General features: G+C 58.4%; 58 protein-coding genes (2 of these 58 cut by a window edge). 16 read left to right on the top strand and 42 right to left on the bottom strand.

The annotated features are described in order from the left end of the window. Positions 1-680 carry the 3' portion of an RlmE family RNA methyltransferase gene (locus RA20_RS01280; protein WP_039123813.1) on the top strand. Its footprint begins 37 nt before the window's first position, so 680 of the gene's 717 nt are visible here — the last part of the coding sequence; its start codon lies off the left edge, out of view; the stop codon is at positions 678-680. 6 nt (positions 681-686) lie between these two features. Here the strand turns inward: RA20_RS01280 and RA20_RS01275 are convergent, their stop codons facing one another. Further along, positions 687-875, bottom strand: coding sequence for a hypothetical protein (locus RA20_RS01275; RefSeq protein ID WP_039123812.1), 189 nt, complete (start codon positions 873-875; stop codon positions 687-689). A 127-nt stretch (positions 876-1,002) separates the two neighbouring features. Next, positions 1,003-1,866: a YihY/virulence factor BrkB family protein gene (locus RA20_RS01270; protein ID WP_039123808.1), complete on the bottom strand. Its 864-nt coding sequence runs from the start codon at positions 1,864-1,866 to the stop codon at positions 1,003-1,005. Positions 1,867-2,012: 146 nt separating this feature from the next. On the opposite strand from RA20_RS01270, the gene cls reads away from it, so the two are divergent. After that, positions 2,013-3,428 carry a cardiolipin synthase gene (gene cls / locus RA20_RS01265; RefSeq protein ID WP_039123807.1) on the top strand — a complete coding sequence of 472 codons (1,416 nt, stop codon included), beginning with the start codon at positions 2,013-2,015 and terminating at the stop codon, positions 3,426-3,428. On the opposite strand, the gene RA20_RS01260 is transcribed toward cls, so the two are convergent. Further along, complete coding sequence (locus RA20_RS01260) at positions 3,425-3,874, bottom strand: potassium channel family protein (RefSeq protein ID WP_039123806.1); 450 nt, start codon at positions 3,872-3,874, stop codon at positions 3,425-3,427. The two genes, cls and RA20_RS01260, sit on opposite strands and share 4 nt — an antisense overlap. A gap of 195 nt (positions 3,875-4,069) precedes the next feature. On the opposite strand from RA20_RS01260, the gene RA20_RS01255 reads away from it, so the two are divergent. Genes RA20_RS01255 through RA20_RS01245 form a run of 3 tightly spaced genes read left to right on the top strand, consistent with a single transcriptional unit; the run spans position 4,070 to position 8,179 of the window. Then, the gene (locus tag RA20_RS01255; RefSeq protein WP_039123804.1) at positions 4,070-4,726 is read left to right on the top strand and encodes an ABC transporter ATP-binding protein; all 657 of its coding nucleotides are present in this window, start codon (positions 4,070-4,072) and stop codon (positions 4,724-4,726) included. Next, positions 4,723-7,140, top strand: a complete 2,418-nt coding sequence (locus RA20_RS01250) for an FtsX-like permease family protein (RefSeq protein ID WP_039123802.1) — start codon at positions 4,723-4,725, stop codon at positions 7,138-7,140. The genes RA20_RS01255 and RA20_RS01250 overlap by 4 nt, the downstream gene beginning before the upstream one ends. After that, positions 7,130-8,179: a lipocalin-like domain-containing protein gene (locus RA20_RS01245; protein WP_039123800.1), complete on the top strand. Its 1,050-nt coding sequence runs from the start codon at positions 7,130-7,132 to the stop codon at positions 8,177-8,179. The genes RA20_RS01250 and RA20_RS01245 overlap by 11 nt, the downstream gene beginning before the upstream one ends. 26 nt (positions 8,180-8,205) lie before the next feature. Here the strand turns inward: RA20_RS01245 and RA20_RS01240 are convergent, their stop codons facing one another. From RA20_RS01240 to RA20_RS01230, 3 genes are all read right to left on the bottom strand, one after another. Then, positions 8,206-8,637 (bottom strand): universal stress protein, encoded by a 432-nt coding sequence (locus RA20_RS01240; RefSeq protein WP_039123798.1) that lies wholly within the window; start codon positions 8,635-8,637, stop codon positions 8,206-8,208. Then, on the bottom strand, positions 8,634-11,357 hold the full coding sequence (locus tag RA20_RS01235) for a TRAP transporter permease (protein WP_039123797.1): 2,724 nt from the start codon (positions 11,355-11,357) through the stop codon (positions 8,634-8,636). Before RA20_RS01235 ends, RA20_RS01240 begins: the two co-directional genes overlap by 4 nt. A 110-nt stretch (positions 11,358-11,467) precedes the next feature. Then, positions 11,468-12,433 carry a TAXI family TRAP transporter solute-binding subunit gene (locus tag RA20_RS01230; RefSeq protein WP_039123796.1) on the bottom strand — a complete coding sequence of 322 codons (966 nt, stop codon included), beginning with the start codon at positions 12,431-12,433 and terminating at the stop codon, positions 11,468-11,470. A 512-nt stretch (positions 12,434-12,945) separates the two neighbouring features. On the opposite strand from RA20_RS01230, the gene RA20_RS01225 reads away from it, so the two are divergent. Next, the gene (locus tag RA20_RS01225) at positions 12,946-13,203 is read left to right on the top strand and encodes a hypothetical protein (protein WP_052248767.1); all 258 of its coding nucleotides are present in this window, start codon (positions 12,946-12,948) and stop codon (positions 13,201-13,203) included. Between the two features lie 39 nt (positions 13,204-13,242). Here RA20_RS01225 and RA20_RS01220 read toward each other — a convergent pair whose 3' ends face one another. Further along, on the bottom strand, positions 13,243-16,368 hold the full coding sequence (locus tag RA20_RS01220) for an efflux RND transporter permease subunit (protein ID WP_039123795.1): 3,126 nt from the start codon (positions 16,366-16,368) through the stop codon (positions 13,243-13,245). Positions 16,369-16,371: 3 nt separating this feature from the next. Beyond that, positions 16,372-17,517: an efflux RND transporter periplasmic adaptor subunit gene (locus RA20_RS01215; protein WP_039123794.1), complete on the bottom strand. Its 1,146-nt coding sequence runs from the start codon at positions 17,515-17,517 to the stop codon at positions 16,372-16,374. 270 nt (positions 17,518-17,787) lie between these two features. On the opposite strand from RA20_RS01215, the gene mtnA reads away from it, so the two are divergent. From mtnA to RA20_RS25265, 4 genes are all read left to right on the top strand, one after another. After that, entirely contained in the window at positions 17,788-18,894 is a 1,107-nt protein-coding gene (gene mtnA / locus RA20_RS01210; RefSeq protein ID WP_039123792.1) for an S-methyl-5-thioribose-1-phosphate isomerase, read from the top strand. Positions 18,895-18,907: 13 nt separating this feature from the next. Continuing rightward, entirely contained in the window at positions 18,908-19,573 is a 666-nt protein-coding gene (locus RA20_RS01205) for a class II aldolase/adducin family protein (protein ID WP_039124047.1), read from the top strand. Positions 19,574-19,601: 28 nt separating this feature from the next. After that, positions 19,602-20,648, top strand: a complete 1,047-nt coding sequence (locus tag RA20_RS01200; protein ID WP_039123791.1) for a dipeptidase — start codon at positions 19,602-19,604, stop codon at positions 20,646-20,648. 540 nt (positions 20,649-21,188) lie between these two features. Next, complete coding sequence (locus RA20_RS25265; RefSeq protein WP_152618411.1) at positions 21,189-21,500, top strand: hypothetical protein; 312 nt, start codon at positions 21,189-21,191, stop codon at positions 21,498-21,500. Positions 21,501-22,314: 814 nt separating this feature from the next. Here RA20_RS25265 and RA20_RS24500 read toward each other — a convergent pair. The 30 genes from RA20_RS24500 to RA20_RS25255 form a co-directional block, all read right to left on the bottom strand. After that, entirely contained in the window at positions 22,315-25,413 is a 3,099-nt protein-coding gene (locus tag RA20_RS24500; RefSeq protein WP_052248766.1) for a calcium-binding protein, read from the bottom strand. 382 nt (positions 25,414-25,795) lie between these two features. Continuing rightward, on the bottom strand, positions 25,796-26,173 hold the full coding sequence (locus tag RA20_RS25260; RefSeq protein ID WP_152618410.1) for a hypothetical protein: 378 nt from the start codon (positions 26,171-26,173) through the stop codon (positions 25,796-25,798). Then, entirely contained in the window at positions 26,170-27,000 is an 831-nt protein-coding gene (locus RA20_RS01180; RefSeq protein WP_039123788.1) for a hypothetical protein, read from the bottom strand. The genes RA20_RS25260 and RA20_RS01180 overlap by 4 nt, the downstream gene beginning before the upstream one ends. Next, positions 27,000-27,191, bottom strand: a complete 192-nt coding sequence (locus RA20_RS01175; RefSeq protein ID WP_039123785.1) for a hypothetical protein — start codon at positions 27,189-27,191, stop codon at positions 27,000-27,002. The genes RA20_RS01180 and RA20_RS01175 overlap by 1 nt, the downstream gene beginning before the upstream one ends. Before the next feature lie 15 nt (positions 27,192-27,206). Then, the gene (locus RA20_RS01170; RefSeq protein ID WP_039123784.1) at positions 27,207-27,938 is read right to left on the bottom strand and encodes an NlpC/P60 family protein; all 732 of its coding nucleotides are present in this window, start codon (positions 27,936-27,938) and stop codon (positions 27,207-27,209) included. Between the two features lie 39 nt (positions 27,939-27,977). Beyond that, complete coding sequence (locus tag RA20_RS01165) at positions 27,978-28,292, bottom strand: phage holin family protein (protein ID WP_039123783.1); 315 nt, start codon at positions 28,290-28,292, stop codon at positions 27,978-27,980. Positions 28,293-28,303: 11 nt separating this feature from the next. Next, positions 28,304-28,591, bottom strand: coding sequence for a hypothetical protein (locus RA20_RS01160; protein WP_039123782.1), 288 nt, complete (start codon positions 28,589-28,591; stop codon positions 28,304-28,306). Continuing rightward, positions 28,588-28,911: a hypothetical protein gene (locus RA20_RS01155; RefSeq protein ID WP_052248765.1), complete on the bottom strand. Its 324-nt coding sequence runs from the start codon at positions 28,909-28,911 to the stop codon at positions 28,588-28,590. Before RA20_RS01155 ends, RA20_RS01160 begins: the two co-directional genes overlap by 4 nt. Positions 28,912-28,921: 10 nt before the next feature. After that, the gene (locus RA20_RS01150; RefSeq protein WP_039123781.1) at positions 28,922-29,404 is read right to left on the bottom strand and encodes a hypothetical protein; all 483 of its coding nucleotides are present in this window, start codon (positions 29,402-29,404) and stop codon (positions 28,922-28,924) included. Further along, positions 29,401-30,321 carry a hypothetical protein gene (locus RA20_RS01145; protein WP_039123779.1) on the bottom strand — a complete coding sequence of 307 codons (921 nt, stop codon included), beginning with the start codon at positions 30,319-30,321 and terminating at the stop codon, positions 29,401-29,403. The genes RA20_RS01150 and RA20_RS01145 overlap by 4 nt, the downstream gene beginning before the upstream one ends. Further along, positions 30,318-34,595: a tape measure protein gene (locus tag RA20_RS01140; protein ID WP_039123778.1), complete on the bottom strand. Its 4,278-nt coding sequence runs from the start codon at positions 34,593-34,595 to the stop codon at positions 30,318-30,320. Before RA20_RS01140 ends, RA20_RS01145 begins: the two co-directional genes overlap by 4 nt. 81 nt (positions 34,596-34,676) lie before the next feature. Beyond that, complete coding sequence (locus tag RA20_RS01135; protein WP_039123777.1) at positions 34,677-34,946, bottom strand: hypothetical protein; 270 nt, start codon at positions 34,944-34,946, stop codon at positions 34,677-34,679. A gap of 101 nt (positions 34,947-35,047) precedes the next feature. Continuing rightward, the gene (locus RA20_RS01130) at positions 35,048-35,518 is read right to left on the bottom strand and encodes a hypothetical protein (protein ID WP_039123776.1); all 471 of its coding nucleotides are present in this window, start codon (positions 35,516-35,518) and stop codon (positions 35,048-35,050) included. Between the two features lie 93 nt (positions 35,519-35,611). After that, positions 35,612-36,100 carry a hypothetical protein gene (locus RA20_RS01125; protein ID WP_039123775.1) on the bottom strand — a complete coding sequence of 163 codons (489 nt, stop codon included), beginning with the start codon at positions 36,098-36,100 and terminating at the stop codon, positions 35,612-35,614. Positions 36,101-36,189: 89 nt separating this feature from the next. After that, positions 36,190-36,375, bottom strand: coding sequence for a hypothetical protein (locus RA20_RS01120; protein WP_152618409.1), 186 nt, complete (start codon positions 36,373-36,375; stop codon positions 36,190-36,192). Between the two features lie 19 nt (positions 36,376-36,394). Beyond that, a complete protein-coding gene (locus tag RA20_RS01115; protein ID WP_039123773.1) occupies positions 36,395-36,796 on the bottom strand; it encodes a phage tail terminator-like protein in 402 nt (133 codons plus the stop codon). Continuing rightward, complete coding sequence (locus tag RA20_RS01110; RefSeq protein WP_039123772.1) at positions 36,793-37,230, bottom strand: hypothetical protein; 438 nt, start codon at positions 37,228-37,230, stop codon at positions 36,793-36,795. The genes RA20_RS01115 and RA20_RS01110 overlap by 4 nt, the downstream gene beginning before the upstream one ends. Continuing rightward, on the bottom strand, positions 37,227-38,225 hold the full coding sequence (locus RA20_RS01105) for a hypothetical protein (protein ID WP_039123771.1): 999 nt from the start codon (positions 38,223-38,225) through the stop codon (positions 37,227-37,229). The genes RA20_RS01110 and RA20_RS01105 overlap by 4 nt, the downstream gene beginning before the upstream one ends. Positions 38,226-38,242: 17 nt before the next feature. After that, the gene (locus RA20_RS25640; RefSeq protein WP_193748747.1) at positions 38,243-38,386 is read right to left on the bottom strand and encodes a hypothetical protein; all 144 of its coding nucleotides are present in this window, start codon (positions 38,384-38,386) and stop codon (positions 38,243-38,245) included. A gap of 65 nt (positions 38,387-38,451) precedes the next feature. Then, positions 38,452-38,868 carry a hypothetical protein gene (locus tag RA20_RS01100; protein ID WP_039123770.1) on the bottom strand — a complete coding sequence of 139 codons (417 nt, stop codon included), beginning with the start codon at positions 38,866-38,868 and terminating at the stop codon, positions 38,452-38,454. After that, positions 38,865-39,254: a hypothetical protein gene (locus tag RA20_RS01095; protein WP_039123769.1), complete on the bottom strand. Its 390-nt coding sequence runs from the start codon at positions 39,252-39,254 to the stop codon at positions 38,865-38,867. Before RA20_RS01095 ends, RA20_RS01100 begins: the two co-directional genes overlap by 4 nt. Further along, positions 39,251-39,517 (bottom strand): spike base protein, RCAP_Rcc01079 family, encoded by a 267-nt coding sequence (locus RA20_RS26365; protein WP_039123768.1) that lies wholly within the window; start codon positions 39,515-39,517, stop codon positions 39,251-39,253. The genes RA20_RS01095 and RA20_RS26365 overlap by 4 nt, the downstream gene beginning before the upstream one ends. Beyond that, positions 39,514-39,882, bottom strand: coding sequence for a hypothetical protein (locus tag RA20_RS01085; RefSeq protein ID WP_039123766.1), 369 nt, complete (start codon positions 39,880-39,882; stop codon positions 39,514-39,516). Before RA20_RS01085 ends, RA20_RS26365 begins: the two co-directional genes overlap by 4 nt. Before the next feature lie 53 nt (positions 39,883-39,935). Then, on the bottom strand, positions 39,936-40,889 hold the full coding sequence (locus RA20_RS01080) for a DUF2184 domain-containing protein (protein WP_206540086.1): 954 nt from the start codon (positions 40,887-40,889) through the stop codon (positions 39,936-39,938). Positions 40,890-40,901: 12 nt separating this feature from the next. Next, positions 40,902-41,384 carry a structural cement protein Gp24 gene (locus tag RA20_RS01075; protein WP_052248764.1) on the bottom strand — a complete coding sequence of 161 codons (483 nt, stop codon included), beginning with the start codon at positions 41,382-41,384 and terminating at the stop codon, positions 40,902-40,904. Positions 41,385-41,387: 3 nt separating this feature from the next. Further along, positions 41,388-42,530, bottom strand: a complete 1,143-nt coding sequence (locus tag RA20_RS01070) for a DUF2213 domain-containing protein (RefSeq protein WP_039123765.1) — start codon at positions 42,528-42,530, stop codon at positions 41,388-41,390. After that, positions 42,527-43,933: a DUF1073 domain-containing protein gene (locus RA20_RS01065; RefSeq protein WP_206540085.1), complete on the bottom strand. Its 1,407-nt coding sequence runs from the start codon at positions 43,931-43,933 to the stop codon at positions 42,527-42,529. Before RA20_RS01065 ends, RA20_RS01070 begins: the two co-directional genes overlap by 4 nt. Further along, positions 43,930-45,420: a phage terminase large subunit gene (gene terL / locus RA20_RS01060; protein WP_206540084.1), complete on the bottom strand. Its 1,491-nt coding sequence runs from the start codon at positions 45,418-45,420 to the stop codon at positions 43,930-43,932. The genes RA20_RS01065 and terL overlap by 4 nt, the downstream gene beginning before the upstream one ends. Beyond that, a complete protein-coding gene (locus RA20_RS01055; protein WP_052248763.1) occupies positions 45,365-45,850 on the bottom strand; it encodes a terminase small subunit in 486 nt (161 codons plus the stop codon). Before RA20_RS01055 ends, terL begins: the two co-directional genes overlap by 56 nt. 317 nt (positions 45,851-46,167) lie before the next feature. After that, positions 46,168-46,494: a hypothetical protein gene (locus RA20_RS25255; protein WP_152618408.1), complete on the bottom strand. Its 327-nt coding sequence runs from the start codon at positions 46,492-46,494 to the stop codon at positions 46,168-46,170. A gap of 1,544 nt (positions 46,495-48,038) precedes the next feature. On the opposite strand from RA20_RS25255, the gene RA20_RS25250 reads away from it, so the two are divergent. The 5 genes from RA20_RS25250 (at position 48,039) to RA20_RS01035 (ending at position 53,302) form a co-directional block, all read left to right on the top strand. Then, a complete protein-coding gene (locus tag RA20_RS25250) occupies positions 48,039-48,386 on the top strand; it encodes a hypothetical protein (protein ID WP_152618407.1) in 348 nt (115 codons plus the stop codon). 495 nt (positions 48,387-48,881) lie between these two features. Further along, complete coding sequence (locus RA20_RS01045; RefSeq protein WP_039123759.1) at positions 48,882-49,244, top strand: helix-turn-helix domain-containing protein; 363 nt, start codon at positions 48,882-48,884, stop codon at positions 49,242-49,244. Positions 49,245-50,603: 1,359 nt separating this feature from the next. Then, positions 50,604-52,079, top strand: a complete 1,476-nt coding sequence (locus RA20_RS01040) for a globin-coupled sensor protein (RefSeq protein ID WP_152618406.1) — start codon at positions 50,604-50,606, stop codon at positions 52,077-52,079. A 600-nt stretch (positions 52,080-52,679) separates the two neighbouring features. Further along, positions 52,680-52,829: a hypothetical protein gene (locus tag RA20_RS25635; protein ID WP_193748746.1), complete on the top strand. Its 150-nt coding sequence runs from the start codon at positions 52,680-52,682 to the stop codon at positions 52,827-52,829. A 23-nt stretch (positions 52,830-52,852) separates the two neighbouring features. Then, a complete protein-coding gene (locus tag RA20_RS01035) occupies positions 52,853-53,302 on the top strand; it encodes a hypothetical protein (protein WP_039123757.1) in 450 nt (149 codons plus the stop codon). A 478-nt stretch (positions 53,303-53,780) separates the two neighbouring features. On the opposite strand, the gene nusG is transcribed toward RA20_RS01035, so the two are convergent. The 3 genes from nusG to RA20_RS25245 are packed head-to-tail and all read right to left on the bottom strand — an operon-like array spanning position 53,781 to position 55,479. Then, positions 53,781-54,389, bottom strand: a complete 609-nt coding sequence (nusG, locus tag RA20_RS01030; RefSeq protein WP_039123756.1) for a transcription termination/antitermination protein NusG — start codon at positions 54,387-54,389, stop codon at positions 53,781-53,783. Next, positions 54,386-54,598 (bottom strand): hypothetical protein, encoded by a 213-nt coding sequence (locus RA20_RS01025; protein ID WP_152618405.1) that lies wholly within the window; start codon positions 54,596-54,598, stop codon positions 54,386-54,388. The genes nusG and RA20_RS01025 overlap by 4 nt, the downstream gene beginning before the upstream one ends. Next, positions 54,595-55,479, bottom strand: a complete 885-nt coding sequence (locus RA20_RS25245; RefSeq protein WP_152618404.1) for a helix-turn-helix domain-containing protein — start codon at positions 55,477-55,479, stop codon at positions 54,595-54,597. The genes RA20_RS01025 and RA20_RS25245 overlap by 4 nt, the downstream gene beginning before the upstream one ends. A gap of 153 nt (positions 55,480-55,632) precedes the next feature. Between RA20_RS25245 and RA20_RS01015 the strand changes: the two genes are divergently transcribed. Then, positions 55,633-55,929: a hypothetical protein gene (locus RA20_RS01015; RefSeq protein ID WP_152618403.1), complete on the top strand. Its 297-nt coding sequence runs from the start codon at positions 55,633-55,635 to the stop codon at positions 55,927-55,929. A 341-nt stretch (positions 55,930-56,270) separates the two neighbouring features. On the opposite strand, the gene RA20_RS25240 is transcribed toward RA20_RS01015, so the two are convergent. Further along, positions 56,271-56,641, bottom strand: partial view of a hypothetical protein gene (locus tag RA20_RS25240; RefSeq protein ID WP_152618402.1) — the 3' portion only. The gene runs 334 nt beyond the window's last position; only the last 371 of its 705 coding nucleotides appear in the window; its start codon lies off the right edge, out of view; the stop codon is at positions 56,271-56,273.

The following is a 56,641-nucleotide window of genomic DNA, read 5'->3' as shown; positions in this document are numbered from 1 at the left end:
GCGGTCAGCGCGACCTCAAGGTCAAAGTGAAGTCCGCCCGCGGGCGCAAGCTCAGCTCGACCCGCTGGCTGCAGCGGCAATTGAACGATCCGTACGTCAAACGCGCACAGGCCGAAGGCTACCGCGGCCGTGCGGCTTACAAGATCATGGAGCTGGATGATAAATTCCGCTTCCTTGTCAACGGCGCGCGGGTGGTGGATCTTGGCTGTGCGCCGGGCGGCTGGGCCCAGGTGGCCGTGAAGCGGATCAATTCGCTTGGCGAGAAGCCGGGTAAAGCTGTCGGCCGCATCATCGGCGTCGATCTGCAGGAAGTTGAGCCGCTGGCCGGTGCAGAATTCCACCAGCTGGATTTCATGGATGATGGCGCTGACGACAAGGTCAAGGAATGGCTGGGCGGCAAGGCTGATGTGGTGATGTCGGACATGGCGGCGGCCAGCTCCGGCCACAAGCAGACGGACCATCTGCGTATCATCTCGCTGTGCGAGACCGCAGCTTATTTCGCCTTTGACGTTCTGGAGGACGGCGGCACCTTTGTCGCCAAGGTTTTGGCCGGCGGCGCCGAGGGTGAGCTGCAAAAGCTGCTGAAGCAGAAGTTCACCAAAGTCTTCAACATGAAACCGCCCTCCTCACGGTCGGACAGTTCCGAGAAATTTGTGGTTGCCACGGGGTTCCGGGGCTGAGCTTGCTCAGACCCGGCGGCTGTGCGGTGTTGTCAGCGACCGTGTAGCCAGAGTACGCAGCAAAAGCGCCTCCTCAGCCTCACCGTCGGTTAGCCTGGACACCCGCAGCTTTCGGCTTACATGGCTGGCCATCTCCCGCTGCCGCATCAGTTCGAACAACCGCATATGGCGCAGCTTATCTTGCAATTTTGTCATGATGGCCCCTTCTGGATCCGCCGCTTTCCAGCAAATTAGAAGGGGTTTGGGTCTGTAAAACGACCGAATTGTGGCAAAGCTGCCTTATTGTTGCGAAAATGGAAACAGTTGCAGAAATACCCAAGGGTTATGGCAATTGCCCGTCTGCGATATCGATCAGCGCACCGTTAAACTCAGCGCCCAGGATCAGAATCGCAGCATTCAGGTATAGGAATATCATCGCGGCCATCGCTCCAGCCAGTCCGGCATAGGTCGCTGAGTACTGAGCAAAGGAGCTGACATAGAAGGCAAATCCGCTGCCCGCCGCCAGCCACAGGAGCAAAGTGAGGGCTACGCCAGGCAGGATACGGCGGAACCTGTGAATCCGCCCAGGCAGCAGGATATGGAATGCCAGCACCGCACACGCCGGCAGCAGCAGCGCCAGCATGCCGCTCAGCCCCTTTTCCCAATGCCCGGACAGCTGGCCGAACGGCAGAAGATCTGCAAGATAGCGCACATACAGCGGCAGCAGCAGCTCAAACACCGCTGCGGCCAGTATGCCTGCACCTCCCAGGATCACCAGGCCAATGCAAATGCCCCGTGTTTTCCAGAACGGTCTGGTGTCAATGTCATGATAAGCCTGAACCAGAGCTATGCGGACGGCATCGACCCCATTGGAGGCAAAATACAAAGCAAACAGCCCGCCCAACGTGGCCAGTTGCGGGCTCGAGGTCACAAGAACCGCTTCCAGTTCGGTCAGAATAGGCTGGGCAACCGAATCCGGCCAGGCGCCGAACACAAGCTCGGTCATGCTCTCCCGCTCCACGTCCTGAGAAAGGATGCCCGCAACAGTCCCCGCAAGTGCAACGGTAAACAAAACAAAGGGAAACAGCGCCAGCATCATCGACATTGCGATATGGCTGCTCATCACCCATCCGTTCTTTCTGTTGAAGCGGCGGGCAGCGGCCAGCAGCGCAGCGGGCCAGCGGCGGAAAGGAGGCAGGATCGGCATGGCTGCACGTTTCCATAACCGTCTGAGAATTGCCAGCCGGCCCGTTTCCTTTTTGGCAACTGCGTTATTCTGGTCCTGCTCCGGAAGTGGCGGTACAGTTCGCCGGGTACTAGTTTGAAGTAAAGGAAGAATTTTTAGGCTTAAGCATGTTCTGGATTGTTCTCAGCACGGGAGCGCTGGCCGCGACCTGGACAGCAGCAGGGCTGGCCGCCCTGAGCGCAGCCCGTACTGCGCGGACGCCGCAAGGAGCTATTGGCTGGGTCGTGTTTCTATTGGCGGCACCTGTAGCGGCCCTGCCGGCCTATATGATTTTCGGCCACCACCGGTTCAAAGGGTACTGGCGCGCCCGAAAGGCGGCACAGCACGCGGTAACAGCTGCCCGGAACTACACCAGCGCCCGCTTCGAAGGCGCTGGAAAGCTGGCCGTAAACACCGTGCCCTTTGAACGGATTGCAGGTTCAAAGGTGTGCCGCGGAAACAGAATGCAGCTGCTTACCAATGGCCATCAGACATTTACATCAATTTTCGACGCCATTGAAAACGCGTCGGAGTACATTCTCGTTCAATACTACATCCTGAATGCGGACGGTGTCGGCCAGCAATTGCAGGCCCGGTTGATTGCGGCGGCAGAGCGCGGTGTCACAGTGTGGTTCATGGTAGACAGTATCGGCAGCCGCCACCTGCCCCAGGAGTATTTCCAAGCGCTGGAGACCGCGGGGATCAATACTCTGGATCCCGCCGGCCGCAGGCGCCCCTGGCACCGGCTAAGAATCAATTTCCGGAACCATCGCAAGACGGTCATCATTGATGGACATACTGGATTTACAGGAGGCTTTAACGCCGGCGATGAATACCTCGGCTTGGACCCTGCATTTGGGCCCTGGCGGGACACGCATGTGCGGCTGAACGGCCCGGTTGTACAGCAGCTGCAGCTGGCCTTTGCCGAGGACTGGCACTGGCGTTCGCAGGAACCGGTAATTGACCTGCTCAACTGGCAGCCGGAACCGTCGGCACAGGACCGCCCTGCCCTGATCGTCGCTACAGGCCCAGGCGACAATACCGGCAATGGCTCGATGATGTTCTTTTCCGCCATAACGGCTGCCAGAAGCCGGGTGTGGATGGCCTCCCCCTATCTCGTGCCGGACCAGGACGTTTTTGCCGCCTTGAAACATGCCGCGCTCAGAGGGCTGGATGTGCGGATCCTTTTGCCTGAAACCATTGACCACTACCTCCCGTGGCTAGCTGGCTTTGCATTTTTTGATGAGTTAAGGGACTCCGGCGTGCGCATCCTGCGCTATCAGGGCGGCTTCATGCATCAGAAGTGCTTTGTGATTGACGACACCATAGCGGGTGTCGGCACCGCCAATCTGGACTACCGCTCCTTCCGGCTGAACTTTGAGACCATGGCACTTTTCTTTGATGCGGCCTCCGCAAGCGAAGTGGCGGAAATGCTGCGGAACGACTTCCGAAGCGCAACCGAGCTCACGGTGCCGCTCGGCCAGCAGAAGCTGGCAATCCGCTTGCTTGCCCCAGCCGCGCGCCTGCTGGCGCCGGTTCTCTAGTTCCTGGCCTCATTCTCCTGCCGGTGCATGGAAAAAATCCGTCCCATTGCACTCACCAGAAAGGCGGTGCTGATGCCGAACCCAAACAGTCCCGTGACAGCGGCAAACGCGGCGAAAATCCTGAGCGCCGGCCCCAGAACCACATCGCCGTAACCCAATGTGGTATAGGTCGCCAAAGAAAAATAGACGGAAGTATTCCAGTCACCGATCGCTCCAACAAGGACGAAAGCAGCTGACCAGATCCAGACCTGCGCGGTATGGCCGCCCAGAATAATGAAGATGGCGACAACCAGCATCAGGCCAATCTGCCAGGCTCTGTAGGGTTTGACAAACCGGCCAGCGAGCTTGTTCAGAACGGCGCCGCACCAGACCAGCACGCTAATTTCCAGGATCAGGCATGCGCTCAGGTAAAGCGATCCCCACAACAACTGGTTCCATAGCGTCATCTCTGTCCTCCCGCCATTGTGAAGCACTGCTAAGCTATAGCTGCACCTCGGAAATCTTTTCTGCAATGCCCAATTTTGAATTGGACGGCTGCTGCCGGCGGAAACTGCACAAGTGCCGCACTGGACTTCTGCGGGGCATGGGTATTCAGTGCCTTTTAGGACGCGACGACCCTAAGCGCCGGAGGCAGCTCCAGAATGGTTCTGAGAATCCGAGAAGTGACAAAATCCTATCCTGGCCAGACGCCGGAAACTGCCGTTCTGCGCGGTGTGTCTCTGGATCTGGAAGCCGGACAAAGCCTGGCTTTGACCGGCGACAGCGGTTCAGGCAAAAGCACGCTGCTCCATTTGGCCGCGGCGCTGGACAGTTTCGACAGCGGTGAAATCGAAATTGAAGGCACCCGTCTGTCAAGGCTTGGCGACAGCCAGCGCGCGGCTCTTAGGCGCGAGAAGGTTTCCTTGGTTTTCCAGCAGTTTAATCTGATTTCCTCACTAAATGTGCTGCAGAATATTGCACTCCACGCGCGTCTCGGCCGCAGATGGGAGGCGGAATGGGGGCACAGGCTGGCAGAAAAGCTCGGACTGACCAGCCTGCTTGACCGCTACCCTGAACAGCTTTCGGGCGGGCAGCAGCAGCGAGTGGCCATTGCCCGGGCGCTCGCGGTGCGGCCCCGGCTCCTGTTGGCGGATGAGCCAACCGGAAACCTGGACGAAAGCGCCAGCGAGGCGGTAATGGAGCTGATGCTGGAACTGGTCCGTGAAAGCGGCACGGCACTGTTTCTGGTGACCCACTCGGCCGCTATTGCAAAAATGCTGGACCGGCGGCTGCACCTGCAACATGGCATGGCAGCATGATCCGGGCCGCTTTGCAGGCAATCCTGTCTCACTGGTTCCGCCACCCGATGCAACTGGCTACCCTGCTGGCCGGGATTGCGCTGGCAACCGGGCTTTGGTCGGCTGTGCAAGCGATAAACAGCGAGGCGCGCGCCAGCTATGCAAGGGCGGCGGAGCAGCTTGGCACCGCAGGCGCTGACCGGCTGGTCCCAGAAAATGATTTCATCCCGCTGGAGCAGTACGCCGCTTTGCGCCGGGCCGGATGGCAGCTCGCGCCCGTGCTGGAGGGCACTGTTAGGATCGGTCGGCAAAGCTTTGAAATCATGGGGGTTGACCTGCTGAGCCATCCTTTGGTTCCAGCGCTTTCCGAAGCGGCTCAGCTGGACGATGCCACCCCTTTGGATGCTTTGCTGCCGCCGGGCCGGGTGTTTGCGCATCCAGAGACCGCGTCCTTGGTTGAAGCCGCGAACCCACCCTTTCCCGTGACGCGCGCCGAAGCCTTGCCTCGTTCAATCCTGGTAGCGGACATGAGCCTGGCCAGCAGACTGCTCCGCCGGCCGGACACACTCAGTTATCTCCTTGTGCTGCCTGATCAGGTCCCGGGCTTGCAGCGGCTTGAAACGCTTGCACCGGAGCTGACCCGGATCTCTGCCGGCAACGCATCAGCGGCAACCGCGCGGCTTACGGACAGCTTCCACCTCAACCTGACAGCCTTTGGCTTGCTGTCCTTTGCTGTTGGCTTGTTTATCGTTCAAGGCGCAATCGGCTTGAGCCTGGAACAACGCCGCGGTCTGATACGGACCCTTCGCGGCCTGGGATTGCCCATGCGGCTCCTTATGATGCTGTTTGCCGGAGAACTGGCCGCTATCGCACTTTGTGCTGGGCTGGTCGGGCTGACCGGCGGCTATTTTGTGGCCGCGGCCCTTCTTCCGGGAGTGAGCGCTACTCTGGCTGGTCTTTATGGCGCGCCAGTTGACGGCAGCTTGTCCCTTCGGCCGTCCTGGGCTCTTGGGGGAATGGGAATGGCGCTTGGCGGGACCTTTCTGGCCGGCGCCCAAGCCTTGTTTGCCTTGTCCCGTATGCCCTTGCTGGCCGGGCCTGCGACCCGGGCCCGGGGACAGCAAGCCAGTCGCAGCCATTTTCTTTCGGCCATAACCGGCGCGGTCAGTATCCTTTTAGGAATTCTTGTTCTGGCTAACTTTCAGGGACTTATAGCCGGTTTCGTGTTTCTTGGCGGTATCATGCTGGGAGCAGCCTTAATGCTTCCTCTGCTGATCTCTGCCGGTCTCCGGTTGGGGGCACAGCTGTCCCGCAACCCATTTGGCGATTGGCTGTGGGCAGACACCCGGGCGCAGCTGCCCGGCATGTCGCTTGCCCTAATGGCCCTGCTATTGGCACTGGCGGCAAATATTGGCGTTGGAACAATGGTTTCCAGTTTCCGCCTCACCTTCACTGGCTGGCTGGACCAGCGTCTGTCCGCTGAAATCTATGTCACCGCAAACAGTGATGTTCAGGGAGCCGAACTTGCCGCCTGGCTTGAGCAGCGCGGGGTAACAGCGCTGCCAATCCGCCGTAAAGACATCCGGTTCAAAGGGGCACCGCTAAGGGTGTACGGAATTGTGGACGATGCGACCTATCGTGACAATTGGCCCTTGCTGAATGGCCTCCCGGATGTCTGGGATCAAGTTGCTGCTGGAGATGGTCTTCTGGTCAATGAGCAGCTTGCCCGGCGTCATGGCCTCGTCCCAGGCGGCAGTCTCCGTCTTTCCCCCGATTGGGAGCTGACCATTGCTGGGGTGTATTCTGACTATGGCAATCCTAATGGCCAGGCGATTGTGTCATTGCCAGAACTTCTTGCAAGGTTTCCAGAGATTCCGAACAGGCAATTCGGCTTGCGGCTGCCCCAGGAGAAAGTTCCGGATACTATCAACTCAATCCAGGAAACATTTGAAATACAGCGGGAAAATGTCGTCGATCAAGCCAGTATCAAAGGCCGCTCCCTGGCAATCTTTGACCGGACCTTTGTTATCACCGCCGCGCTCAACCTATTGACGCTGGGCGTGGCGGCATTTGCGATGCTGAGCAGCCTTCTGACCTTGTGGAGCCAGCGGCTGCCGCAATTGGCTCCGGTCTGGGCAATGGGGCTTACGCGCCGGCAGCTGGCACTTGCGGAAGTTCTGCGCAGCGTGCTGCTGGCTGCACTAACCGCGGTACTTGCTCTGCCGCTGGGCCTCGTTCTGGCATGGGCATTGCTGGCGGTGGTCAATGTGGAGGCCTTCGGCTGGGAGCTGCCGATGCATTTGTTTCCTGCTGATTGGCTCCGGCTGTTTCTGCTCGCGATACTGGCAGCGGTTTTGGCTGCTGCGTTGCCCGCACGCCGCCTCAGCAAGCTGGACCCGGCTGAATTGCTCAAGGTGTTTGCCAATGAACGCTAAACTCGCTCTCGCATTTGCCCTTAGTCTTTGGGCTTCGGCAGCCAGTCCGCAAAGTTACGCAGGTCTGGGAACTGAGGCTGAAGGGTTTGCCATTCCGCAGCGCGGTAATCTGCTGAACTTTCCGGGCGATCACGGTGCCCATCCGGATTTCCGTATCGAATGGTGGTACTTAACGGCCAATCTCGAGGGAGTGGACGGCCGCAGCTATGGCGTTCAATGGACATTGTTCCGATCGGCCCTGGCGCCCGCAGACGCCGAGGGATGGCAAAGCCCGCAAATTTGGATGGCTCATGCCGCTGCCACCTCACCCACCCGCCATTTGTTTGCTGAGCGGCTTGCACGTGGAGGGGTTGGACAAGCCGGTGTCATCGCAGAGCCGTTTGAGGCCTGGATTGACGATTGGCAGATGCGCTCAGAGGGAAACAGCCTTGAAAAGATAAGGGTAACCGCAAGCGATCACGCGTTTTCCTATGACCTAAAACTTCAGGCCGACGGCCCGATTGTCCTGCACGGGGACAAAGGGTATTCAGTCAAGTCCGCAAGCGGACAGGCCAGTTACTACTATTCCCAGCCGCACTACCAGGTTACCGGAACGCTGTCGCTCCCGGACGGTCCTGTTGATGTCACGGGTCATGGCTGGCTTGACAGAGAATGGTCCAGCCAGCCGCTGGCTGAAGATCAAAGCGGCTGGGACTGGTTCTCGCTAAGCTTTGACAGCGGCGAAAAACTGATGGGGTTTGTGCTGCGCGGGGACAGTGGCAACTTCACGTCCGGCACCTGGATTTCAAAAGATGGCGGAGCGGAGCCGCTGGCACCAGGTAGTTTCCAGGCTAAGCCCCTGGAATTCAGCCAGGTAAACGGACGCGGGATCCCAACCCGCTGGCAGGCCAGTCTGCCGGAGAAAGGTGTTTCCGTGGACGTCCAAGCGCTTAATCCGCAAAGCTGGATGGGCACTTCGTTTTCCTATTGGGAAGGCCCGGTTTCGGTCACTGGCAGCCACAGCGGCAAAGGCTACCTAGAGATGACAGGCTACGAATAAGGGCGCCCGAAGGCGCCCTTTGCTCGTTAGCGGACCACAAAGACGGAGCAGTCTGAATGCCTGATCACCCGGGCCGCGTTGGGCCCAAGCAGGTAATCTTTCAGATCCGGCTTATGTGCGCCAATCACGATCAGCCCGCTGCCGGCAGTTTCCGCAACTTTGAGGATCTCCTGATAGGCAGTGCCAGTAGCAACCAGGTGGCGTACCGTGGCGTTCCTCTCCTCGCCCAGCACCTTGGCGCTAAGTTCGCTGAGGCGCAAAGTGGCATCTTTCACCGCCTTCTCATGGTGATGGTCCTCAAAAAAGCCCGACACCCAGCTTTCTCCGAAATCCGGCAAGACGTTGACCACGTCCAGCTGAGCACCGTCCAGCTCTGCCAGGCGCGCTGCCTGGGCCAGAACCTTTTCGTCAGATGCCTGATCGCTCAATTCCAAGGCGCAAAGAACGGGCTTGCTCATACGGTAACTCCTTCCTGTTCCCGCCCGCGGCCACGCTGCAGCAGGGCAATCAGCGCCACCAGCAGCAAGGCCGGGAGGAAAATCAGCTCCTTGGGCAACTGGCTGGCCGGGGCCTGAATGGAGACGATCTGCACTGGTTCGTCGGCATAGAAATCAAAGCTCTCCAGGCTGGGGGCCGCAGGCGTGCCGAACATCGGCTCATCCAGTTTGACCGCGCCGTCTTCTTCAAGAAGCAGCAGGCCGAAGGCATCAACCGTCTGCTGGCCGCCAGTGCCGTCTGCGGTGACGATCAGTGTAGTGGACTTGATCTCGGAGGTGTCGAAATCAGGTCCTTGCACGGTGATCCTCATCTCTGCCCCCGGCTCCGCTGCCTCCAGCGCCTGGACAAGCTCTGCAGGCGGAACGTCGGCATAGGGCGGCATGATCCGGTTCATGAAGTAATCCGGCCTGAACAACGCAAAGGCGGCAAAGACCAGCAGGATACTCTCATAGATCCGGCTGCGGCTGACGAAATAGCCCATGGTGCCGGCGGTGAAGACCAGGATGGCTATTGTGGCTGAAACCGCAACCAGTATGCCTTGTGTCCAAGTCACATCGATCAGCAGAAGATCAGTGTTGAAAATGAACACAAACGGCAGCGCCACTGTGCGCAGGCTGTAGAAGAATGCGGTAAATCCGGTACGGATCGCATCACCGCCAGACACCGCAGCCGCAGCAAAGCTTGCCAGCCCGACTGGCGGCGTCACATCAGCCATGATCCCGAAGTAGAACACAAACAGGTGCACCGCGATCAGAGGCACGATCAGTCCGGACTGGGCACCCAGCTCGACCACCACTCCTGCCATCAGCGAACTGACCACGATGTAGTTAGCAGTCGTCGGAAGCCCCATTCCCAGCACCAGCGACAGCAACCCCACACAAGCCAGAACAAACACCAGCGTGGTTCCGGTCATATCTGTTGCGCGTTCCGCAACCGTACCTTCGAAACTGGTTATCCCGATCAGATCGGTCACCGGGCTGATCGCATGCACGCCGAGAGCAGAGATATAGGTCAGCCCATATGCCATGTTCTCGACCAGATCCGCCATCACCTGGCCAATGCCGGTGAGCGTCACGGTGCCAACAATAACCCCCGCAGTGGCAGTCGCCAATGCGATCCCGATCATGTTGCGGGCACCGTCAATCAATCCGGTCCAAAGATCCTGCACCCCCTCCATGAAGGCGTTGGCGGTATCGCTTTCGCCCCGGAAGACGGCCTTGAGAGGTTTCTGGGTCAGAAGGATCATGAACAACAGCGCCGTGGCCCAGAATGCTGACAGCCCGGGCGATTTTTGCTCGATCATCAGGAAGTACACCAGAACCAGGATCGGCAGCAGGTAATGCAGGCCGGCCTTGTAGATTTTAGCCACATCCGGCAGTTCCACATGTTTCGCGTTGGGATCATCGGGCTCAAGATCAGGTATCTGCGATGACAGTGCGACCATGGCCACATAGATCAGCAGAATGACCGCGAACATGACCAGCCCTGCAAAGCTCGGCACCCAGGCATACGCCAGGTCCACCGGAAACTGGGAGCCGTAGCACAGGCCTGCAAACACGGCAAAGAAGCTGAACATGCCCAGGACCGTTCGGGCAAGATGCACTTCGCGGTTGCCCAGTGTCGGCATGTTCCGCTTCACGGCCTCCAGATGCACGATATAGACCAGAGCAATGTAGGAGATCGCAGCTGGCAGGAAGGCATGGGTGATCACCTCGACATAGGAAATGCCGACATATTCCACCATCAGGAAGGCTGCAGCCCCCATCACCGGCGGCATAATCTGACCGTTCACGGAAGAAGCCACCTCAACGGAGCCGGCCTGCTCGCTGGTAAAGCCTACGCGCTTCATCAGCGGGATGGTGAAGGTGCCGGTTGTGACCACATTGGCGATGGAGGAGCCGGAAATCAGGCCGGTTGCGGCAGACCCCACAACGGCTGCCTTAGCGGGACCGCCACGGAGGTGGCCCAGGGCACCAAACGCCATCTTGATGAAGTAGTTCCCTGCCCCGGCCTTATCCAGAAGCGCACCGAACAGCACGAAAAGAAAGACAAATTTCGTCGACACACCCAGAGCGATGCCAAACACGCCCTCGGAGGTGATCCACATATGGCTCATCGCCTTTTTCAGGCTGGCACCTTTCCAGCGGATGACTTCAGGCACCCAATCTGAGGAGCCAAAGAACACATAGGCAAGGAAGATGGTAGCAATGATCGCCATCGCCGGACCAAGAGCACGGCGCGCCGCTTCGAACAGCAGGATAAGCCCAGCCAGAGCGAACCATTTATCAACGTCGTCGGCCAGCCCGCCAGAGTCGACGATTTTTTGATAGAAAATATAGCCATAAAGCGCGATTCCGGTGCCAACAACGGCAAAAACCCAGTCCTGGATCGGAATGTATCCGCGGGGACTGGATTTCAATGCCGGATATGCCGCGTACGCAAGGAACAGCGCAAACGCCAAGTGAATTTGCCGCGAATTGTTGATCACACTGCCTGGCAGCAGCTGGTTGGCCAGCGGTGAGGCCAGAATGACTTGGAAAAGCGACCAAATAACTGCGACGATTGCCAGGAAAACCCCTACACTCCCTACCGGATTGCGGGCGCCGGCGTCTGAGGACGCGACCAGTTCCTGAAGCTCTTCTTCGCTGAGCGGTCGATTTCCCTGAGCATCGGATGTCATGGATAATCTCCCCTTAGGCCGCTGCCTGCAGGCGCGGCCTCAATATAATCTCCCCATCCCTGGGGAACGAAACGGGGCGCTGCTGCGCCCCGTTCAAAAGTCCTGGCCGATTACTCGATCCAGCCTTTTTCTTTGTAGTATTTGGCCGCACCGGCATGCAGCGGTGCCGACAGGCCGTCTGCAATCATCTCTTCCGGTTTCAGGTGGGCAAAGGCCGGGTGCAGTTTCTTGAATGCGTCGAAGTTTTCAAACACCGAGCTGACCACCGCATAGACCGCATCTTCGGAGACATCCGCTGATGTGACGAAGGTCGCACCGACGCCAAAAGTCTGAGTGTCGGCATCTGAGCCGCGGTACATGCCGCCGGGGATTGTCGCGGTGCGGTAGAAGGCATTGTCGGCGACCAGCTGATCCACGGCTTCACCATCAACGGTCACCAGCACCGAGTCACAGGCGGTGGTGGCTTCCTGGATCGAGCCGGACGGGTGGCCAACAGTGTAGATCATCGCATCGATCTGGTTGTCGCAGAGCGCTGCAGACTGTTCCGCCGCTTTCAGCTCGGTTGCCAGGGCGAAATCTTCCATGCCCCAGCCCTTGGCACCCATCAGCACTTCCATGGTGCCGCGCTGGCCGGACCCCGGGTTGCCGATGTTCACACGCTTGCCTTTGAGGTCATCAAAGCTGGAGATGCCCGCGTCCGCGCGCGCCACCACGGTGAAAGGCTCCGGGTGCACCGAGAACACGGCGCGCAGACCTTCGAACGGGCCCTTCTCCTCGAATTTGTTGCTGCCGTTATAGGCATGGTACTGCCAGTCGGACTGCGCCACACCGAACTGCAGCTCGCCTTCGCGGATGGTGTTGATGTTGTAGACCGAGCCGCCGGTGGATTCGACAGCGCACTTGAATCCGTGCTCTTTGCGGCCCTTGTTCACCAGACGGCAGATGGCGCCGCCGGTCGGATAATAAACACCGGTCACGCCGCCGGTGCCGATGGTGATGTATTCCTGAGCAAATGCTGCGGGTGCCGAAAAGGACGCCGCCACCAATGCACCGATAGCCAGCTTGGTGTGTTTCATGATCAAGTCTCTCCCACTTGTCTTATGATTTGCAGCCCGGTCTGGAACGGCCGCGAAAGTGGTTTCCTGCCCCTTCCACGGCCCGGGATTTTGCCCGCCAGGCAAGGCGCGTGCGGTTTATTTTGCACGCGCAGCAGGGTTTCACCGGCACACTTCCAAGTCAAGGGTGCTATTTATTGACGCACCCCTTGTTGCGGTAATTTCCGCTTTATTGACGCAAGTTACGTATTTTTCCCCGTCAACTTGACCGGTTCGAAACCGTAAAGCCACGAAAAATTTCCTTGCTTCAGTTTGAAACCTGGCCGCGATTCTCCGGACTGCACGCAGACATCAGGAACCTGCCATTCCGGGCGCTGAATCTGCGAGGATAAAACAACGCAAATACGACGAACCCCCGTCAAGAAATTGGTGACAAACCGATTGCGTGACGCTAATAAGCATCACACAAAAAATTGAGCCGTGGTTCAAGAAACCCTGGCCGTGACCAACAGATTGACAGGGAGCTTGCAGCAATGCTGCTTAGCCAAGTGATTTATGCCAATCCGTCCCTGACGGATTTCTGGGCTTTGGAACGCTGTGTGTCCGCTGAGGCCCGCAAAATGCCCAAGGGGGCAAACGCGCCGCTGACGTGCGACGTGGAACCGGAGTTCCGCTGCACGCCGCGCAAGTGGGAGCTTATCCTATCCGCCGCGCACGAGCGCGGCTTGCGCGCGCGGCAGGCTCAGCAAGTGCAAAAAGCCTCCACTGAAAAACAATACGCCAACGCGTAAAGACCCCGCAAACCGATAGGCTGGCGGGGTCTCTTGTTTTTACTCTGCCGGGCTGGCCGCCGGCGTGCCCTTAACCCGTTCCCGCATGCCCTGCATCATTGCGTAAAGCACCGGGACAACGATCACGCCAACAACAGTGGCAGCCAGCATGCCACCAAAGACTGCGATGCCAATCGCGCGCTGGCTGGCAGCGCCGGCGCCGGAGGCAACCATCAGCGGCACCACCCCCAGCAGGAAGGACAGCGCGGTCATCATCACCGCCCGGAAACGCTGTTTGGCAGCTTCCTGTGCAGCTTCCCGGATCGTCAGGCCAGCTGCCCTCTGCTCCATGGCAAACTCCACAATCAGAATCGCGTTTTTTGAGGCCAGGCCGATCAGCATGATCATCCCGATCTGGGTGTAGAGGTTGATGTCATTGCCGGCCAGCGCCACCGCAGCCACCGCTCCGAATAACGCGACAATAACAGACAGCAGGATCGCCACCGGCATGGTCCAGCTTTCGTATTGCGCCACAAGGAACAGGTATCCGAACAGCACCGCCATCGCCAGGATCACTGTCACCAGGCCTGCCGAGTCGAGCTGCTGCTGAGCCGTGCCGGTCCATTCAAAGGCATATCCAGGCGGCAGAGCTGTGGCGGCTTCCTCCTGCATCACCCGGATAGCATCCCCGGTCGACAGGCCGGGGGCAGGAACTGCTGTCACAGTGGCAGACCGGAAGATGTTATGCCGCTTCAGCAGCACCGGTCCCAGCACGTTCTCCACATCGATCAGGGTCGACAGCGGCACCATTTCACCGGACTGCGCGCGCACATACAGGCCGCCGATATCCTCGATCTTGTCGCGGTAGGAGCCTTCTGCTTGCAGCATCACCTTGTAAACGCGGCCGAACAGGTTGAAGTCGTTGACATAATAGGAGCCAAGATGCGCCTGCATGGTCTGGAAGACTTCGGAAATGGGCACATCAAGCGTTTTGGCTTTCTCCCTGTTCAGATCCACGAAGACTTGCGGCACATTGGCCCGGAACGTGGTGTAGGACTGGGCGACTTCCGGCCGCTGGTTCGCGGAATAGACCAGTGAGCCAACAGATTGTGCCAGGTCCTGCGGTGTGCCGCCCGCCGTCTGCTGAACCGCCATTTCCACGCCGGCCGACATGCCGAGGCCCGAGATCGGGGGCGGGTTGAAAGCGACAATGCTGGCCGCGGCCTCGCCGTTGGCGATGCCATAGATCTGTCCAAGGATGGCATTCGGGTGCAGCGCTTCGCTTTGCCGCTCATCCCAAGGCGCGAGATTGGCAATGATCATCGCGCCATTGGCCCCGGCCCCATTCAGCAGGCTGAATCCGTTGACCAGAACCGTGCCTTGAACGCCGGGGATCTTCCTGATCTGCTCGTCGATCCGGCTGGTGACCGTTTCGGTGCGCCCCAGAGCCGCGGCGTCAGGCAATTGCACATCAACAAAGAGATAGCCATTGTCTTCGGCCGGCAGGAAGCCTTTGGAGGTTGTGTTGAAGATGCTGCCAGTTCCAAAAGCAACAGCTGCGATGATCGCGAGTCCGATGACCGGCAGCCGCAACAGACGCGTTACGATACTCAGGTAACCGCTGCGCACGCCGCCAATCATGTTTTCAAACAGTGCCAGCAGCCCTTTGGGCGGGCCGGACCGCGCCTTGAGCACAATACCGCAAAGCGCCGGAGACAGTGTCAGCGCATTGACAGAAGAGATCACCACCGCCACCGAGATGGTCACAGCAAACTGCGAGTAGAGCTGCCCGGTGATGCCCGGCATGAAGGTCACCGGCACAAACACCGCCAGCAGCACCAGCGTCGTGGCGATCACCGGCCCGGTGATCTGGCCCATGGCTTTGCGGGTTGCCTCAGCCGGCGGCAGGCCTTCTTCGGCGATGATGCGTTCGACGTTCTCAACCACAACAATGGCGTCGTCCACCACGATGCCGATTGCCAGCACCAGCGCAAACAGCGAGATGGTGTTCAGCGACATGCCGAGCACCAGCAGGAAGGCAAAGGTGCCGATCAAGGACACAGGGATCGCAACTGCCGGAATGATTGTCGCCCGGAAGGAGCCAAGAAAGATGAACACCACAGAGATCACCAGCACAAATGTCATCATCAGCGTGGAGATCACATCGTTCAGAGATTGCTCGACAAAGTCAGTGGTGTTGAAGGGCACCGCATAAGAGACGTCATCAGGGAAATCCGCCGACAGCCGGTCCATCTCTGCCAGAACAGCCTCTGATACCGCCAGCGCATTGGCCCCAGGGGCCTGGTAGACGGCCAGAATGGTGGCGGGCACGCCGTCATAGTAGCCGGATGAACTGTAGTTGGAGGCGCCCAATTCCACGCGAGCAATGTCGCTGAGCCGCACCGTGCTGCCGCCATCACCTGTACGGATCACGATATCCTCGAATTCGCTCACCTCGGTCAGGCGGCCCTTGGACTTAATGGTGTACTGAAACACCTGGTCGCCCGGAACCGGCGGAGCGCCCACCTGCCCTGCGGACACTTCGATGTTTTGTTCGCGCACCGCATTGATCACGTCACCGGGCGATATGCCCAGGCCGGCCATCTTGTTGGGATCCAGCCAGACCCGCATGGCATATTCAAAGTTGGTCAGGATGTCGGCCTTGCCCACACCCTCGACCCGCGCAAGGGCATCCTTGAGGTTGATGGCGGCATAGTTCGACAGGAACACACTGTCATATGAGCCATTGGGCGAGGTCAGCGCTGTCACCAGCAGCATGTTGGAAGAGCTTTTCTGTGTCACCACGCCGTTTGCGGTGACTTCCGCAGGCAGCGCGGCGACGGCTTGCGCAACCCGGTTCTGCACGTTGACCGACGCAATGTCCGGATCGGTGCCGACTTCAAAGGTCACTGACAGAGAATAGCTGCCGTTGTCCGCCGAGGTGGAGGACATGTAGAGCATCCCGTCCACGCCGTTGACCTGTGCTTCAATAGGGGCCGCAACGCTCTTTTCTACGGTTTCAGCATTGGCGCCGGGGTAACTGGCGGTGACATTCACCACCGGCGGGGTGATTTCAGGGAACTGTGCCACTGGCAGCGCGAAGTAGCCGATCACCCCCATGACCGTCAGGACGAGGGAGATGACAATCGCGAACTTTGGCCGCGAAATGAAAATGGAGGAAAACATCGCTTACTCTCCAGCCTGCCCGGCCAGCACCGGATCCACTTCCACGCCGGGGCGGATCTTCTGCAGGCCTTCGACAACAACGGTCTCGCCATTGGTCAAACCGTCCAGCACGATGATTCCCGTGCCCTGCACATCGCCGGTCACGATATAGCGCTGCTGCACCTGGTTTTGCTCATCGACCACCAGCACGAAAGGCCCCTGCTGGTCGCGCTGAATCGCCGCTTGGCTGATGACGATCCGGTCCACTGCTTCCTGGGACTGCAAACCGACGGTCAGGAAAGCGCCATCAAGGATCAGCCGGTGGCCGTTTTGGAACTCGGCCCGGATGGTCACGGCACCGGTTGCCGGATCAACCCGGTTGCCGGCAAAGGCGATTTTGCCTTTCTCTTCCAGCTCGGCTCCATTCGGCAGCACGACAAAAACTTCAGGCGCGGTCTCTGTGTCCGACCGGTCAATACCTTCGGATTCAAGCTGCTGCAGAATTTCTACGAACTGCTTCTCGTTCACGGAAAAAGACACGTAAACAGGTGCTTCCCGCACGATGTTGACCAAAGCCGAACCGCTGGGGCTCACCACATCGCCGATGCTGACCTCGACCCGGCCGACCCGGCCGGAGAACGGCGCGTGGATCTCAGTATAGCTCAGGTCCAGCTCTGCCTGCTGAATCGCAGCCTGGGCCGCACGCACCTGCGCCTCAGCCACAAGCTCATTGGCACGGGAGGTGTCCCGGTCCGCTTCCGGCACCGAGCCGCGTTCAAACAGCTCCTGCTTCCGGGCCAGGTCCAGCGAGGCAAGTTCCAGATTGGCTTCCGCCTGCGCCAGTTCTGCCCGGCGGCTTTCCAGAACGGCCTCATAGGCGCTGCGCTCGATGCGGAACAGCACGTCGCCCTGCTCAACTTCGGCACCGTCCTTGACCAGCACCTCTTCCAGGTAGCCGCTGACGCGGGCCATGATGTCGGCCTTGTCGATCGCTTCACCGCGGCCGATGAAAGAGGACGTGTCCTTGATCGGCTTGATCACCGCCTGAGCCACGGAAACCTTGGGCGCCGCCCCTTGCTGCGCCAGTGCCCCCGGAGCGGCCAAGCCAATTGCTGCGATTACCGCGAGCCCGGTTGCGCCGGGCAGGCCCCTGTTCCAAAAACGCTTCATTACTGAGCCTTTCAATCTGCCAGAAAAATCCGGGCGGCCTTTGCTGCGGGCCGCCGCTTTGTATCCAAACCGTTAATCGCATTGAATAACGTGCAGGTCTCTTCTGCAAGTTGCACACGTCCAAAGGCAGGCTTTCCGCCGCGGAAACTATACTTTTTTACCCGGGCTTCATCGAAACCTTGCACGCAGCGGCCAATTCAGGGAAACCGGTAGCCGAGCCCGGCACCGGGCACCCTCGCTGCGGAATTGATTTGGGAAGGGGAACCTCCGATGAAAGTGAATGGCACGCATTACCGCTCGCTTTGGTGGAATCACAAAGACGACGTGCTGGAGATCATCGACCAGCGGTGGCTGCCGCATGATTTCCGCGTCCAGCCTGTGAACACCCTGCAGGACTTCGCAGATGCCATTGTGGAGATGCGGGTGCGCGGTGCGCCGCTGATCGGCGCCACCGCGGCCTATGGCATGGCGCTGGCAATGCGTCAGGATCCGTCGGATGCGGCTATGGACCATGCTTGGAGTTTCCTCAACGCAACCCGCCCCACCGCCATCAATCTGCGCTGGGCGCTGGACCGCTGCCGCAACCACCTGCGCCCGCTGGCGGAGAGTGAGCGCGCGGCGGCTGCCCTGGCTTTGGCGCATGAAATTGCTGATGAGGATGTGGAGATCAACCGCAGCATTGGTTCCCATGGCCTGGAACTGATCAAGGAGATCGCAGCAAAGAAACCCGCGGGCGAGCCGGTCCGGCTGCTGACCCACTGCAACGCCGGCTGGATTGCAACCGTCGACTGGGGCACGGCCACCAGCCCGATGTACCAAGCCCATGACGCGGGCATCCCGATCCATGTCTGGGTCGATGAAACCCGCCCCCGCAACCAGGGCGCTCTGACCTCCTGGGAGCTGGGCAGCCACGGCATCAGCCACAGCTATATCACCGACAATGCAGGCGGCCACCTGATGCAGCACGGGCAAGTCGACCTGGTGATCACCGGCACCGACCGCACCACCCGCCGCGGTGACGTTTGCAACAAAATCGGCACGTATCTCAAAGCCTTGGCAGCCAAAGATAACGGTGTGCCCTTCTATGTCGCCCTGCCTTCGCCGACCATCGACTGGACTGTCTCCGACGGCGTGGCGGAAATTCCGATCGAAGAGCGCAGCGAACGTGAAATCACCCATGTTCAAGGCAAAACCGAAGATGGCGGAATTGGCGTGGTTCAGGTCACGCCGGATGGCACGCCCGGCGGCAACCCTGCCTTTGACGTGACGCCGAACCGGCTGGTCACCGGCCTGATCACCGAACGCGGGATTTGCGACGCTTCCGAGGAAGGGCTTGCAGGCCTGTTCCCTGAAATGGCCGCCGCCAAATCCGCCTGACCCGGTGCCGCAAGTGAAACCGCCGTATCAGGACAATACCGGACTGCGGCAGGCCGTCATTGACGCTTGCCTGGAAATGAATTCTGCCGGCATAAACCAGGGCACCTCTGGCAACATCTCGGTTCGTGCGGGCGGCCATATGCTGATCACCCCCTCTGGGGTGCCCTATGAAAAAATGACGCCGGAGATGCTTGTACAGATGCCGCTAGACGGCAGCTCCCCGCCGGAGGGCCAGCTGAAGCCTTCAACCGAATGGCCGTTTCATTTGGCGATCCTGCAGGCAAAGCCCTCAGTCAACGCGGTTGTCCACGCTCACCCGGTCTATTGCAGTGCTCTAGCGATGAACCGGCAGGAAATTCCTGCCTGCCATTACATGGTGGCCGCTTTTGGCGGGAATGACGTGCCGGTTGCAGATTACGCTCTGTTCGGCAGCCAGCAGCTGTCGGACAGTATCATCCTCGCCCTGCAGGAGCGCAGCGCTTGCCTGATGGCAAATCATGGCGCCGTCAGCACCGGAGAAAGCTTGCCGCGCGCCCTGTGGCGAATGGTGGAACTTGAAACACTTGCAAAGGGTTATGCGGCCAGCCTCACGCTTGGTCAACCGCACATCCTCAGCGAGGAGGAAATGGCCGAGGTCATCGCCGCCTTCGCTGACTACGGGCTGAAGGACAGCCGCTGACCCTGGAAGGTTTTATGCTGGAGGGACAATGAAGCACCCGCTGATCTTTGACGGCCACAACGACCTGCTGCTGCAAATCCAGTCTGGAAACGTCCTGGCCGGCGGCAGCGGCTTTCTTGGCGGCGGCGGTCACCATATCGATCTGGAAAAGGCCAAGGCGGGTGGATTCTGCGGCGGTTTCTTTGCCATTTTTGTCCCCGGCGATGGTGATGCCTCCTTCATGGAAGACATGATGGCAGAGAGCTACGACTTGCCGTTGCCGCCTGCCGTCGACTGGCCGCGGGCCGCCAGAACCGCCCTGGCCCAGGCTGCCATACTGACACGGCTGGAAACGCAAGGGGGCCTGCGGATCTGCCGTTCGGCTGCTGACATCCGCAGTGCCATGCAAGATGGCATCATGGCCGCGGTGATGCACATGGAGGGCGCCGAAGCCATAGACCCCGACTTTCATATGCTGGACGTGCTCTATGCTGCCGGGCTGCGGTCGCTGGGACCGGTCTGGAGCCGTCCGACGATATTTGGCCACGGCGTTCCCTTCCGGTTTCCGGGCAGCCCGGACACCGGCCCGGGGCTTACGGAAGATGGCATCCGCCTGGTTGAAAAATGCAATGATCTTGGGATGATGATCGATCTGTCTCATCTGAATGAAGCCGGGTTTTGGGATGTTGCCCGCCATAGCAGCAAACCGCTTGTTGCGACCCACTCCAACCCCCATGCCCTGTGCCCGCACAGCCGAAACCTGACCGACAGGCAGCTTCACGCCATCCGTGACAGCGACGGCATGGTCGGCTTGAACTTTGCGGTTGCCTTTCTGCGAGGGGACGGCCGGATGGATCCGGAAACACCTGTCTCTCGCATGATAGAGCACTTGGACCACCTGATCGGAGTACTGGGTGAAAACCGCGTCGGACTTGGTGCCGACTTTGACGGCGCGACGGTGCCTGCAGCCATCAAGGACATCTCTGGCCTTCCCATGCTTCGCAAAGCAATGAAAGCACGCGGATATGGTGATGAACTCATGACCAAACTTTGCCATGGCAACTGGCTTCGAGTACTCGGCAAAACCTTGAAATGAAGGGCTCTGCGAGCAGCAAGCCCAAACCCGATCAAGGTCGAAGGGCAGCTAGTCTGCCAAGTAAGCTTGCACAATTGCCTATTGCACAACGTTTACCTGAGGAGCTCTGAGAGCCTTGGGCTGCTTGGCAGGAGCAGATGCACGGTCAGCCTGCTGCTCTGCTATCTCTTTATGGCCAGAACTCTGAGCGTGCCGACGCCGGTGCCGGTGCCGGTGCCGGTGCCGTGAACGGTTTCGAGAGCGTCCTTTCAAACAATTGGCTCTGAGTGAATTGAATGGAATGTGATACTGTAGAAGTTGGGTTGGTCCGCCGGGGGGCCGGCTTGCCCCCGGTGGGAGCCTCACGGCAAGGCCACTCACACGGAACAGCCTGCCGGGGGCTCGGCCATGCTTTCAGCAAATGCACTTGGAAGCATCCGCCCCGCAAAGGGACGCCGAGGAAATCAACGCCGTCCCACATGACGCCTAAAATTCGGCAGAACGCCGCAAGGCTGCCTTCTGACACCTTGGACACAACAGCGGGACATAATGAGGGAGTCGTTGAAAGACAAAACAAGGGCCCACAGCAAGAACACGCTGCAGGCCCTTGTTTTTGTTGGTACCCAAGGCCGGACTCGAACCGGCACGCTGTCACCAGCGGGGGATTTTGAATTCTGCCGAATCTATTTCTTTTCAAAAGCTTACGGAAATTCTCTCCCGCAGACAAAACAGAAACAAAGGGTGAATGTGGGAGTGGCACAACGTTTTGGTTCGCGCAGCAACCATTACTCTGGAAGAACAGCAGAAGCCCTTCAGTCGGGTCCAGGACCACGTTCGTTCGCCATAGTCACATCTTCCGAAGTTCTTACCTGATAACCTTGCGTCTGGAGCCACCCCATGAGCCGTAAGAACGAATGAGTGTTCAACCCGTCGATAAGAGCATCAAGGAACTCGTCGCCACTGTCTGAGCACTTTTCACAACTAGGTTGGTTCGGGGAATTTGAAGCCCTAACATGTTCCTGAATAGATGTTCCCTGACCGCGGGCATGGGGGACAAGCACCCAGTCGCCATCAACTTCGGGAAGAGCTTGCCCAGACTTCTCTGGGCTGATTCCGACGATACTTCCGCTACGAAAAACGTACATCTCATTAAGGCTCCTAAATCATCCCACCCACAGGCGATTTGGCTGTCGGATACACTCTTGAAAGAACACCAGCCACAACTGCCCAACCAGAGGTTACCGGATGATCTAGTGTGCATTTTGGGTGCTTGACGACAGACGAAGCTCAAGTACGATCAAATTTGCCGCTCGAAAGTTAAGCAGGGATTAACAGCGAGATCAAACATCGTTAATGCATCGTTGTTTTGCTGATAACTATTGCCCGGTGTTCATGGATAGTGCCGAGCCGCTTCCAAAGCAGTAATCGCCTTCGGTAGTTTCTCGATCGGTACTGTCGCCAAGCTTGCCTGGTTCAGGCGCATCCTTGTTGCAACACTCCAGTGCTCATCCTCATTTGGAAACGCTGCTACAAAACCACTGTCTATGCAGGCCGATGAGACTAGCTCACCCTGAAGAAATCTTGGCCAAATTCTGTACGGCCGCGAAGTCTTCAGAGAACCTTACTTTGCTAACTGAAATCAGCCCACAGCGAGCCTGGAACATTTCAGAACAGACCAATCAGCAACCTAGAAAAGAAAATCCCCTTCGTCGAGCTGAAATGGCTGGATCCCTTCCAATAGGATCTGCCCTCCACCAGTGTGGATCAATGTGCCGTTGCCACTGGAACTGAAGTTCAGGTCAAAGAAACCGTTTGCCAGCCCATTGAGATCGATCAGATCGCTATCCCGTGTGAAATCGGAAATGGTATCGGAACCATGTTTCGCCTCGAAAACAAAGACGTCAGCTCCGGCACCGCCGTACAACAGATCCCTGCCCTCTCCACCCCAAAGCGTATCATTTCCAACTTGGCCATAAAGACTATCGGCGCCATTTCCACCCTGCAAGCGATCGTTACCCTTTCCTCCCCATAACCGATCGTTACCATTACCGCCGCGCAGCATGTCCTGTCCGAATTGGCCCAGCAGTGTATCCTGCCCCTCGCCACCTTCCAGCCAGTCATTGCCATCTTGCCCTTCTAGACGATCCTGATGCAGCCCTCCAAAAAGCTGGTCGCCATCAGCACCACCATACAGCCGGTCGTTACCCCAACCTCCCCACAGAATGTCAAACCCATCTCCTCCCGACAGTAGATCCGCCCCAGCTTCACCGTGCAAGCGGTCACTCTTCGCGCCGCCCCAGATGCTGTCGTTATCCGTGCCGCCCAGCAACGTGTCCCATCCGTCGCCGCCTTCCATCCAGTCATTTCCATCTTGCCCCTCAAGACGATCTCGACCCTGCCCCCCAAAAAGCCGGTCTCCTTCGGTACCACCGTACAGCCGGTCGTCACCCCAGCCTCCCCACAATACATCGTACCCTGCTTGTCCAAACAAAATGTCTGCTCCAGCTTCACCAAAGAGCCGGTCTCCCATCAAGCCACCCCAAAGCCGATCGTCGTCCTGGCCTCCAAGTAGTGTGTCCCAACCGTCTCCACCTTCCAGCCAGTCATTGCCGTCTTGCCCCTCAAGACGATCATTATGCAAACCGCCGAAAAGCTGATCTCCGTCATTTCCGCCATACAACCGGTCATTGCCCCAGCCTCCCCACAGAATGTCGAAGCCGCCCTGTCCATAAAGCAGATCAGCTCCGGCTTCACCATGTAGGCGGTCGCCTTGCAGACCTCCCCAAAGCCGATCATCACCCAGGCCACCGCGTAGAGTGTCATGTCCAGTTTGACCTAAAAGTGTGTCCTGGCCTGCTCCTCCTGCCAGCAAGTCGCGACCTTGTTCACCCTCAAGACGATCAGAATCGAAAGCTCCGAACAGCGTATCGTTGCCTCCCCCTCCTCGCAGCGTATCATTTCCGCTATCTCCGCGAATGTCGTCCCTTCCCCAATCTCCCTCCAGAAATTCATTGCCGCTGGTACCATTGACCCTTCGAGTGGTATCAACGGTGATCTCCACAAACTCAAAGGGATCCAACTCGACCGACAAATTCTGATCGCTGTTACCTAAGTCGCTTTTCGAAAGCTTGGTTTCGAGCGCCAAAACATCAGACTCAGTGGCAAAGTAAAAGTCTGAGAGTGTTTTTGGATTGGCAACCTTCGGTATGATACCATTCACATCAGGAAGATAAGTTAAGTATTCGCCATCGTCCCCAATCTTAATATGATCATCTGCAAGACTGCTACCAAGCAATTCACGCAATTCGACCCTCTCTTCCGCAGAGATCTCGCGCCGTTTCGTTCTCGTACCTGATATCTCCTGACCATCTGAATCGTATGCCCAATGTTCGCTGAGCCCGTCGGAGCTGGATGGATCGATACCAACATGGCGGCCGGTCCAGTTGTACGCTCCATTAGTAATCTTACTAATGTCCAAGTTTATCTTCTGATCGAAAACTTCAGACCGAGAGGTAACGTAAATTACGGTTTTGTAATCACTCTCGTAAACGTTAACTTCGAAGTTTTCACTTTCGTAACCTGAAACATCCAGGGTGGACATCAAATCACTTCCATTGCCAGATAGGCTTTCACTCATGTAATTAAACATATATCCTGAAGGCGTGAGTGAGATGGAGTTCTCATCCCTGTGATCTCCTGCCACTGCCGTTGTGGTATTGTGCCTTACTGCCCAAAAGTCGGCGCCATCGACACCCATTTCCAACATGTTTTGAAATTGCTCCTGGATAACCCCGGCAGACTTCAACCCAGTTTCACTCGCGTGGCGTGCACGAACGTTCCATTCCGTCACCTGAACGTCGACGCTCTTTGGCAACATCGCTTCCCATACAGAAAACCGAAGGTTCAAATAGTTATTTTCCCAGGCATCGTCGTCGCTGCCAAATCCAATTTGCGTTTTATTATAGTAGTAATGTGCGACAATGCCGTCGACACCCCAACCGGCCGCGCCGGCTTGGAAGCCGTTCGAAATGTCATGATCCTCATCCAGTTGCTCTAGAAGCTCGAGATTTGCTTTGACAACACTCTTTTCGTAAGAGTTTAGGGCGTTGTAGAACTGGCTTGCACTTTGGCCGTCTTGCCAATCGGAAGGCCTATCATCAATATCCCAAGTACCAAGTGCAAGGATAGCGTCATTGTCACTCACAGACCCAACTTTGGTGCCCTTGTAGTTTGATGACGAACCAGCTGTGTTCGCAGTTTGAATCCAGATGCCAGGATCGTGAGCAATGCCGTCATCATCCATACTCTCCTGAAGAGAGCTGATGATTTCCCTAGCGTTATTTCCATACTCGACTTCGTCTGCAGTCCCCCAGTATTCGTTCCCAATCTCATAGGCAACGATGAGACCGGCATCATCCCCCATGTAATCGAGTACAAGTTTCGACCACTCACGAAGGTCTTCATTGCTGGATTTCTCTTGAAGCGCGGGGATGACCAAAGTAGTTTCCGTGCCAGTTTTCTTAATCCAATCCAGGTAGTGAACCAAATCTGACGGCAGCTTACTTGAGCCTGATTTGGAATGGTCTAGTTTTGTGATATTTTCACCTTCAGCCTTTCCAGCCGGAAATCTCAAACGAGTTAACCCCAAGCTTTCAACGGCTTCCTGAAAACCCTCGCCGGGGACACCAGACAATTCATTCGTGTCTCCAATTATGTTTCCACCAAACATCCCTGACTTGACATAAAAGGACTGCGCACCTGTAGCCTTGAGCGAATAAGAAGCCATCACCTAGATCTCCCACCTCATATCTCTCACGCTGAACCTCACCCCCCAAACACACCATCTTAAGGTGTAAAAGGGCAAAAAAACCGCGTGATACAAAATTAGAACCCAGGAAGAACATAATGCGAACATTATTTAAGGATAGTTAACGGCCATGCAGGATCGAACAGGAATTCCTCCGCTCATTTCTCACCTTCTCCGTAAATAATTGTAAAAAACACAAATAATTATAAAAAAACTTTTCGAAAATCTTACCCCCTTTAAAATTGGCATTGCTAACCCCGACCACCTCTCACGGTGATCATTGGGCACTTAAAAATTCAATTCACCCCAAAAAAGCAAAGACCCGCTTCTCAACGGGCCTCTTTTTAGATAGGCAGATGCATTACTCACTACCGTCCGGCTGGACCCGCTTCAGTCCATGCGCTTCAATCAACACTTCGAACTGTTGACGCGCATTTGTTGCCCTTGCTGAGTCTGAAACAAACACCAAGGCGTCCGCCACAGCCTGCCAATCGGCGACAACCAGGTCTTCCGGCCAGGGCACTCCCGGCGGCATGTTTGGCGCAGCAGAAACCACCGAGATAAACAACTCGGTTTCAGCAGCCGACCCGCCCGTATGTGTTGCGGGCTCAGTCCCGGTCGCCGAAAGACGAACCTCAAAATTCGGACCGGACTCGCCAAGGGCATTTGCGGCCCGGTTGCAGGCGTCGGCCTGACCTATTGGGGCAAAAAATGCGATCCGCCGCGTGTAGGCAGTCACAGCGCAACCCGCCAATAGTTTGCAAGCTGCTGTTGCTGCGCGGCAGACAATGGATCAGGCACAACAACAGCCCCAATCAGATCATCCCTGAGGACGTTGTAGTCTGCGGCCATCGCCACGGCCTCTGCAGCAGTCAGGGAGCTACCTGCTGCGATGTAGGCCGAGTATGTACCTGTCAGAGGCACGATCAGCGCATCGTCGACAGCATCGTCGGCGAGCGAGCCACTCGCTTGCAGTGTCGGCCTTGCGGCGTCTGACGGCGCCGCGACGTGGTGTCCTTTGATCACTTTGACGCTGATCCCGGAAATCGTGGCGTTGTCATCGGTGGTTACGAACCGCAGATCGTTATCCGATAAAAGGCTCTCGACCTTTAGAAAGAAGGTGCCCGATGCGGTCGCAGTGAAGTAGTTGAACGAGCCGCCAGAGTCACCAGCACGAACAGCAAAACTGCCGCCAGAAACTTCGGCTGCAACCTCGATCCAGGTTCCAGCGGTGAAGACCCCGGCAATGCGGACAGAGCCGGAAGAGTTCCCTGTGTGGGTGTAGCTTCCGTCTCCATTGTCGGTGAACCCGGAGCCGGTGAGATAGGCCGCCCCACCGGCCCAAAGCTCAGCCCCACGCGCCAGGCCTTGCGACCTTTCAAGAACCAGTTTCACCGGGTCCCCTGCGGAGGCAGCGGGCGACGTCCCGGCGGCATCCTGAAACAGCGTGGACAGGTTTGAAGGGTCCAGAAGAACGCCTTGCACGCCACCGGCAAATAGGTCGGCCGGATGGAACCGGCGGCGCCTGAGCGCCGCCGAGACGGGTGAGAGACCAAGCCCGAGCATCAGCCGATCCGCGCCAGGAGGCCTGAGGCAATGCCTTTGCGCAGAGAGCCAAGCCCCAGCGCATTCATGACCACAAGCGCCCAATTGTCGGCGACCTCGATCCCGGGCACATCGATGCCCAGTCCACGCTCAACCAGAACGCTCAGCAGGATCATCCCTGCCACGATGTATGTCTTCTTACCTTCAAGCATGGTGCTTTCCTTTCTTCAGGCTTCGTTGGTGGAGAGGATTGCGCCGCTGGCATCCATGATGGGCAGCGGGCGCTGATGGGCGGCTGGCCAGGTCTTGGGCCAGCGCAGGGCCAGCAGGCGGCTTGCAGCCAGCCAGCTGTCACGGACGGAATCCGACTGATTGCCGCCGCGGATTAGGTAGCGATTGGTCGCAGGGTCGAAGCCGACCGCAAAACCGACGTGCCCGCCTTTGCCGCGGGTGAAGCTGGCTACCGCGCCATATACCTTCCCGCACTCGATGCCGTACTGGGCAAAGTTGCGCGCCCAGTACGGGTTGCGCTCGATGGCATCGGGCAGCGGTTCATCCGGCACCGCCAGTTCAAGAGCGGTGATTGCGGCATCACCACACCAGGGGAATTGAGACGGGTCACCGAGAGTAGAGCCATCCGATTTCAGCCAGGCGCGCAGCTCGGCGTTGTCGCGGTCCTCATGCAGGCCCATCACCTTGCCGATCTCCACCAGCCAGGGCGGCTCCGGCGCGGTGTCGGGCCCGTAGCGGCACGGGGCCTGCTCTTCGACTGCTTCCGCCAGCCGCTCCAGCGTGATCGGCCCGACGTAGAACCGGGCCCGGAGCCCCTGCCCGCGTTTGAAGTCGACTACCGCGGCCTGTGTCTTCGGCCCTGCAATCCCGTCGATACGGCCGGAGTAAAGGCCGAGCGTCTTCAGCGCGCGCTGGAGCCAGCGCACGTCGTAACTGTGCAATGTCATGGGAACCTCAGTTCTGTTGAAGTGAATTGCGGGGAAGGATCAGGGCTTAGCCTTGGCGATCCACTTGCTTAGAATGGCCTCGGCGCCCCGCGGCCCGATGTAGGCAGCAAAGGCCACAATCCCGGTAGAGACTGGCTGGCCAACCTCCAGATAGCTGGCGATACTCTCGCCTATGATGGCCATCCCGACCGCAACCGGGATTTCCCAAAACAATTCCGGACCAAAGAAGCGCCGGGCGCCCTTGCGCACTTCGCCGGAGTGCCACATCAACCGCCCCGTGATGGCGCCGATCAGCGTAGTTGCCGCGCCGCCCGTCCAAGAGGACAGCCAGCCAACAAAGCCAGTTTCATCCATGGACCACTCCCTCAGAACGCTGCGGCCAGCTCAGCCACGCCGTGCGGCACATCCGGCCAGTTGCCGTCTGCCTGCGCCTCGCGCATGGCCTTGATCCAGGCCACTCCGGATCGGTAGATCGCCATCTGCGCGTCGTCGAGCGCTGACGCGGCCACAGCGGCTAACAAGTTGAGTTGCGCCGTTTCATCAATCACGGCCAGAATGCGCTGGCGGCATTCGGCCTTGCGGGACAGCGCGAGATCTTCTGCCGCTGTGGCGGCCAGGTCGGCCGCCGTCGTGATCTTCAGGGAAAAACTCATGCGCCCTCCTCCTCTGCCTTGCGCAGGATCGGATCGGGGAGCGGCCCGTCAGTCACCGTAACCACAGGGATTTTGTGCGGCTGGGTGCGCTCTGCCGTCGCCCGTGAGTACCGCCATTGCAACGGAACGTGCAGCTCGCCATCAACGCGGGCAATGTGCCCGGCAAAGGGGTGGTCGCCTTCCGGTTCCGCATAGCCGCCCTCCGGCACGCCCGACAGGTCATAGGCCACGCCGCTCACCGTGATCATGTCACCGCTGACTGATCCGATGGTTTCCTGCCCACCCTCTGGCACGGCAATAGGAGAGAAAGTGATCTTCATGTCCTGCTCCTTATGAAAGGCCAATGGCAAAGGCATCGACGGTCATTGTGTCGCCCGCGCCAAAGTCGGTTTTGCCGTCAACACGCCACTGCTCAAACTCAACCGATGCAGCCCCGGACAGCCGGACAAGGCTGGCGCCGAGCTCGTTTGCACCGGGCGTGATGCTCCAGTTGCCCCGGTCCGGCACAAAGAAGGCGCTAGCGGGGGCCGAGAAGGCCGCAGGGAATGTCCAGGAGGCGTTGCAGTAGTTGATGCTCTGCTGCGACAGGGTGAGGCTGTGCCAGCAAACCTGCAGGCCTCCAGGGATGATCGCATAGTTGCCATTGGCATTGCTGCCGATGTCGAAGTCATCCAGCGCTTGCAATTCGCCAGCAGCTGCAATGGTGGTTGCAACCGTGGACATCCAATTTACGAAGTCATCCGCCCGCTGCTGGAAGGTCGCCGGCGAACCGGTGCTGGGCGGTGTGGGCGCCGCCGGGAAAGTAAAGCTCATGTCAGGCCCTCAACTTCGAGTGTGCAAGTAGCGACCCCGGCGCTCTCCAGCGGGATCGAGAAATCTTGGAAATAGCCGAACACCATGGCCCCGGTTTCCAGGAGCCCCTCATCGGCGAAGTACAGGGTTGGCGTGGCGCGCTGCGCGGCCAGGCGCTTGCGGACCCGCCGTTCCGGCCGCTGTGCCGGGTCGCTGGGAATCTCAACCGCGAACTGGAAATCCACCGTGTCCGCAAAGGCGCGCTCCACCAGGAATGCGTTGCCGAAATCATCCCGTTCCTTGGTCGAGAAATCTTCGATCCCGACCTCAGTGCCGGGCAGCGTGGTGCCAAGTACATCCAGCCGCCCCAGCACGATCTGGGCGACGGCCGCCGTGCCGCTGCCCGCATCGATGTCGATCTTGATCCGGTTTCCGGCAAAGCCCGGCAGGTCGGTGAACAGAAATTCCGTCTCATATTCCGGCTCCCAGGTGAAATAGGAGAACCAGTCAACGATCTCGATCGTGTCGACGCCGACGCGGGTTTCATCGAAGACCGTCTCCACGGGCGGGCCAACGCTTTGCAGCCTCACCCGGACAGATGAGCCGGAAACACCCAGCAAGCCTATGCCGGTCACCCGGGTCGGCACATCCAGTGTGTAGCTGATAGTGCCGGTTTTGGTGACCGATTGTCCCAGCCTCTGATCAAATGCGCGCCAGCGGTTGGAAGCCCCCATGTCGATCCACCAGGTGCCGTCATCGGTCTTCGGGTCGTTGCCTGTGTTCCCGTCTTGCTGGCTCACATAGCGCCGGTGGGTATCGCTGAACTCCACCTCATCGTCTTTGGCGTAGGTACTGCCGGCACTCCAGGTGGTGGTTTCAGTGACATTGGATTGTCCCAGGATTGCATCCGTCATGACAATCGGGCTGATCATCTTCATGCCGTTACCTCCCGTACCGGCGCGCCGAGAACCTCTCGCTTCCGCTCAAGGTCAGCCAGTTTCTTGATGTGCTTGTGCAATTGAAGGAGAAGCTGAGTGTTTTCGGAGCGCATCTGCGCCATTTCGCGGCGCATCGCCCGATGTTCGGCCACTAGCTCAGTGTTATCGAGCATATTCCGGCTCTGGGAATACGGGTGGACACGGGAGCCGCGGGGCAAATCAATGATTTCCGGCCCCTCCTCACCAACCAGCGCCCGGCCGCCAGGTGCGAAGTTCGTGCCGCGGGCGAAGGCCGGGATGCCGCCAAGGTTGCGGATCTGCTGCCGCAGTCTTTCTGCCTGAGCTTCGGCCAAACCCACGTCCTGGTTGGTGTCGCCAAACACCCGGCCGATGTACTCGGTTCCGAACTGCCTGCGCAGAGCGGCCTTGAAGCCAACCACATCCCCGCCGCCGTAGTAGTCGAAAGAGGTGACAATGCGGCCGGCATCATTGACCGACACGGTACCGTCCTGCCCGGTCAAGGTGATGCCGTACTCGCTTCGCAGCGCATTGAACCGATCCACCACGCCCTGCGCCTGCTGAGTGCGGAGCACCGCATCCCCGCCCTGCACCTGAAGCCCGGAAATCCTGAGGGCATCCTCCCGCTGCTGCCGGTCTGCATCCACGGCCCCCTGCAGCTCACCGAGCATATGGGACAGCACCCCCATCGGCCCGGTAATGCCGAGCATGCCGCCTGTCAGATCGCCAAACAGATCAGCCATTGCCCCCGTGGGCGACACTTCAGCAATACCGGGGTTCCGGCTGGCAGCCATGATGTCAGCGCCAAGCGCCTGCAGCTGGTCCTGGTAGCCTGCAATGTTCTCGTCAAAGCCTGCCATGCCGGCGTCAGCGGACTGGAGGTATTCGCCGAGGTCCGTCAGCACCTCGATCTGCTCATCCAGCAGGCCAGCAAGGATTTCCTCACTGCTGGCGGTGTCGGCCGCGGCCGTGGCCACCTGATCGACCTTGCTGAGCACCTGGGCCGCTGCACGGCGGTACTCGAAGCCCGATGAGGACATGGCGCGCAGGCTTTCCAGATAGCTCTGGGCAAAGCCCTGCAGATCCTGCGCGGCCTCGGCATCCCCAGCCATCGCCAGCGAATACGCGCCCTGGAAACGGGCCTGGTTCTGCGCAAACACCTGTGACGGGCTTGCTGAGGTCAGCTCTGTATTGAGCAGCCGGCCCAAGAAGTCCTGCAGGGAATCCGCCGTGCGCAGCCACATCTGAGCTGTCTGCCTGGCTTCGCTTGCCGCCTCGCGGGACAGGCTGATCTGATCGCTGATCGCAAGCTGGATCTGCTCCACAAGCGCCATTGCCTCGATCGAAAAGCCGCCGGCCTGCGGCAGAACCTGATCCATCGCCGAAGACATGTTCAGCAGCTGAGCATAGAGCTTGCGGCCGCTTTCCGAAGTCAGATCGATGCTTTCGACCAGTTCCCGGAACCCTCCCCGGCTTTCCGGCAAGGAAAGGCCCAACGCCTCAAACTGATCTGTGAGACGGCGGGTGACGGTCTCCGCGCGTTCAGCCTCGGTATAAAACGCGCCCCAGTATGTGTTGGCAGCCGCCGCCATCGCTTCCTGGCCGCCAAAGTATTCCGCCAGGTTTGATGCTGCATCCCCGCCGGCCAGTGATGCCTCAAAGGCCGTGTGGCCGAGGAGATCCAGAACATCATTAACCCCCATCAGCGCCGAAGACATGCGGCTCAGCGCTTCAAGATGCGTTTCACCGATGCGGATGTAATCCTCATTCGTCAGGATCAGCTCCGCCATCTGGTCGACGGTCTTCTGCATTTCCTCCTGCAGGAGCTGCTGGATCTCTTCCTGAGTTTTGCCGCTAGTGAAGAAGGAAAAGGCCTCTTTCTCGAAATTCTTCAGCGCGTCCGTGCCCAGGCCAAGAGTGTCTGCCATGCTGACAACGCCGTCCGAGAGGCCTTGCATTGCGAGATCAAGCGTGCGCTCGAATTCGAATTCAAGCGGGCTCTTGTCCCATTTGTCGGAACGAAACCAGCCGCCCTTGTGGAAATCGAAGCTCTGCCCGTCTTCCAAACCGTTCGGAGTGAAGGCGCCCTCGATACCCGAGCCGCGGTATTCGCGGGAAAAGGCACTTTTCAAAGCAACCAAGCCGCCAATCACGGGCAGGAGAGCACCCCCGAACCCGGCGATTGCGGTTAGGGAGCCAGTCAGAGCCGTCGCCCCTTGCGCGCCCAGCAACGCGCCATAGGCACCAATACCGCCCGAGAACAGCGTCGAAATGCCAAAGCTGGCACCGCTGCCGAGAGCGCCCAACAAAGAGCCTCCGCGGAGAAGTCCACCTCCGGCGCCAAGCAGCCCATCGCCCCCGCCTCCGAGTACGCCACCCGCCGCTTGAGCAGTGCCGCCAGAAACCCCACCGAACCCAAAGTCAATCATGATCCGGTTGCGGGCCGCCATGGCAATCATCTGCGCCAGCATGCCCTGGAAGCTCGACAGAGTGTTTTCGGCAAAATCCTTGAAGTCGCTGAACCCGCGCGAAACAAAGTCACCCCAGGCGTTCGAGATTCCATCAATCCCGCCGATAAGGATATCAGCCTTTGCCCTGCCAAAATCTTCGGTTGTGTAGGCGGCCTCCTCCATTGCCTCAGCAAAGGCTTCGGCTTCGGATTTCACCTTTTCCAGCCCCTTGCCGGCTTTCTTGCCGCCCTTTTCCAGATCCTGGAGGGCATTGTTCAGGTCGTTGGCAGCATCGGCTGCCACCCCATTACTCTCACCATGCTGCTCAATGACCAGGTTGAGAGTGGCGAGCGCGGCAGACGCCTTTTCGAAACCGCTCTCAATCAGGGCGCGCGACCTGTCTAGCGCATTGCCAGCAGCGTCCTGATACCCATCAATTTTGGCTGTCAGCGAGTGAACGCCTGATCCAGCCACAATTGCCGCGTTGTTCAGGGCAAGGATCGTTGAGTCCATGCCTGGCAGGAAGTCCAGGTGCTTTGCGCCCTGCGTCACTGAGTGCAGGAAATCCGCCCACGCCCTCGAAATTGACCTGACCATTTTCAGGAAGCCTGCAGCGACATAATTCCAGACGGCATCAAGGGCAGGCTGAATTGCGCTGGCAGATTCTTTGACGCCTTCGAGAACACCATCGACCACGGTGCCAAGCACGCGCATCGCAGCACCCCACCCGCCCGTTGCCTGCATCAGGTCCAGGAATTTCCCGATCAGAAGGCCGGCGCCGACAACCAGCCCCCCAACGCCGGAAGCGATCAGCGCCCCGCGCAGGGTGATGAGGGATGCAATCCACGCTCCTGTCGCTGTCACAGCGCCGTAGATTGCAGGCGCATAGGCTGCTCCGACCGCAAAACCTGCAGACACCGCAAAACCTGCAACCGCGTTGAGGTTGTTCGCTACAAGCAGAATTGCTTCAGAAACTGCGCCGCTGGCACTGGTCGCCGCATCCATCTCACCGATGAACATGGTGAAGTTGTTGCCGAGAACACCAAAGGCTTGCGAGATCGTGGGCACCGTTTGCTCGAAGGCCTTTTCCAGCATGTCGGTCTGGCTCAGGATAGCCTCGAAGAATTCCCGGCTGGAAATCTCGCCATCAACCACCATCTGGCGGAGACGGCCGACAGAGCCGGAGGCGCCGTCAATTGCATTCGCTGCCGCCTGAGCGATCGGGAACGCACCCTCCAGGATCGAATTGAACTCTTCTGCCCGAACCGTACCGCCAGCCATCGCCTGGGACAGCTGCAGAAGTGCGCCGGATGCCTCCTGCGATGAGGTGCCGGTTTGCGCCAGGGCCAGACCCACGTTCTCCGTAAACCTCAAGACCTCGGCCTGTGAGGCTCCAAGATCCCGGCCCGCGATGCTGATACGCTGATACAGCTGTGCGGTGGCATCCAGCGGGGCCCGGGTCCGGTTGGCCACGTCCGCGATGGATTGCAGAACGCCCGCGGCCTGCCCGGCTTCAATGCCCATGGCGCGCAAGCTGTTCGTAATCTTGGTATAAGACTCTGCAGCCCCGCCAACAGCCCGCACGCTGGCCGTTACACCAGCAAAGGCAGCCATCTGGCGAACAGCGCTCCGCAAGGCAGATGTGACACCTGCTGCAGCTGCTGCACTGCGCGCTGCGGAGGTTGCGAAATTATCATTCGCAACCGTCGCATTGCGCCCCGCCTGCACAAAGCGGCCGAGCTCATCCCGGGCGCGGACCACTTGGCCAGAGTCAACTGCAATACCAAGGCGTGCGAAATCGGTCATTCGGAAATCCCCGAGCTGAGAAACCACCCCAAAGTGGGCTCCGTTTGCTTGCAAGTTTCGGCCGAGCTGAACTTGATCAACTCAATCCCGCTCCATCGGGGCCATGGTCAGTGCCTCAGCGCCTTTACGCCGTTCGGACAAGTATTCCCGGCTCATCTTGACCAGCGCCTGCACCTCCCAGGCATGGATGATTTCCGGACTGCGGCGTGCGTAGGCATCGACCTCGGACCAGGGCAGCGGAACCTCATCCATGGCGCCCAGCATGGACGGGCCAACTTCTAGGAAGGCCCGCCAGATCAGATCCTGGTATTCGCTCAGCTCGGGGAACGGCGGTTCCTGCCCTGCATCCAAGTATGCCTGGATACGCCGGGGTTCCGTGCGCTCAATGCTGCCATCGGCCTTTTTGATTTCGATCGCGCTGTGCAGGAACCCCAGCTGCTGAGCAGCGAGGATCAGCTGGTCACGATTTCCCGCGTGAAGTTGCTCTTGTCGCCCAAAAAACGATCAATCCCCTCCATCAGCCAGGTGCGGGTGCTGAACAGTTTCAGCGCGTTTTCCCTGGAGAACTCCATCGGAACCGGCTTGGCCTCCGGGTTGTCGAGATCCTCGTCCTCAATATAGGTCACGCGGCGCCAGCCGGTGCAAAGCCTCGAATAGAACTCGGCGCGGGCTTGTTCGCTGTCCTCGGCTGCGTTGATCATTTCCTGCACACTCAACTGCGTACTCTTGCGCTTGCCTTTGCTCTTCTTGTCGAGCTTTCGGACCATTGCGGCGGAGGCGCGGCGGCCGGCATCGCTTTCGAGGCCCAGAAAATCCATCTCGATTGCCTCGTCTTTGTTGAACAGCGGCTCACCGTCAAACTCAACATGCCAGGTCGCGCCCTGCTCCGCGTCACGGCGGGTGTTGATGCGTGCAAAATCCATGGTGTGTATCCCTTGGTTTCAGGTTTCAAAGTGGGCCGGAGCGAGTGAAACCACTTTCCGCACCGGCCTCTATCCGCCCCGAGGGGAGGCGAATTAGGCAGGCTCGGTGGCGTTGACGGTCGGTTTCTTCTGGCGGAAACCGACCTGGAAGCCTTTGTGCGAGTTGTTGTCGCCTTGATTGGGCTGGTGACTATGCGCGATCCCCTGCGCGTACTGCACCTTATCGCCAGCCACAGGTGCCGGGCCGTCGCCAGCATCCACGCCAGTGCCGGACACAATTTTCACGCACAAGATGCCGTCATTGTCGTCCGCTTGCTGGGTGATGTCGGCCTGACCGGCGTCACCATCGACTTCACGGAAAGTCATGGTGGTATCGACACCCTGCCCCGCGCCCTTCACAACGTCGGTGAAACCAGTCGCGAGATCGGGAATATCGATCATCGAATGGGAAACGCCCAGCTGCGGCAGGGTGATGTGGCCCTTGGCCTGCACCCAGGTCAGGGCTTCGAAAGCAGCAGCGGTGTTGGCGGCAGGATATGCCTTAGCAACATAGATGGTGTCGCCGATAAAGTTCTGCGTCATGTCAATTCTCCATGCAGAAAGACCCCGCTCGCGGGGGCGTTTATTTCAGGTTGTGGGGAATGCCCGCTTTGCCCCGCGAGCCGTTGGGGTTACTCGGCGTTCCCCGCCGTTTTCCGCGCCCAGCCTTTGGCGAGCCAGGCGGCTGCGTCTGTTTCCAGCGGGCGTGCGGTCTGGCCGATCTGACCGTTGCGCTTGTTGGTGTTCACCAGCTCCACGCGCTTCGGGGCTGTCGCCGCTTTCTGCTCTGTGTCCTGCGGTTTGGTTTTGCCAGTCAATTTGACCTCCATTGGCTGCTTAAGATGCTTCGTAGTGGACCTGGATCGGAACCCGCCAATGGGTGCGATCCTTGTAACCGTTGCCAATGAACGGCGGGCGGTTGATGGTGATCTTCCCGCCATCGACGTCCAGTTTCAGACCCATGGAGAATTGGGCTTTGATGCTATCAGCCAACCGCTCTCCACGGCGGGCCAGCTTGCCCAGCCCGGTCAGAACAGCGACCTGCATATACCCCCGGTGAATCGCCCCATCCCCGTTCAGCGTGCTGTCCTGCGGAGGCAGTCTTACCGCTTCCACAACAATGTATTCCTTCTTTGGGTCGGTATCCGCGTCCTCATTTTCCCAGATGATGGTGGGGAGGTCTGCAACCTCCTCAAGACGCGCCTCAAGGGCGTCGGAAATATCGCTCTCGCGGATCATTTGCGAACCCTCGCCACGGCACCATCAACGAACTCCTGCCAGCGGGCCACGTTCGCCCCGACATAGTGCCGGCCGGGCACCTGCTTGCCGGTGCTGGTTGTCCACCCGAACTCAATTGCGGCTGCGTACTCTTGGGTCCACTCGAACTGCATTACATCGCCCAGTTCGAAGCTGCCAATTGCGACCGCATAGCTGGCCTGGCCATCAGCAATAGACGAGCCGTTGAGGCCGCTCATCAGCGAGTTGACCAGATCTTTGGTCGGCCCGACTGGGATCTTACCCTCCTCGAAGCTGGTGGCGCCCTGAGTGATGCCCAGCTGGGTAGTCTGCGCTGCCTCCATCAGGTCTTGAGTTGCCTCCGCTGCGACAAATTTGATGTCGCCTTCCGTCTGACCTGCCCACTCCGCAAGCTGCAGTTCGAAGCTCTTGCTCATTCGCCCCTCCGAAGTCGCACCCTGTAAATACCCATGCAGTTACAGCCGATCCGGTGCCGCAGAGGGCTGTTCGGATCGTGCGGGCGCTGCATTCGCGTGCCGTCCGGAAACTGGAAGCCCTCCCCCAGAGAGACGACGGTGCCGCTCATGGCCACATGATCCGGGCGCGGCTCCTTGCTCCTGTTGTGCTGCCACTGGCATGTGACTTCCTCCACATCCGGCCGGTCAATCAGCTGCAGCATGGCCTCTTCGCGACCGGCTGCCAGCGCCTCACGCGCCTCGAACTTCGCCACCACATTCGCCCGGTAGCGCAGCGACTTCGAGCGATGCGCCTCCATGATCTGATCCAACTGTTTCCCGGTGATTGCTCGCCCTTCACGGGCCGCCTTGAGGATGGTCTTGTCAAACCGCCTGTCCCGCAACTTCAGCCCCAGGTACTCCCGCATCAGCGCGGGATCACCACTGGCCAGCTTGAACCGGCCGGAAATGATGCTGTCCGCTTGCTGCGCGGTAAGCCCGAGAAGACCGCCCACCCGGCGGCTGCCGACACGCCGGCCGATAAGCTCGGACGCAACCACACGGGAAGAACGCCCCTGCTGTATTCCCGCCTGGACCGCGGCCTGCACAGTTTGGGCGCTCTCTTCTGTAATCCCCTGGATGAACCGGGCACCGTTCTGCGCGATCCAAGATTCGGCGCGCTCGTGGCGGCCATTAAAACCAAAAAAGCCAACCAGGCTCTTCGGCGCTACGGCTGCGCCCAGGTTGCCGCCGACGATGAACCCGCCGCGCAGAGCTTCTGTCAGCGGGTAAAGCACCGACTGATCCAGGCGCAGCAACTGCGCGGCCTCGCCCAGCCTCCCCGCCTCTAACAGCTCGGCCACTTGGGTCAAACTGACCGCCAGGGATGCACGCCGCATCGCATCCTCGAACGCACGCCGAATGCGCGGCTCAAGTTTGCGCAGCGCCTCTTCTAAGGCCTGTCGCTGAGATGCCATCGCACCCTCTCGAATTATCAGATGTTGACCGCGAGCCCCATCAGCACGCCCAGCAGAAACGCGTTTTGGATTTGCTTGTCTGCATCCTGGAAGATCTCGACCGGGTAAGCAGCAGCCAGAGCCGCAAGCGCTTCATTCCCGTCCTCAAGATGGCGGTACACAGTATAGGCCTGCGAGGGGCTGGTAATGCCCTGAAACAGGTCTGCATTCTGCTGTACCAGATCGGTCAGGTTTCCAGCTCCAAGTCATACGAAAGCGCCACGCCGCCGGGAGCGAACGGGATCACCTTCTCAATGCGTAAGTATTTAGTGTCCTCTGCAGCATCCGCCAATGCAACCCCAACGGCAATGTGGTCGCCTTCTTTCGGCTCAGCGCCGGTAGCATTCACGGTGACCTTGCGGACCTGTTGCGCCAGCAGCGTGCCGGAAGCATCGCGGACCTGCTGAAAGCTTTGAACTGCCGTCAGTTCATGAAGTGTATCAGCCGACGTGACCGGCAGACCATCGGCGCCGACATTGCGCGGGTTCAATTTAGCGCCCTCAGCCGCCTTGCGCAGCGTGCAGAGCAAAGGGCCGTCTCCAACCGCTTCCCCTGCCTCTGCAAGCGCTGCGGCGATCTCTTCGGCGATATCGGCGCCGCTCATACCGCAAACGCTCCAACAAGAGGCACCAGATAGGGCCGCAGCATGCTCTCGATCTTGGTGCTGACCGGCGTTGCGGCATCAGTGCCGCTGGCATCCCCCCGAACGGTCCATTTGATGCCCTTCACCTCTGTCAGAACCTTCTGCTGATCAGGCGTGTAGGTCTTGGACCAAAAGCCCGGGGTGGCGAGTTCAGATTTCGCGGCCTCATAGACCGAAGCATCCAGCACATCTTGATCAACGGCCACAGCCCCGCCAAAGCGGTTTGCATAGTGGAAGTCGATGTAATCCTGCGCTCGCACCAGCGCCGAGGCACTGGCTGCGTCATCTGCCACCGTGTCCCCCCGGGGCGCGGCGTAGGCGATCCACCCAGCTACGGTTGCAGTCATTTCACATACGCCAGAATGTCGGCCGTAGTGGCGGCCAGAACATGCGTGATCGCGCACGAGATATGCAGCCCGGCCTCGACGTCGAAAGTCCGGTCATTGCCCTCCAGGGTCGTCACGCTCACTGTTCCGGAGGTTAGGACCAGAAACGATCGGGCGGGCGTTGCCAGCGCTTCATCGGTCGCAGGGGCGCTGACCGGAACAATGTCGCGTGCCGGGGCGGTCGCACCATGCGGCGCTCCAATGGAATCGAGAGGATTGCTCACGCCTCATCCTCCATCTTTGCCCACACCGCATCGCGCTCCGCCGCGGTTACCGGCTCGGCGACTTTCGGGAGAACGTCATTGATTGCGTCAACCTCGGGCTTGCCACCTTTGGTGAAGTCGTCCTCGCCGAGCCCGCGGATAACGCCAGCAACAATTGCCTCTCGCCCGGTCATCTCCACCGGCTGGCGCGCATCGGAGGTGCCGCCATCCTCGACCAGCATGCCCTCGTCAAACCAGGCCTGGACAACCGGCGAAACCATTGCCTGCTCCAGCAGTTCCTCGGTCATTTCGATGAAACCGAGAGCCGGAACAATGTGCACCTCGGAAAGACCGAGATCGCCTTTGGTGGTGTTGATGATCTTCATGATGGTTCCTCCACTGTAGGAATGCAAGGCCGGTTTCCCGGCCCCGGTCCGGCTTAGATACCGTCGCGGTAAGAGCCAGCCTTGGGCAGGCGCCAATCAAGGCCGCCGAGGCGGAACATGCCCGGGATGGTGAACTGGAAGCCCTCGATCTGCACCGGGAAGAACCGGTGCACCATCGGGATGTGCAGCTTCAGAACGTCCGGCGCCCGGCGGTAGGTGATCATCCGGGCCGTGCCGCCTGCCCCCTTGGTCAGCAGACCGCGCTTGCCGCGGATGGTCAGCGGACGTCCGGTCTGAGCCGTGTAAACGTTGGCCTTCTGGATGAACTCCAGAATGGTCATGGTGCTGTCGGTCAGCCGGGTCGAGGCGATGTAGTTGAACCGCTCGGTGGGCAGCACAAGCGTGTCTGCCAGCTCGGTTTCCTTGGTTGCGGTGACGATGCCCGTCAGCGCCGCATTCACATCGCGGATGATCTGATCCGGGGTCTTGTTTTCCCAGAGCGTCGAGTTACCGGTGCCGTCGGCTGCAACGGAGGCCTGCGGCACGCCGGTGTAGCTGTACAGGCCCTCGAACCCTTTGTCGGCGTCGCCATTGAGGGAAACGTTGTAGACCATTTCCTCGTAGGCACGGCGCGCCAGGCGGGCCTTTTCGCCATCCAGAGGGACGCCAAGCAGGCGCGCCTGGTTCACTTCTTCGAAGCCGTAACCGTAGCCGATGCCCGCGGTGTGGACAGCGGTTTCGTGCTGCGCCATCTGGGCGCCGACGAGCGGCACATCCTTGCCGTTGCCGTTCAGCCATTTCGCGGCGCCTGCGCCGTCCATCCAATAGTAAGTGACGGACTTCACGAACTCGCCCGCCGAGGTATCGACCGGGATCAGCTCGGCGTAGTTCAGCTCCGGGTACTTGGTGCGGTAGACGCCAGCCTCGATGTGCGAGGTCTGTTTGACCGCGAAGCCCAGCGACGCCTGCATGGCGTCGTTGAACTGCTGGGTGGTCATGTTGTTCATTGCTCAGCCTCCTTAGCTGGCACCGGCAACGGCCGGCACGTCCAGATTGACGCGGATTTTCGCGAGGGCGCCGTTCGCAGCGCTGGTTTCCCAGCGGCAGCCGGCCAGTTTGATCGAGCCATCCGAGCCCTCATCGGTATTGGAAAAGGTGCCGTCCGCCACCTTCACCCAGATTTCATCACCCGCGGACACGCCGCCGGCATCGGTCACGGTCACCCAGATCACGCCCTTGCGCATCAGCAGCGCAGACTCGTTCTGGGCGAAGGTGTCATCGGTGGTGGACTGGTCGCGCACGGTGATGCCGATCACGCTGTCGGTGCTGGCCGAGACAGCATCGCACTGGTTGTCCGAGGTGCCCTGGATCACGGGAACGCCGAACCCCAGGCCCGCGGCGGCCTCCACCTCGCGCGAGATCAGCACATTCGGCTCGGAGTTGGCGATCATGCCCGCAAGGGCGGCCGCCATATTGTCGGAATAGTTGGTCTGCACAGCCATCGCTTATGCCCCCTTCTGCTCGGCGCCGCCCTTCCAGGCATCGCTCATTTCGGTCAGGCTTTCCTGATAGGCCTTGTCCGCCAGCGAAGCGCCCGCACCGCTTTCGATGCCGGACTTCAGGGTGTCGGCAAAGGGATCACCCTTGGCGGCGTCCTCTGCCAGCACGTCGAACCGGGCTTCGATATAGGCATCGGATTTGCCTTCAATCGCGGCATCGCCCAGCTTTGCGGCAACGACTGCTTTGCGGATCGCAGCGTCCGACAGGCCTTCGGTCTTCACGCTCTGGTCGACCTTGACAGCATCGCCAACCAGCTTGGCGCGGGCCGCAACCCGCTTGTCAAGGTCGGCATCGGACAACTGCTTGCCCTTCAGATCATCGATCTCGGCATCCTTTTTCGCCAGTTCGGCGTCTTTGGCATCCAGGACCGCCTGATGGGCATCCTTGGTGTCCTGAAGCTCCTTGGCCGATGCGGCCTTGAACGCTTCGATTGCCGGGGCATCTGCGGCGGCGACCGTCACGGCCTTATCGCCCAGAACCACCGTCATGGTCTGGTTGGACATGGAATTTTCCTCCTCGCTGTCCAGGGTGATCGGGGCCGCGCCCCATGTGTCCGCACCGTCGCCGATACGGCATTCAGACCCCGCCCGGCCTTTTGGCACGATTGCGAGGTGGTTCACTCGGATGTTCCGCTGGATCGCGTCATATGCTTCCCCCTCGGGGGTCGTGCCGTCCTTGAATTCCAGCTGGCAGACATAGCCAGCGGACAGCTCACGGGTGCCAGCCTCAACTGCGGCGATGGCCGCAGCGTCCTTGATGATCAGCGGCAGCTTGATCTTGCCGCCTTCCCATTTGGCTTCGGTGGAAACTTCCCCCTTGGCCAGATCCGCCCAGTTGTCAGCGGTGACCCGCTTCGGGTGGCCCATGGTGACGGGCGCATGGCTGAAGGTGGCCAGGCTTTCCGGCGCCCGCACCTCATCCTCAGGGCGGTAGACGCGCACCACATCCTTGTCAGCCAGGCCGACCTCGGCACCGCTGTAGAGCTGAATTCCGGTGCGGACTGCGAAAGCCTCGGTGACCAGATATCCGTCTTCCAGCTTTCGGGTGCCGCTCAGCGTGGCGCTGTCGGAGAACTGAAACTCACTCATGACTCCGTGGCCTCTTCTTCGCTGTTTTGATTGCTCAGTTTTCCGAGGGCTGCAGACTCGTCGTCATCATCCGGCCCACCGCCGCCAAATTCCCCGGCGTATCCCTCCAAGCCTGGGAAAGCCCCGCTCTCGGTCAGAGCGTTGACCGCAGACTTGCTGATTGCCTCCGCTGGCGTGTTGCCCATGCGCTCCAGCTTCTCCAGCGCGCTCATGAGCTTGTCGGCGTTCTCAGCAATCTCCTTTTCGCTCAGCTGCCAGAGAGGGCGCCAAGTGAAATGAACCTCTGGTGGACGGACTCCTAGTGCCGAGCGGATCAGGCACTCATCCAGCAATCGCAGGGCCGGCTGCATCTCCAGCGTCTGTTCCCGCTTCACCCGGTCATAGTAATTCCGCAGATCGCTCTCACCGGTGGCGTTCATCCCGCCGGGCGACATGCCGAACAGCCGCGTCATGGGGATCTCCGAGGCGGCGCTGACCATCTGCATGAAGCGGTCGATGATATCCGGCAGCGTCGAGAAATTCGCCGATTTCTGGTGATACTCCTCTTTGGCATCCAGCATGAGAGCGCCGTTGATGCCTTTCGCCGTCATAGCCAGGTTGAACCGCTTGAGCATCAGCTGCTCATAGGCCTGGCCACCATTGCGCAGGCTCTCCGTAAAGTCGGCGATCTTCACCACGTCCACCTTGGCCTCGAACACCAGCGAGGCGACGTTTGCCACCGTGCCGTCGAGGTGGCCGACCTTCTCCAGGGCGGTCTGCAGGACGCTGTCACCCCAGCCGAGAAAGGACTGGGCAATAGCGTTGTTCGGGATCTCTTCTCCCTTGAACAGCACCAGGCGGGACGGATGGATATCGACAACCTGGCCGGAGGCCCCGGACAGCTGGAACATTTCCGGCAGGCCATACCCGGGCCGGGATGGATCAAGCTGGAGCTGGTTCACCCCAAGCTCAATACGGTCTAGGACCGTCAGATACTTCAAGTCACCCTTGCGGATGCTCTCAGCGCTCAAGGGCTTGCTGGGATCGGACTCCCCGGTCCCGATGTAGATCGCGGCGGCGCCGTAGAGCCGCGCCCGCTTTCGGGCATCCAGCACCTTTGCAACGATACCCAGGCGGCTTTCCTCAGCCTCCAGCGTCTCGATCTGCTCTTTCTTGGCGTGCCATTCCCGCCATTCGCGGCAGGCATCCTCTGCCGGCACATCCACAACAGCCTTCGCCACTGAGGAGCCCCGGTAGGCGTTCAGCAGGTCCAGATCGCTGAGGTGCGGCACGAAGTAGCCGTTTGCCGCGGCCTTGTCCCTGGCGGTTCCGAGGTTTGCAACCAGGTTCTGGAACCCATCTTGCGCCCGGATCACAGGAGCAATTTGCCCGTCTGCTGTCATGCGATAGTGCGGCTTGCTCAAATCGCGCCCTCCCAGGAGAATTGCCCAGTGTTCAGCATGTCGGCGATGGCATCCATGAGCGGATCCACCTGGTCATCGTGACCGGTGCCCAGACCATCGAATGCCTGCAGCTCTGCCTTGAGCGTTGGCGTCCATTCCATGTCGGCGGGCAAATGCACGTGCCCGGTCGCGATCCACGGCGCCGCGTCGAGGCCCCGGGTGTATTTGTCCTTGTCGCGCTGTATCCCCTCTACCGGGATCAGCTGCTTGCCCGGCTGGGCCATGCTGAGTGACTGGATCAGGCCTGTTCCCGAAACCTTGTCTTCGATCTTCATGCCCCGCGGCTGCCAGCCATCGCTGACGGCCTTGGACCAGAAGGTGCGGGCCGTTGCCTCCAGCTGCGGTGCCAGCCATTTGCCGCGCACCTGGGCGATCAGGTAGATGCCGCCAGTCTTTGCCTTTCCCCAGAGCTGGAACACCGAATAGTCGTTCCGTTCCGCAGTCTTCTGCGCGGTGTCCGCATAGATCCGAGTGAACTCCATCGGCGGCAGCTCACGCCACTCGCCAAAGCCGTCCATGTTGAACAGGGCGCCCTCGATGTTGGCGGGGCGCTGCCGGTACTGACTGTTGTAGGTGTAGGCGTCGGCCTTGAGGACTTCGATCTCCGCCTCGGTGTGTTTCTCTGCCCAGAGGGGCCCGGGCGGCAGGCCGTGGTCGATTGGCTTCCCATGCGTCCATTCGGGCGGATATTCCATGCCCGGCTCAATTAGCACCGGCAGATCAAGGTGATGCCAGACCTCCCCTGTGCCCCCCTTCAGCAGATGGCCGGCGAAGTCGTCATCGTGCAGTCGCTGCATGATGGCGATGATCGGAACGCCTTCGTGCGCAAGACGGCTGCGGAATGTGTTGGTTGCCCGCCGGTTCACGTTCTCCCGCTTCTTCGGGCTGAATGCGTCATCCGGCTTGAGCGGGTCATCCACCACCAGCGCGCCGGTGAACTTGCCCTTATCCATGTACCCGGCGCGGAAACCGGTGATCGGCCCGCCGGCTGCCTTTGCCAGAAGCCCGCCGCCCTCGGCCGTCTTCCAGCGGTCTTTGGCCTTGCTGTCCCTCCTGATCGAAACCTGTTCCAGCTCCTGGAAGGCCTCAGTCTCGATGAGCGATTTCACCTTGTCACTGTTCTCGCGGGCCAGGTCATCCGAGAAGGTGGCGTGGATGAACCGCGCCTTCGGATTGATTTGGAACCCCTTTGCGATGAAGTTCACCACCGCGAACTCGGTCTTGGTGTACCCGGGCGGCAGCGTGATGATCAGCCGGGAAATCTCCCCCTTCAGAACCCTGTCCAGCGTGCGCGACAGCACCCGGTGATGCGGCCCCACCAAGAGCGCCATGCCCTCGCGCTCGGGAAAGAACCAGGTCGCGAATGGCAGCAGCGAGCCGCCCGGCGCAAGGTCAGTCCTCTTCTTCTGCGCCTCCAACGAGTCCAAGAACCGCTGGATCGATGCCAAGTTTCTGTGCTTGCTCAATCAACTCAGCCTCGGATTTGCTCTCATCGGTAGTTCGGATCGGACCACCGTTCGGGCCGGTGTGTTCAACGCGCGCGCTCCGCTTTGGCTCAAGGCCGAAAAGCTTCACCTTGCCGTTCACAGCGGATACCGCTGCAGAAGCGGCACCTGCCTTCATTGCAAGTTGTCGTGCTGCTTCAAATTCTTCGAGAGCCTGGTGGCGGTTGAAAATAGCCAGATCTTTAGCCTGTTCCTTTAGCTCCTGTAGCTTTAGGGCTATCTTAGGGTTGTCTAAGAGCTGGCAGGCCTCAACATAGATCCAAGAGTCACGGGCGTTCTCTTCCACCTCATAAGACTGACGATAGGCTTCCGCGGCATTTCCATGCTCGAAGTAATGCAGAGCAAATGCCTCCTGCTTTGCAGTGAGCGCCATGATCGACTTCCCGTCTGTTGTGGAGTTTGGAGGGCATCCCGCACGAAAAGGTTCGCTTTGTACTACAAACTACCCAAAACTTCGGTATTCCGCCGACAACCAAAGTTGCCTTTGGAAAATCTTGTTAACTTGCCCGCGCTGAGCCTTGAATGTCTGGCCTAGAATGGCTTCCGCCTCTGAGAATTTAAAACTGTTGCCGAGGATGCCTCAGTACAAAGGCAGAAGAAACAGCGCCGCCTAAATGGAAACGCTGCTCTAACTGGTAACCGTCTCTGTGTTCAGGCATCGAATGCCGATTAGGCGGTGCAGTAAGTGACCTATTGAGATGGGGATCCTGTTGGGAACTGAAGTACTTCACACTCCTGATCCCTGGGTTGAATGATTTCATAGCCCTCTTCCGCCAAGAAATTCATAACCTCTGCGAACATTTCGTTGTCCAGGCTATCGACAAAGGCTCGTATATCGTCTTCATCAGCCGGTTCATCAAACGAAGGTTCTTCTTCAAACTCGGTGTGGTCTTCAGGTGGAACGCGCGCCTTGACTTGTTCCGTTAGGTCTCGTGTTGCCGAAGTTTCAGGATCGGATGGCAGAGATGTCACCCCAAAGGTACCAGGTTCGAACCCACTAATAAAAATTGGACACATGACTAAGCTCCTTCCGCGGCGAAACACTGTCTGGTTTCAAACCAGATCTATTGCGCGGCGATTGATGAATGGAGGGGTAAGCCTCCAGGATCGAAGAGCTCGATTGGCCTCAGTTTCTTCTTTTGGCCGGAGCAAGTGGCCAGACCGCGGTCATCCATCGCACAAAATGCGTTTCGGTTTTCGCAAAGCAAATTGCAGCTACTCAGCATGCAACTCCATTGCGTAAGCTCCTGAGCCTCCAGGATGTTCCTTGCGGAGGCTGTACGATAGATATTGAGTTCTGCCTGAAGATCAGCGCGAACCCTCGTCGAACATTTCGGCCACAGTGGGACAGAAGCCGGATCAATGCAGCTCCGCGCTTCCACAAGTCCCTAACTGCCGCGCCCCGACGTTATAAAAACTACACGGCAGACTGTTCTCGATGTTCGATGACTGTTCTCACGCTATGCATGGCCAGTAAAGAAAGTACTAATCTATTAGTTGCCCCACACCACAACTCATCGCACTCATCGCAGACTTGGCCACAAGATACAGGTGAGAATATTTACCAAATCCCACGCTGTTAACTTACTCGCTCACAAAGGGCTGAATTTTACGAAAATTTTACAGCAGGCTGCCTCTGCACATCGAAACCAAGCAATTGAGGCTGCCTTTTAGATACATGAAGAGCTTTTGCGACAAAGCTCCCGAGCTTCGCCAGTTCCTGAATATCCCGTCAGGTACGCCACGCGGCCGGCCCTAAGCCATGCGATACGCGCGCAGTTCGGCATTTAAGGATACAATACCACATCTAGAGTCAGCATCAAGAAATAGAGGTGAAGAAATTTGGACCACCTGCCCTTTTTCCGAACCCAAGGCCAAACAAACAACATTCTTGAAGCCAAAGAGGTACGGGAAGGCGTTAACTCATTGAAACAACACCAGGACGACGTGATAAGCACTTTTGGTCAAATGAAACAGGATTCCAAATCCAACCAACAGCAAAACAATTTCACCAAGCTTGGCAAGTTTCCTCGTCTTTCCTTTATGCTTCATAAGTCCACTTCCCCTTTTTCGTATCTTTGATGAAGCAAAAACGTTTCCTCAACATCCGTACTGCAAAAAGGACATCGGAGCATTTTTGCTACTCCACCTCCGCCAAGGCAGAGCAGACCCAGCATGCGCCCCCCTTTTGCTGGGTCTGCTTCATCTATGGGCTTGGTTCCATCTGGCCGTTTCCTTGCTGGGATCAGAAGAACTGATCGATCGCTGGATGCCTGCCCACAGCCAAAACTCACAATCCAAGACAGTATACTTCGCCCCTTTCGGTTTGGACCCACCATACCTACTAGGCCGCTCAGAACTACGAGGGGCCGAGACAGCGGAAAGTAAAGTCCAACATGCAACTGCATGCGCAAAGTGGGCATAGCGATGAAACTAGTGGCCAGTCCTTGCCTATAGAATACCTCAGAAGAGAAGAGCTCGAAGAGATGGCGCCTAGAAGTTTCCCTTGCGGAAAGTTAATAGGTGGTCAAATGCTGCCGCAAATGGTGAAGGTGTGAAGATTGTTAACTCATCAACGTTTTTGTGAACTGGAAGAATTCGCTGCAAAACAGCTGATTGAGTACGGTCAATCTCCTCAAAGAGTCGTGCTTTCACTTGCGCGGCAATACCCAGAGGTTGCCGGCCTCACTATAGCCTTTGCGTTAACCAGTATTGCACACCATTTGGAGCGTCCACTGGTTGCTAACAATCCGCAGCCTTTGCCAAAACCCATTGATATCTATCGAGCAATTTCACTACTGTCTTCTGATCTCTTTGAGCTGCACGTGAACCAGAAAACCACCGCGAGTGGGGCTGATCTGGTTGAGCTTTGGAAGCGAAACTCTGAGGAGTTCTTCTGTGCTCGCTAGAGACCGGTGGAGGCCGGAGGCTCAAAGGCCTCAATGCCGAGGACTGCACCAAAGCCACTCCCGAAAGATCTTCGCTCCGAAACAAGTCGGCCTGGCTAATAATTGCCTGTCATAGCAAATTCAGATCTCTACACATTGAGCCCATTGCTGGCGCGGGCGGCCTGCCGCCCAAGCTCTGGCGGAACTGGCCTCGACTTTCGAAACTAGCCTAACTCCAATCCAGGCCCAGGCTGTTTTTCAAAGCGTGGGCACCGACTTACGCCTGCCAGGTTAGACGAGATTGACGGTGAAGATGCGCCCCACTCATCTGAGCCCGAAACGATGTTTCAGGAGCGGGGCCATTATCCAACAAAGTTGTGGGCGCGTGCGGCGGGCGCCCGCAGGGATCATCGCCAGGGTGATCCGAGGGAACGGTGTTTCCCCTGTTCCCTTTTTGCGTGAGCTTGGTCTATGAAGCGCTAAACTATCGTTCAGAGTTCGCAAAAGGAACATCCCATGCCTCATCCCGTTGATGTTCACGTCGGTAAGAGAATTCGCTCCCGCCGCTGGCTTGTTGGGAAAACCCAGCAGGATCTGGCATCAAAGGTTGGCGTCAAGTTCCAGCAGGTGCAGAAGTACGAAACTGGCGCAAACAGGGTCAGCGCCTCTCGCCTTTGGGAAATTGCTGCTGCTCTTGATGTGGACGTGACTTTTTTCTTTGAGGGTCTGAACGCAGCCAAAGATGTCTCTGCAGAAGGTCATCCCTCCGCCGACATTTTGGAGGCAAAGGAAGCTGTCGAACTCATCCGAGCGTTCCACAGTATTCCTGAAGCTCAACGCACCCAACTGTCCGGCCTAGCGAAAGCTCTTGTGGCTTAGAAGCTCGCCTAGAAAGGATGCGGCCCGCGAAGCTAGTTGAACAAGCACTACTTAAATGCGGGCCGCTGCCCCTATCGGCCTACGGGTCAGTTGACGTGAGGGCAAGGCCTCAGTTTTTAACGGGGAATTTTTTAGGTCGCTCAAAGAGAGGCCGCCCATGTAAGAGGTGCATGACCGGATCGCTTGCCCAGTTTTTTGCTTAGTTGGAAGGGGCAGAACTGTTAGAGGGCCGATTGTGCCAGGTTGGCAACCAGCGAGACCTGCGGACGCTTGCGGCATGCGCCCGCAGGGATCATCGCCTAGATGATAAGGGAGAACGGGTTTCCCTTACTCCCCTAATAGGAGAGTTTAATTGAGGGAAAGTTGTTGACCCATCAATAATCCGCAAAAGGAGAAAGGCCCAGCAACAGCTTGGGTGTTACTGGGCCAGTCTGACCGTTTTGGGAAGAAAGGGAGCTTAAAATCCCCACCACACTTCTTGCGGGAAAATGGTTGATGAACTGTTAAGGGCGAAACCAAGATCCACCAAAGGAGCAACTACTCCGTTGCGACGAGGAGATGGCGGTGGTGCAGCTAGAGCCTCCAATTCAAGAATTTTCCTTCCTCAATGTTAGGAAGGAAGGGCTGAAATTTTCTGTCATCACCTGTTGTTGCTGTGAAAGATCGATAGCAGAAGTAGCTCTTCGAGTGCAGGGAGCTGTCTTGCGGTATTTGGGCTGACGCCTCATCTGACTGGCATTTATTGGTCATGATGCTATCCGTCTGTTGTTACGCTCAGCCCATCGTAGTCTCGTTTCATTCCTGAGCTACCGGTCATCGGTTTACAGGAGAAGCTAAATCGTGCGGTCTTTCTATACAAACGAGTATGTTGCTCCTGCGAATCTGGAGGTTGTGGCTTCGTTCAGCAAAGGAGCGCGACCACCCCAGTGAGGGCGGCCGCAGTGTTCTGCCTAGATGTGAGAGTCAAGAGGGAGGAAATCGCTCTCAACTCCCTTTATGCGTGCGGACGGTTGCTGAAGCGTTTATGTTTCGCTGGAGATCCATCAAAGGAGCGGGCGTTCGGGCTCGCGGCAGCGGGCGGCCGCGTCGAGCCCTTTGTGGTCGTCCGCCCCTGGCATCCTCTGGCATGTGCAGCGAAGCTTGAAAGGTTCCAAGCAGACGTTCAGCATTCGGCTGTAGAAAGGTTGACCAAACCTCGAAAGAGGTCGATTCGATGTCGCAAATTGACGCAAGGTCAGATCATTTCTATTGAGCAATAACCCTCAGTAAACACGAAGCAAAATCACCGCAAAGGTATTTTAAGGAGTGAACACTAAAAGTTTTGCCCACTCATTGGAACGGAACTTTTGGAGAGACGAAGTGATTGCTAGCGACCGCCAAAAAACGATCTCGAAATTTGCACTTGATGGCACCCAAAAGGATGACCTCATCCGTGCAAATGCAAAGGTGGAACCGCACCTCGACCAAGTTCTCGACAAGTTCTACGAATTCGCTCAGGCCGACGCCGACGCCTCAAAGTTCTTTCCCAATGACGATGTTCTGAACCATGCCAAGTCCGCTCAAAAACGGCACTGGCAGCTTTTGCTCAGCGGTGATTTCTCTGACGAGTACTATTCCTCCGCAGAAACCATCGGGTGTGTGCATTTCAAAATCCAGCTTCCGTTCGAGCTCTATCTCTCAGGATACGCAAGGGCCACTTCCTATATCCAGGAGGTCTTGGGGCAACAGTACGGCACCGCTATTTCTTCGAAGGGGCGCAGCCGCCTGTTTGGCATGCTGGGGGCTTTGAACCGTGCATTCGCACTCGACACACACTATGTGATCGAAGCCTACTTTGCCGCGCAGCGCATCGAGCAGGATACCGCGTTCGATTACATCACAAAAGGCATTGAAAGGATGGAAGCGCGGGATCTCTCGGAACCTGTTCCCGGCCCAGAGAACAGCAGCTATCCTGAGCGATACAACGGCGTGCGGGAAACCGTTAACCGGCTGATGTCCAGCCTGGCAGAGGTGATCGGCACGATTCAATCCTCTACAAGTGCCCTTAGCAGCGCAGCACATGAAATCGCAGAGTCTGCTCAGGAACTTTCACAGCGCACTGAAACTCAGGCGGCGACGCTTGAACAGACAGCGGCCGCGGTAGAGGAAATCACAGCAAGCATGCGGGCTTCCTCAGAGGCCACCACCGAAACAAGCGACGTGGCCTCGAAGGCGCAAACTTTTGCCGAGGAAGGAAATTCCGTCGTAGGCGATGCCGTCTCCAAGATGCAGGAGATCGCGGAGTCCTCCGAAAAGATGTCCCAGATTATTGGTGCAATCGACGATATTTCCTTCCAGACAAACCTCCTGGCTTTGAATGCTGGCGTCGAAGCTGCCCGTGCAGGGGAAGCTGGACGCGGGTTTGCGGTCGTGGCCTCTGAAGTTCGTGCACTTGCCCAGCGGGCCGCCAATTCAGCAAAGGAAATCAAAGACCTGATTTCGGTCAGTGTCGGCCATGTTGAAGAAGGTGTGCAGCTTGTCAACGAGGCCGGCGGATCTCTGAGCCACATCGTTGGGGACGTGCAGCGGGTTTCCGAACTGACCTCGGAAGTGTCTTCGTCTGCAGAAGAGCAGTTTACCGGGCTTACAGAAATCAACACTGGTGTTTCGCATTTGGACAGCGTCACCCAGCAGAATGCCGCAATGGTGGAGGAAACCACCGCAGCAACCCGCACCATGCAGCACGACGCCCGCGCTCTGGCGAACCTGGCCACGACCTTCAAAGTTGGTCCATCATCTATCCAGTCCCAGGCCGACTTTGATAGTGCGGATGTTGACTTACGCTTGGCAGGTTAAACCACTCCAGTTGCTCGCAAGACCTGCTTAGGCACTCACGTTGCGTCTAAGCGACCCAGCCGCAAGACAGTCAGCTATCTGTAAGGAGCCCTATGCGGACCCTGATCACTTGCCAGGCTTTTGCGCGCACAGCACGTCACAAACCGGTGCATAGTAGACACTCAACACCTGGTTCCGATAAGATCGCCGTGCGGGAAAGCACCATTTCGCCATGCCTGCACCAAGGTCTGACTCGGGGTTCAGAGCGGGCTAAAAAACGGCCATTTTCGCCAGTAGAAAAAACCTCAGGCCTTACCCGGCTTTGACAAGTCAAGGGTGATGGCAAGAAGGCAAAGTTTTTGGTCAGCAGTGCTGGCTTTTAGTTCTGGATTATGTTGACCGCGCTCCTAATTGGGTATGCCAAGATCAGTTCACCCTCACCCAGCGTAGGTTTCAATCGCGCTCATCTCTGCTCTGGCAAGGCAATTGAGGTGTGTCGGACCCCATGTTGAGCGATAGGGCAAGCATATGTTTTTTTGACCACAGGGAGGTTCATATCCTCTCTGCGGACGTTAGCCGGGCGCAATAGAAGCGCAGAAACGTGAAAGGGAGGCACAGCGAATGACCCTCGATATGAAAGAGCTGGAGAAATTGGAGAAGCTCTTAAAGAGCGATGCGAAGATCAAGATCAAGAAGGACAAATCGAGCAACTTTGAGAAGATAGGCAAGAAGCTCGCAGCTGAGAACAAAGACGTGTCTGACGATGTCTGATTTCTGACAGAAGGACAAAAACCATGGGAAAGAAACTTACAGCGCTAATAAACGACGTCACCGCTGACAAAAAGAAGGCCACCGGCCACTGGGATGATGTTGTTTTGAACAATGACATTGTTAGGGAGCTCGGGGCCATCTTCGGCAAAAAGCTCGCAGATTACAGGAAGGAAACGGGCACCAAGAAAGACAAGCTCCAGAAGGAAATCACAAAGATAGTGGCAGAGTTGAAGAAGCGTGTGAATTTGCGCGGTAAAGCCATGAAATCCTTCTTAGTAGCAAGAAAAGATTTCGGAAAATCGGTGGAGAAGCTTCGTATACATATCAACAAACGTAACAACCGCAACGAGGGTTGGCGAAGCAAGAAGCACACCAAAGATGCCGAAATTCTTCTGAGCTCTGCGAAGTTTGACGAAGACAGTTTCTATGACCGCGAAAGCAAGATCCGTCTGATCAGGCTCGTCAAAGTGTGACATTGCGTGTCCCCTTCGGCGGGAGGAGACTGCACAGACCGGCCAAGGAACCGGGATGAACTTTTAGGCGCGGCAAAGCGTGACAGTATGGCTCTAGGAGTTAATGTCGGGAGAGGCGTCTTTGAAATAGGACAATTCCTTTGCCAGCTAGACAGCACTGCTATCAACAGCTTGCTAGGTAACTGCAGTGTACTGTCCGAAAACGGTCGTTATTGGCACTGGAGGCTTGCCCTCCAGCGAGCAGACATTGGTGCTAATGCTGCATCATGCAATTTGGGCTCGATCCGGCCGCCCGCGCAGACGGACGCTACGGCGAAGGTCTTTCGACGTGGGCCATTGCGTACGGTATCAACTGGGACTGACCGCGGCCCGCTCTTCGCTTGTGCAGCACGTCGCGACCGGCGTAAAGCGGACGCTACTCGTTGCCCAGGCTGTATTTGCGGCGAAAGTCAGCTCCGTCCCGCCAAACTGTTTAACCTTAGGCCGCCCCTTTCACATCAATCGGGTCGATCTTGACCCGGACTGACTGACCAAACATCCCCGTGTTCGCCTCAATCATTGGATGCATGTCGCCGGCTTCCTGAACCATGCCTGTGAAGCTCAGAATGCGTCCCATGAACGGCCCGGCCAACACCTCCAACGCCGCCCCGGGCCTGAACTGGCACATGGCCGCGCGATCCCGGCTATCGATGATCCTCTGCGCCTCTGCGTTCTCTTCCGCGACTTTCGCAAAGAACGGCTGCACGTGCTTACGGACCTCCTGCCCGCTGACCATCATCAGCGAGGGTTTCAGGCCGCGGCACTGGATCGCCTGGGCGAATACCTCCGGCGGGATCTCCGCGAAGATGTAGCCTGGCAGATAGGCGCTGGTGACCGGCTCGGCGTGGCGCTTCTTGCCCTGGCGCTTGAACTCGATCTTGCGCGGAGCGAACGCCTCAATTCCAAGGGCGCGCAGCTGGCGTTCAACCGCAAATTCCCCGCGCTCTTGGGTTACCATCTCCTTCTCTCCGTCAGCTTCCACCTCGAAGTGCAGATGGCGCGGCAGGGTGACTTTCTTCGTGGTTGTGATGCCCAGATACCAGGTCATGCGTGGTTCCTTTTCTGCCCGGTTGTTCGCTTGTGGCGGAGCGGGCGCCCTGCCCTGACCCGTGAAATTGCGCTGGCCAGTTCATCACGCGTTCTGGCCGAATAGCGCTGACGCTGCATGATGACTTCCAGGATGTACTCGGCGTCGCGCTCGTCCTGTGTTTCGATGACGAAGCGGTCGGCTTCGTACTTGCTGTCGATCTTGCTCAAACGTTGATCCCCGCCGCTCGGCATTCTGCCACTGTGATGAGTTTTTCCTGGATGCACTCCCCCGCCTGGCTGGGCAGGATTGTGCGGGCCCAGGGCTTGCGGGCCCGGATGTCAGCCGCCCGTGCTTCCAGAACTTTCTGCGGGTCCGCCCGCTTCTCAGCCGCCGGCACATGCCCCCGCCAGAAGTCCTCGGCGAAGAAGTTCTGACTGAGCTTGATCCGCTGCGGGTCGTAGCCGGCAACCCGCTTGCGGTAGGCCTCGGTCGCTGCGAGCACATCGCCCGGCTGTTCACCGGCATCGATCAGCGCTTTGACCGCCTCCTCGGTATCCGCCCAGTGGTCCTTGTTCGGACAGGCCCGCCAAACCCGGTCAAAGAAAGATCCAAAATCAAACTCGCCGTGGTGCGTGGCATCAGCCGCGCAATACTGATCCTTTTTCGGTTCCTTTACAGGATACTCTCCAGTGGGCTGGAGTTTGCTCGCCTCAAAACTGGAGTTTGCTTCGCTCGAAACTGGAGTTTGCTCGGGGGCTGCCTCCACTGGGCTGGAGTTTGAGCTAACTCCATTTTCTGGAGTTTGCTCAGATTCAATCGGCCCATCGCACCCCAAAATGTAGTAGGTGCGGCGCTTGGAGGATCCCGGAACCGTGGACCTACGACGGGCAATAAGCCCATCCTTTTCCATAGCTGCGAGAGCATTGTTCAAGGCACCGTTCGACAACCCGGTCTTGCGCATCAGCGTCTCCTGGGAAGGAAAGCATGCAGTCTCCGGGTCTCGATCATCGTTGTGGTGATCGCACAGGTGAAACAGGATGCGGAACGCGCCGGCTTTGACAGCCTCCGGAGGAAGGAGTGCAAGCCATGCGTTTGCCTTGTGGCTCATGATGCGCCTCCTTCGACAATTGAACGCCCTAAGCGGGAGGGCTTCCAGTGGCCTCTAGCCGGAATTCTAAACCTTGCAGGAACAAAGGCTTTACTATCGGCAGGGTTGAGCGCACCATTAAAAACACGCCTTTTCACAACGAAAGGAATTCTGATGAACGACGGTAAAATGGAAGCACTTTGGGCAATGGCCCGGATTTCCAACGCCAGAACCCAAGCCTTGACCGAAGTCGTGGCCACGGTTCTCGCCCGCAGTGCTCTGCCGGAAGCGGATCCAGAAGCATACATCACATCCGCACTCCGCCCGGTTCAGGAGCTCGCAACGTCATTTGGCAACAGCGAAGATGACAACATCCTGGTTGGCAAAAAGGTTGATGATTTCGCGGAGACCCTTGAAGAGAAGGCACTCTCACAGCTTCGAACGCTGCAGCGGGAGCGCAGAGTTCAGTAACAGGCTCACCCTTTGAACCTGCGGTGGTGAGAACCAGTCGCTCCTCCACGCAGAACCGGGTTTTCGCATCACCGTGTTTCTCTTTGACCTTCGGTGTGCTGACCATAGGCCGCCTCCCGTGCTTCAGGTTGGTTTCGCTTTTCAGATTTTGGGGAGATGACCGGGACGAATTCAGGCCCGGCTGGTCACGTCTTCTACCGCTCGATTGACCACTGCCTCCTGAGAAGTTTCGGGCTTCGAGGAAGGATCAAGGCGGAACCAAATTCTTTCTACCGCTCCAATTGTGCGCGCCCTGTGAGGTACGCCAGTTCCTGAAATGAGGGGTTCTGATGAAAGACAATTCAAACATCGGTATCTCCATCAATGGAGTGGACCATTCGGTTCTTTGCGGCATTTGCCAGGCGCCCGTATCTATCGTTGGTCCGTCGAATTGTGGAAGCAGCACCGCAGGGTGCGTCAAATGTGCGAACATCGCCGACCTCCAAGAAGTCCTGGCAATGGCCATCGAGTTTACCAGGGAGGAGGAGCATCTCCGCCTCAGGCAGCTCGCTCAAGGCACCGGCCGACGCCGCAAGGCCATGACCGTCGACGGCCGCACCACACACGACCAAGTCTTTCGATTTATTGTTGATCTCAAAGTCTGAGATGTCAGGCGACAGCAGGCGTTTCCCTCTAGAGAGAGCATAACCCCCTCCCGCATAGGGAGCTTTTT

The sequence above is a fragment of the Leisingera sp. ANG-Vp genome (genome assembly GCF_000813725.1).
Classification (GTDB): Bacteria; Pseudomonadota; Alphaproteobacteria; order Rhodobacterales; family Rhodobacteraceae; genus Leisingera.
The sequence above is the reverse complement of the archived record's forward strand: the minus strand, read 5'-3'. Positions and strand labels throughout refer to the sequence as shown.

Coding starts and splice junctions, on each gene's coding strand:
- RA20_RS01200 (WP_039123791.1), top strand. CDS start 19,602: ATGAAGCACCCGCTGATCTTTGACGGCCACAACGACCTGCTGCTGCAA.
- RA20_RS01235 (WP_039123797.1), bottom strand. CDS start 11,357: ATGACATCCGATGCTCAGGGAAATCGACCGCTCAGCGAAGAAGAGCTT.
- RA20_RS01085 (WP_039123766.1), bottom strand. CDS start 39,882: ATGAAGATCATCAACACCACCAAAGGCGATCTCGGTCTTTCCGAGGTG.
- RA20_RS01115 (WP_039123773.1), bottom strand. CDS start 36,796: ATGATCCGCGAGAGCGATATTTCCGACGCCCTTGAGGCGCGTCTTGAG.
- RA20_RS01055 (WP_052248763.1), bottom strand. CDS start 45,850: ATGGCGCTCACTGCAAAGCAGGAGGCATTTGCTCTGCATTACTTCGAG.
- RA20_RS01140 (WP_039123778.1), bottom strand. CDS start 34,595: ATGACCGATTTCGCACGCCTTGGTATTGCAGTTGACTCTGGCCAAGTG.
- RA20_RS01255 (WP_039123804.1), top strand. CDS start 4,070: ATGGTTCTGAGAATCCGAGAAGTGACAAAATCCTATCCTGGCCAGACG.
- RA20_RS01145 (WP_039123779.1), bottom strand. CDS start 30,321: ATGAAGATGATCAGCCCGATTGTCATGACGGATGCAATCCTGGGACAA.
- mtnA (WP_039123792.1), top strand. CDS start 17,788: ATGAAAGTGAATGGCACGCATTACCGCTCGCTTTGGTGGAATCACAAA.
- RA20_RS01035 (WP_039123757.1), top strand. CDS start 52,853: ATGGGAAAGAAACTTACAGCGCTAATAAACGACGTCACCGCTGACAAA.
- RA20_RS01215 (WP_039123794.1), bottom strand. CDS start 17,517: ATGAAGCGTTTTTGGAACAGGGGCCTGCCCGGCGCAACCGGGCTCGCG.
- RA20_RS01245 (WP_039123800.1), top strand. CDS start 7,130: ATGAACGCTAAACTCGCTCTCGCATTTGCCCTTAGTCTTTGGGCTTCG.
- RA20_RS01125 (WP_039123775.1), bottom strand. CDS start 36,100: ATGACGCAGAACTTTATCGGCGACACCATCTATGTTGCTAAGGCATAT.
- cls (WP_039123807.1), top strand. CDS start 2,013: ATGTTCTGGATTGTTCTCAGCACGGGAGCGCTGGCCGCGACCTGGACA.
- RA20_RS25245 (WP_152618404.1), bottom strand. CDS start 55,479: ATGAGCCACAAGGCAAACGCATGGCTTGCACTCCTTCCTCCGGAGGCT.
- RA20_RS01165 (WP_039123783.1), bottom strand. CDS start 28,292: ATGGATGAAACTGGCTTTGTTGGCTGGCTGTCCTCTTGGACGGGCGGC.
- RA20_RS01045 (WP_039123759.1), top strand. CDS start 48,882: ATGCCTCATCCCGTTGATGTTCACGTCGGTAAGAGAATTCGCTCCCGC.
- RA20_RS01275 (WP_039123812.1), bottom strand. CDS start 875: ATGACAAAATTGCAAGATAAGCTGCGCCATATGCGGTTGTTCGAACTG.
- RA20_RS01240 (WP_039123798.1), bottom strand. CDS start 8,637: ATGAGCAAGCCCGTTCTTTGCGCCTTGGAATTGAGCGATCAGGCATCT.
- RA20_RS01130 (WP_039123776.1), bottom strand. CDS start 35,518: ATGGATTTTGCACGCATCAACACCCGCCGTGACGCGGAGCAGGGCGCG.
- RA20_RS01110 (WP_039123772.1), bottom strand. CDS start 37,230: ATGAGCAAGAGCTTCGAACTGCAGCTTGCGGAGTGGGCAGGTCAGACG.
- RA20_RS01160 (WP_039123782.1), bottom strand. CDS start 28,591: ATGAGTTTTTCCCTGAAGATCACGACGGCGGCCGACCTGGCCGCCACA.
- RA20_RS01250 (WP_039123802.1), top strand. CDS start 4,723: ATGATCCGGGCCGCTTTGCAGGCAATCCTGTCTCACTGGTTCCGCCAC.
- RA20_RS01180 (WP_039123788.1), bottom strand. CDS start 27,000: ATGCTCGGGCTTGGTCTCTCACCCGTCTCGGCGGCGCTCAGGCGCCGC.
- RA20_RS01015 (WP_152618403.1), top strand. CDS start 55,633: ATGAACGACGGTAAAATGGAAGCACTTTGGGCAATGGCCCGGATTTCC.
- RA20_RS01260 (WP_039123806.1), bottom strand. CDS start 3,874: ATGACGCTATGGAACCAGTTGTTGTGGGGATCGCTTTACCTGAGCGCA.
- RA20_RS01220 (WP_039123795.1), bottom strand. CDS start 16,368: ATGTTTTCCTCCATTTTCATTTCGCGGCCAAAGTTCGCGATTGTCATC.
- nusG (WP_039123756.1), bottom strand. CDS start 54,389: ATGACCTGGTATCTGGGCATCACAACCACGAAGAAAGTCACCCTGCCG.
- RA20_RS01070 (WP_039123765.1), bottom strand. CDS start 42,530: ATGAGTGAGTTTCAGTTCTCCGACAGCGCCACGCTGAGCGGCACCCGA.
- RA20_RS01095 (WP_039123769.1), bottom strand. CDS start 39,254: ATGACTGCAACCGTAGCTGGGTGGATCGCCTACGCCGCGCCCCGGGGG.
- RA20_RS01080 (WP_206540086.1), bottom strand. CDS start 40,889: ATGAACAACATGACCACCCAGCAGTTCAACGACGCCATGCAGGCGTCG.
- RA20_RS01170 (WP_039123784.1), bottom strand. CDS start 27,938: ATGACATTGCACAGTTACGACGTGCGCTGGCTCCAGCGCGCGCTGAAG.
- RA20_RS01100 (WP_039123770.1), bottom strand. CDS start 38,868: ATGAGCGGCGCCGATATCGCCGAAGAGATCGCCGCAGCGCTTGCAGAG.
- RA20_RS01225 (WP_052248767.1), top strand. CDS start 12,946: ATGCTGCTTAGCCAAGTGATTTATGCCAATCCGTCCCTGACGGATTTC.
- RA20_RS01105 (WP_039123771.1), bottom strand. CDS start 38,225: ATGGCATCTCAGCGACAGGCCTTAGAAGAGGCGCTGCGCAAACTTGAG.
- RA20_RS24500 (WP_052248766.1), bottom strand. CDS start 25,413: ATGGCTTCTTATTCGCTCAAGGCTACAGGTGCGCAGTCCTTTTATGTC.
- RA20_RS01075 (WP_052248764.1), bottom strand. CDS start 41,384: ATGGCTGTGCAGACCAACTATTCCGACAATATGGCGGCCGCCCTTGCG.
- RA20_RS01175 (WP_039123785.1), bottom strand. CDS start 27,191: ATGCTTGAAGGTAAGAAGACATACATCGTGGCAGGGATGATCCTGCTG.
- RA20_RS25255 (WP_152618408.1), bottom strand. CDS start 46,494: ATGTGTCCAATTTTTATTAGTGGGTTCGAACCTGGTACCTTTGGGGTG.
- RA20_RS01150 (WP_039123781.1), bottom strand. CDS start 29,404: ATGAGCTTTACTTTCCCGGCGGCGCCCACACCGCCCAGCACCGGTTCG.
- RA20_RS01155 (WP_052248765.1), bottom strand. CDS start 28,911: ATGAAGATCACTTTCTCTCCTATTGCCGTGCCAGAGGGTGGGCAGGAA.
- RA20_RS01270 (WP_039123808.1), bottom strand. CDS start 1,866: ATGCCGATCCTGCCTCCTTTCCGCCGCTGGCCCGCTGCGCTGCTGGCC.
- RA20_RS25635 (WP_193748746.1), top strand. CDS start 52,680: ATGACCCTCGATATGAAAGAGCTGGAGAAATTGGAGAAGCTCTTAAAG.
- RA20_RS01230 (WP_039123796.1), bottom strand. CDS start 12,433: ATGAAACACACCAAGCTGGCTATCGGTGCATTGGTGGCGGCGTCCTTT.